General features: G+C 71.6%; 54 protein-coding genes and 2 riboswitches (2 of these 56 only partly in view). Of the genes, 17 read left to right on the top strand and 37 right to left on the bottom strand.

Features of this window, described 5'->3' with window-relative positions; all coding sequences use genetic code 11:
- The 6 genes from DVK44_RS06455 to DVK44_RS06480 form a co-directional block, all read right to left on the bottom strand.
- On the bottom strand, window positions 1–164 hold the 5' end (the start) of the coding sequence (locus tag DVK44_RS06455; protein WP_114658760.1) for a hypothetical protein. The gene continues 835 nt to the left of window position 1, outside the view; 164 of the gene's 999 nt are visible here — the first part of the coding sequence; its start codon is at window positions 162–164; its stop codon lies off the left edge, out of view.
- A 52-nt stretch (window positions 165–216) separates the two neighbouring features.
- Complete coding sequence (gene metF, locus DVK44_RS06460; RefSeq protein ID WP_114658761.1) at window positions 217–1,134, bottom strand: methylenetetrahydrofolate reductase [NAD(P)H]; 918 nt, start codon at window positions 1,132–1,134, stop codon at window positions 217–219.
- A 109-nt stretch (window positions 1,135–1,243) separates the two neighbouring features.
- Window positions 1,244–1,897, bottom strand: coding sequence for a thiamine phosphate synthase (gene thiE, locus DVK44_RS06465; protein WP_114658762.1), 654 nt, complete (start codon window positions 1,895–1,897; stop codon window positions 1,244–1,246).
- An 87-nt stretch (window positions 1,898–1,984) separates the two neighbouring features.
- Window positions 1,985–2,350: an Rv2175c family DNA-binding protein gene (locus DVK44_RS06470; protein WP_114658763.1), complete on the bottom strand. Its 366-nt coding sequence runs from the start codon at window positions 2,348–2,350 to the stop codon at window positions 1,985–1,987.
- Between the two features lie 79 nt (window positions 2,351–2,429).
- Entirely contained in the window at window positions 2,430–3,635 is a 1,206-nt protein-coding gene (locus DVK44_RS06475) for an NAD(P)/FAD-dependent oxidoreductase (protein ID WP_114658764.1), read from the bottom strand.
- Window positions 3,628–3,993 carry a hypothetical protein gene (locus tag DVK44_RS06480; protein ID WP_114658765.1) on the bottom strand — a complete coding sequence of 122 codons (366 nt, stop codon included), beginning with the start codon at window positions 3,991–3,993 and terminating at the stop codon, window positions 3,628–3,630. The genes DVK44_RS06475 and DVK44_RS06480 overlap by 8 nt, the downstream gene beginning before the upstream one ends.
- 50 nt (window positions 3,994–4,043) lie before the next feature.
- A riboswitch (TPP riboswitch) is annotated at window positions 4,044–4,157 on the top strand.
- On the opposite strand from DVK44_RS06480, the gene thiO reads away from it, so the two are divergent.
- The 5 genes from thiO (at window position 4,155) to DVK44_RS06505 (ending at window position 9,570) form a co-directional block, all read left to right on the top strand.
- A complete protein-coding gene (thiO, locus tag DVK44_RS06485; protein ID WP_114658766.1) occupies window positions 4,155–5,351 on the top strand; it encodes a glycine oxidase ThiO in 1,197 nt (398 codons plus the stop codon). Its footprint overlaps the riboswitch before it by 3 nt.
- Window positions 5,348–5,548, top strand: a complete 201-nt coding sequence (thiS, locus tag DVK44_RS06490; RefSeq protein ID WP_114658767.1) for a sulfur carrier protein ThiS — start codon at window positions 5,348–5,350, stop codon at window positions 5,546–5,548. The genes thiO and thiS overlap by 4 nt, the downstream gene beginning before the upstream one ends.
- A 5-nt stretch (window positions 5,549–5,553) precedes the next feature.
- The gene (locus DVK44_RS06495) at window positions 5,554–6,336 is read left to right on the top strand and encodes a thiazole synthase (protein ID WP_114658768.1); all 783 of its coding nucleotides are present in this window, start codon (window positions 5,554–5,556) and stop codon (window positions 6,334–6,336) included.
- Window positions 6,337–6,766: 430 nt separating this feature from the next.
- Window positions 6,767–8,713, top strand: coding sequence for a Stk1 family PASTA domain-containing Ser/Thr kinase (pknB, locus tag DVK44_RS06500; RefSeq protein WP_181957411.1), 1,947 nt, complete (start codon window positions 6,767–6,769; stop codon window positions 8,711–8,713).
- A 5-nt stretch (window positions 8,714–8,718) separates the two neighbouring features.
- Entirely contained in the window at window positions 8,719–9,570 is an 852-nt protein-coding gene (locus tag DVK44_RS06505) for a deoxyribonuclease IV (protein ID WP_114658769.1), read from the top strand.
- Window positions 9,571–9,582: 12 nt separating this feature from the next.
- On the opposite strand, the gene DVK44_RS06510 is transcribed toward DVK44_RS06505, so the two are convergent.
- Window positions 9,583–10,215 carry a sulfite oxidase-like oxidoreductase gene (locus DVK44_RS06510; RefSeq protein ID WP_114658770.1) on the bottom strand — a complete coding sequence of 211 codons (633 nt, stop codon included), beginning with the start codon at window positions 10,213–10,215 and terminating at the stop codon, window positions 9,583–9,585.
- Window positions 10,216–10,371: 156 nt separating this feature from the next.
- Between DVK44_RS06510 and bfr the strand changes: the two genes are divergently transcribed.
- Window positions 10,372–10,851 carry a bacterioferritin gene (bfr, locus tag DVK44_RS06515; RefSeq protein ID WP_114658771.1) on the top strand — a complete coding sequence of 160 codons (480 nt, stop codon included), beginning with the start codon at window positions 10,372–10,374 and terminating at the stop codon, window positions 10,849–10,851.
- Between the two features lie 31 nt (window positions 10,852–10,882).
- Here bfr and DVK44_RS06520 read toward each other — a convergent pair whose 3' ends face one another.
- A complete protein-coding gene (locus DVK44_RS06520; RefSeq protein ID WP_114664944.1) occupies window positions 10,883–11,140 on the bottom strand; it encodes a (2Fe-2S)-binding protein in 258 nt (85 codons plus the stop codon).
- 178 nt (window positions 11,141–11,318) lie between these two features.
- Complete coding sequence (locus DVK44_RS06525) at window positions 11,319–12,671, bottom strand: class II 3-deoxy-7-phosphoheptulonate synthase (RefSeq protein WP_114658772.1); 1,353 nt, start codon at window positions 12,669–12,671, stop codon at window positions 11,319–11,321.
- Between the two features lie 269 nt (window positions 12,672–12,940).
- Between DVK44_RS06525 and DVK44_RS06530 the strand changes: the two genes are divergently transcribed.
- Entirely contained in the window at window positions 12,941–14,878 is a 1,938-nt protein-coding gene (locus DVK44_RS06530) for an anthranilate synthase family protein (RefSeq protein WP_114658773.1), read from the top strand.
- A 66-nt stretch (window positions 14,879–14,944) separates the two neighbouring features.
- Here the strand turns inward: DVK44_RS06530 and DVK44_RS06535 are convergent, their stop codons facing one another.
- From DVK44_RS06535 to DVK44_RS06545, 3 genes are read right to left on the bottom strand one after another with little or no spacing between them, the layout of a single operon-like run.
- Window positions 14,945–15,652: a response regulator gene (locus DVK44_RS06535; protein ID WP_408055293.1), complete on the bottom strand. Its 708-nt coding sequence runs from the start codon at window positions 15,650–15,652 to the stop codon at window positions 14,945–14,947.
- Window positions 15,649–16,854: a MacS family sensor histidine kinase gene (gene macS, locus DVK44_RS06540; protein WP_114658774.1), complete on the bottom strand. Its 1,206-nt coding sequence runs from the start codon at window positions 16,852–16,854 to the stop codon at window positions 15,649–15,651. Before macS ends, DVK44_RS06535 begins: the two co-directional genes overlap by 4 nt.
- A 34-nt stretch (window positions 16,855–16,888) precedes the next feature.
- Window positions 16,889–17,635, bottom strand: coding sequence for a lysophospholipid acyltransferase family protein (locus DVK44_RS06545; protein ID WP_114658775.1), 747 nt, complete (start codon window positions 17,633–17,635; stop codon window positions 16,889–16,891).
- A 147-nt stretch (window positions 17,636–17,782) separates the two neighbouring features.
- Here DVK44_RS06545 and DVK44_RS06550 point away from each other — a divergent pair, with 147 nt between their 5' ends.
- Together DVK44_RS06550 and DVK44_RS06555 are read left to right on the top strand one after the other, a co-directional pair.
- Entirely contained in the window at window positions 17,783–18,562 is a 780-nt protein-coding gene (locus tag DVK44_RS06550; RefSeq protein WP_114658776.1) for an alpha/beta hydrolase, read from the top strand.
- The gene (locus tag DVK44_RS06555) at window positions 18,555–19,289 is read left to right on the top strand and encodes a hypothetical protein (protein WP_114658777.1); all 735 of its coding nucleotides are present in this window, start codon (window positions 18,555–18,557) and stop codon (window positions 19,287–19,289) included. Before DVK44_RS06550 ends, DVK44_RS06555 begins: the two co-directional genes overlap by 8 nt.
- Before the next feature lie 36 nt (window positions 19,290–19,325).
- Here the strand turns inward: DVK44_RS06555 and DVK44_RS06560 are convergent, their stop codons facing one another.
- The 6 genes from DVK44_RS06560 to DVK44_RS06585 form a co-directional block, all read right to left on the bottom strand.
- On the bottom strand, window positions 19,326–20,078 hold the full coding sequence (locus DVK44_RS06560) for an endonuclease/exonuclease/phosphatase family protein (protein ID WP_181957612.1): 753 nt from the start codon (window positions 20,076–20,078) through the stop codon (window positions 19,326–19,328).
- A 205-nt stretch (window positions 20,079–20,283) separates the two neighbouring features.
- Window positions 20,284–21,225, bottom strand: coding sequence for an ROK family glucokinase (locus DVK44_RS06565; protein ID WP_114658778.1), 942 nt, complete (start codon window positions 21,223–21,225; stop codon window positions 20,284–20,286).
- A gap of 66 nt (window positions 21,226–21,291) precedes the next feature.
- Complete coding sequence (locus DVK44_RS06570; RefSeq protein WP_114664947.1) at window positions 21,292–21,777, bottom strand: DUF5304 domain-containing protein; 486 nt, start codon at window positions 21,775–21,777, stop codon at window positions 21,292–21,294.
- 80 nt (window positions 21,778–21,857) lie between these two features.
- Complete coding sequence (locus DVK44_RS06575) at window positions 21,858–23,042, bottom strand: ArsA family ATPase (RefSeq protein ID WP_114658779.1); 1,185 nt, start codon at window positions 23,040–23,042, stop codon at window positions 21,858–21,860.
- Between the two features lie 5 nt (window positions 23,043–23,047).
- Entirely contained in the window at window positions 23,048–23,491 is a 444-nt protein-coding gene (locus DVK44_RS06580; protein ID WP_114658780.1) for an SRPBCC family protein, read from the bottom strand.
- Between the two features lie 98 nt (window positions 23,492–23,589).
- Window positions 23,590–24,357: a metallophosphoesterase family protein gene (locus DVK44_RS06585; protein WP_114658781.1), complete on the bottom strand. Its 768-nt coding sequence runs from the start codon at window positions 24,355–24,357 to the stop codon at window positions 23,590–23,592.
- 262 nt (window positions 24,358–24,619) lie between these two features.
- Between DVK44_RS06585 and DVK44_RS06590 the strand changes: the two genes are divergently transcribed.
- A complete protein-coding gene (locus DVK44_RS06590) occupies window positions 24,620–26,416 on the top strand; it encodes an AMP-dependent synthetase/ligase (RefSeq protein WP_114658782.1) in 1,797 nt (598 codons plus the stop codon).
- 556 nt (window positions 26,417–26,972) lie between these two features.
- Here DVK44_RS06590 and DVK44_RS06595 read toward each other — a convergent pair.
- Complete coding sequence (locus DVK44_RS06595; protein ID WP_114658783.1) at window positions 26,973–28,127, bottom strand: glycosyltransferase family 4 protein; 1,155 nt, start codon at window positions 28,125–28,127, stop codon at window positions 26,973–26,975.
- 73 nt (window positions 28,128–28,200) lie between these two features.
- Here DVK44_RS06595 and DVK44_RS06600 point away from each other — a divergent pair, with 73 nt between their 5' ends.
- Window positions 28,201–29,460 carry a glycosyltransferase family 87 protein gene (locus tag DVK44_RS06600; protein ID WP_114658784.1) on the top strand — a complete coding sequence of 420 codons (1,260 nt, stop codon included), beginning with the start codon at window positions 28,201–28,203 and terminating at the stop codon, window positions 29,458–29,460.
- On the opposite strand, the gene DVK44_RS06605 is transcribed toward DVK44_RS06600, so the two are convergent.
- From DVK44_RS06605 to DVK44_RS06625, 5 genes are all read right to left on the bottom strand, one after another.
- A complete protein-coding gene (locus tag DVK44_RS06605) occupies window positions 29,417–30,685 on the bottom strand; it encodes a hypothetical protein (RefSeq protein WP_114658785.1) in 1,269 nt (422 codons plus the stop codon). The genes DVK44_RS06600 and DVK44_RS06605 overlap by 44 nt on opposite strands.
- Window positions 30,686–30,770: 85 nt before the next feature.
- Window positions 30,771–31,817 carry a C40 family peptidase gene (locus tag DVK44_RS06610; protein WP_114658786.1) on the bottom strand — a complete coding sequence of 349 codons (1,047 nt, stop codon included), beginning with the start codon at window positions 31,815–31,817 and terminating at the stop codon, window positions 30,771–30,773.
- A gap of 280 nt (window positions 31,818–32,097) precedes the next feature.
- Window positions 32,098–33,168, bottom strand: coding sequence for a C40 family peptidase (locus DVK44_RS06615; RefSeq protein WP_114658787.1), 1,071 nt, complete (start codon window positions 33,166–33,168; stop codon window positions 32,098–32,100).
- Between the two features lie 288 nt (window positions 33,169–33,456).
- A complete protein-coding gene (locus tag DVK44_RS06620) occupies window positions 33,457–34,821 on the bottom strand; it encodes an NYN domain-containing protein (RefSeq protein WP_114658788.1) in 1,365 nt (454 codons plus the stop codon).
- Between the two features lie 36 nt (window positions 34,822–34,857).
- Window positions 34,858–35,100 carry a hypothetical protein gene (locus DVK44_RS06625; protein ID WP_114664948.1) on the bottom strand — a complete coding sequence of 81 codons (243 nt, stop codon included), beginning with the start codon at window positions 35,098–35,100 and terminating at the stop codon, window positions 34,858–34,860.
- Window positions 35,101–35,259: 159 nt separating this feature from the next.
- On the opposite strand from DVK44_RS06625, the gene DVK44_RS06630 reads away from it, so the two are divergent.
- Together DVK44_RS06630 and DVK44_RS06635 are read left to right on the top strand one after the other, a co-directional pair.
- Window positions 35,260–35,973, top strand: a complete 714-nt coding sequence (locus tag DVK44_RS06630) for a rhomboid family intramembrane serine protease (RefSeq protein WP_228447014.1) — start codon at window positions 35,260–35,262, stop codon at window positions 35,971–35,973.
- Entirely contained in the window at window positions 35,970–36,251 is a 282-nt protein-coding gene (locus tag DVK44_RS06635) for an Lrp/AsnC family transcriptional regulator (protein ID WP_114658790.1), read from the top strand. Before DVK44_RS06630 ends, DVK44_RS06635 begins: the two co-directional genes overlap by 4 nt.
- Before the next feature lie 47 nt (window positions 36,252–36,298).
- Here DVK44_RS06635 and DVK44_RS06640 read toward each other — a convergent pair whose 3' ends face one another.
- From DVK44_RS06640 to ctaE, 6 genes are all read right to left on the bottom strand, one after another.
- Window positions 36,299–37,717: an aminotransferase class V-fold PLP-dependent enzyme gene (locus DVK44_RS06640; protein WP_228447015.1), complete on the bottom strand. Its 1,419-nt coding sequence runs from the start codon at window positions 37,715–37,717 to the stop codon at window positions 36,299–36,301.
- A 229-nt stretch (window positions 37,718–37,946) separates the two neighbouring features.
- Window positions 37,947–38,064, bottom strand: a riboswitch (SAM riboswitch).
- 104 nt (window positions 38,065–38,168) lie between these two features.
- Entirely contained in the window at window positions 38,169–39,233 is a 1,065-nt protein-coding gene (gene trpD, locus DVK44_RS06645) for an anthranilate phosphoribosyltransferase (RefSeq protein ID WP_114658791.1), read from the bottom strand.
- Between the two features lie 216 nt (window positions 39,234–39,449).
- Window positions 39,450–41,084 carry a cytochrome bc1 complex cytochrome b subunit gene (gene qcrB / locus DVK44_RS06650; protein ID WP_114658792.1) on the bottom strand — a complete coding sequence of 545 codons (1,635 nt, stop codon included), beginning with the start codon at window positions 41,082–41,084 and terminating at the stop codon, window positions 39,450–39,452.
- Window positions 41,081–42,136, bottom strand: a complete 1,056-nt coding sequence (qcrA, locus tag DVK44_RS06655) for a cytochrome bc1 complex Rieske iron-sulfur subunit (protein ID WP_114658793.1) — start codon at window positions 42,134–42,136, stop codon at window positions 41,081–41,083. The genes qcrB and qcrA overlap by 4 nt, the downstream gene beginning before the upstream one ends.
- Window positions 42,133–42,942, bottom strand: a complete 810-nt coding sequence (gene qcrC / locus DVK44_RS06660) for a cytochrome bc1 complex diheme cytochrome c subunit (protein ID WP_114658794.1) — start codon at window positions 42,940–42,942, stop codon at window positions 42,133–42,135. Before qcrC ends, qcrA begins: the two co-directional genes overlap by 4 nt.
- A 72-nt stretch (window positions 42,943–43,014) precedes the next feature.
- The gene (gene ctaE / locus DVK44_RS06665) at window positions 43,015–43,635 is read right to left on the bottom strand and encodes an aa3-type cytochrome oxidase subunit III (protein WP_114658795.1); all 621 of its coding nucleotides are present in this window, start codon (window positions 43,633–43,635) and stop codon (window positions 43,015–43,017) included.
- 197 nt (window positions 43,636–43,832) lie between these two features.
- On the opposite strand from ctaE, the gene DVK44_RS06670 reads away from it, so the two are divergent.
- Window positions 43,833–44,234: a hypothetical protein gene (locus DVK44_RS06670; RefSeq protein ID WP_114658796.1), complete on the top strand. Its 402-nt coding sequence runs from the start codon at window positions 43,833–43,835 to the stop codon at window positions 44,232–44,234.
- Window positions 44,235–44,320: 86 nt separating this feature from the next.
- Here DVK44_RS06670 and DVK44_RS06675 read toward each other — a convergent pair whose 3' ends face one another.
- The 4 genes from DVK44_RS06675 to ctaC form a co-directional block, all read right to left on the bottom strand.
- The gene (locus tag DVK44_RS06675; RefSeq protein WP_114658797.1) at window positions 44,321–45,571 is read right to left on the bottom strand and encodes a L,D-transpeptidase; all 1,251 of its coding nucleotides are present in this window, start codon (window positions 45,569–45,571) and stop codon (window positions 44,321–44,323) included.
- Between the two features lie 136 nt (window positions 45,572–45,707).
- The gene (locus tag DVK44_RS06680) at window positions 45,708–46,106 is read right to left on the bottom strand and encodes a cytochrome c oxidase subunit 4 (RefSeq protein ID WP_114658798.1); all 399 of its coding nucleotides are present in this window, start codon (window positions 46,104–46,106) and stop codon (window positions 45,708–45,710) included.
- Entirely contained in the window at window positions 46,103–47,842 is a 1,740-nt protein-coding gene (gene ctaD / locus DVK44_RS06685; RefSeq protein ID WP_114658799.1) for an aa3-type cytochrome oxidase subunit I, read from the bottom strand. The genes DVK44_RS06680 and ctaD overlap by 4 nt, the downstream gene beginning before the upstream one ends.
- Window positions 47,839–48,801, bottom strand: a complete 963-nt coding sequence (gene ctaC, locus DVK44_RS06690; RefSeq protein WP_114658800.1) for an aa3-type cytochrome oxidase subunit II — start codon at window positions 48,799–48,801, stop codon at window positions 47,839–47,841. The genes ctaD and ctaC overlap by 4 nt, the downstream gene beginning before the upstream one ends.
- A gap of 269 nt (window positions 48,802–49,070) precedes the next feature.
- Between ctaC and DVK44_RS06695 the strand changes: the two genes are divergently transcribed.
- Window positions 49,071–50,483, top strand: coding sequence for a cysteine desulfurase/sulfurtransferase TusA family protein (locus DVK44_RS06695; protein WP_114658801.1), 1,413 nt, complete (start codon window positions 49,071–49,073; stop codon window positions 50,481–50,483).
- A gap of 22 nt (window positions 50,484–50,505) precedes the next feature.
- Here DVK44_RS06695 and DVK44_RS06700 read toward each other — a convergent pair whose 3' ends face one another.
- Window positions 50,506–51,492, bottom strand: a complete 987-nt coding sequence (locus tag DVK44_RS06700) for a carbohydrate kinase family protein (protein ID WP_114658802.1) — start codon at window positions 51,490–51,492, stop codon at window positions 50,506–50,508.
- A 222-nt stretch (window positions 51,493–51,714) separates the two neighbouring features.
- On the opposite strand from DVK44_RS06700, the gene DVK44_RS06705 reads away from it, so the two are divergent.
- On the top strand, window positions 51,715–53,358 hold the full coding sequence (locus DVK44_RS06705) for a hypothetical protein (RefSeq protein WP_228447016.1): 1,644 nt from the start codon (window positions 51,715–51,717) through the stop codon (window positions 53,356–53,358).
- A gap of 92 nt (window positions 53,359–53,450) precedes the next feature.
- On the opposite strand, the gene DVK44_RS06710 is transcribed toward DVK44_RS06705, so the two are convergent.
- A complete protein-coding gene (locus DVK44_RS06710; protein WP_023542295.1) occupies window positions 53,451–53,807 on the bottom strand; it encodes a HesB/IscA family protein in 357 nt (118 codons plus the stop codon).
- Between the two features lie 265 nt (window positions 53,808–54,072).
- On the opposite strand from DVK44_RS06710, the gene nadA reads away from it, so the two are divergent.
- Entirely contained in the window at window positions 54,073–55,257 is a 1,185-nt protein-coding gene (nadA, locus tag DVK44_RS06715) for a quinolinate synthase NadA (protein WP_114658803.1), read from the top strand.
- Window positions 55,258–55,340: 83 nt separating this feature from the next.
- Here the strand turns inward: nadA and DVK44_RS06720 are convergent, their stop codons facing one another.
- Window positions 55,341–56,758: the final stretch of a S8 family serine peptidase gene (locus DVK44_RS06720; RefSeq protein WP_114658804.1), read on the bottom strand. 2,086 nt of this gene lie beyond the right edge of the window; 1,418 of the gene's 3,504 nt are visible here — the last part of the coding sequence; its start codon lies off the right edge, out of view; the stop codon is at window positions 55,341–55,343.

Raw genomic sequence — 56,758 nt, forward strand, 5'->3', positions numbered from 1 at the left:
CCGATCACGATGACATTCGGGATCAGGACGCCGAGCACCACCACCATGAATCCGCCGAAGGCGAGCACCCGCCAGCGCAGCCGCGCCTTGTACTGGAGCAGTACCTCGCCCAGCAGCCACAGTGCCACGATGCCGAATGCGATGTAGAGGACCGTCCAGCCCATGCCCGCCCCTCTCCTGCGGCCGCCGCCCCGGAACGAGGGCGGGTACGGCCGGTCACGACTGCGCGTGCAGTCCGAGATTCTCGTAGATTTCGAGCGTCGCAGTGGAGTTGTTGAGCGTGATGAAGTGCAAGCCGGGGACACCCTCGGAGAGCAGCTCGGCGCAGAACTCCGTCGCGAACTCGATGCCAATGGAGCGTACAGCGGCCGGATCCTCCCGCACCGCGAGGATCCGCTCCTTCAGCCGGGGCGGGACGACAGCGGTGGAGAGCTGTGGCAGCCGTTCCAGCATCTTGACGCTCGTGACGGGCATGATCTCGGGAATGATCGGTGTCGCGCAACCGGCGGCGGCGACGCGGTCGCGCAGCCGCAGATATCCCTCGGGGTCGAAGAACATCTGCGTGATGGCGTAATCGGCACCGGCCCGGCATTTGTCGACGAAGTGCCGGATGTCCGTGTCCCAGTCCGGCGAGCGCGGATGCATCTCGGGAAAGGCGGCCACCCCGACGCAGAAGTCGCCGGACTCCTTGATGAGCCGGACCAGTTCGGCCGCGTAGCGCACGCCCTTGGGGTGCTTGATCCACTCGCCCATGGGGTCTCCGGGCGGATCGCCGCGGACGGCCAGGATGTTGCGGATCCCGGCGTCGGCGTACTGGCCGACCATGTTGCGCAGCTCGGCGACGGACTGGCCGACCGCCGTCAGATGGGCGACCGGGGTGAGGGTGGTGTCGGCGGCGATGCGCTCGGTGGCCCTGACCGTGCCCTCGCGGGTGGAGCCGCCCGCGCCGTACGTCACCGAGACGAAGCTCGGGGCGACGGCTTCGACCCGGCGCAGCGCGTTCCAGAGGTTGCGCTCCCCCTTTTCGGTTTTGGGAGCCCAGAACTCGAACGAGAAGGACGTTTTTCCGGATGCGAGCAGTTCACGCACGGTAGGTGCGTGGTCGGATCTGGTCGAAGCGGTGCCGAGGGCCATACGGGCAGGTTAGCGAGGGGGTGCGGCTCAACCCAACCGAACAGGGAACATTCGCCGGTATTGCCGGTTAACTGGCCGGCTTCACCGTCCACATTCCGATACGGGGACGTCACTCCGCGCGTTCGCGCACCCGCTTCGCCAGGGCGGCGGCGGCCTCGGCCGGGTCGTCCGCCTCGGTGATCGCCCGTACGACGACGATCCGGCGGGCCCCCGCGTCGAGCACCTCGTCGAGGTTGCCGGCGTCGATCCCGCCGATCGCGAACCACGGGCGCGCGGGGGCCAGCGCCGCCGCGTACCGGACCAGACCGAGGCCGGGCGCAGGGCGGCCCGGCTTGGTCGGGGTGGGCCAGCAGGGGCCCGTACAGAAGTAGTCCACGCCGGGCTGGGTGGCGGCGGCGTCCACCTCGGCCTCGGCGTGGGTGGAGCGGCCGATCAGCGCCGCCGGGCCGAGGATGGCGCGGGCCGCGGGCACGGGCAGGTCGCCCTGGCCCAGATGCAGCACGTCGGAGCCGATGGCGTGCGCGACATCGGCGCGGTCGTTCACCGCGAGCAGCCGGCCGTGGCGCCGGCAGGCGTCGGCGAAGACCCGGAGGTGGTCCAGCTCCTCGGCCGCCTCCAGGCCCTTCTGGCGCAGCTGCACGATGTCCACCCCGGCCGCGAGGACGGCGTCGAGGAACTCGGGCAGATCGCCCTGGCGCCCGCGGGCGTCCGTGCAGAGGTAGAGCCGGGCATCGGCCAGCGGCGACGGATCGGCCGTGGGCATGGGAAGTCCCCCCGTTGGGTTCGGTCTGGTCGGGCGTGGCGGCGTCACCCCCGTAAGGGAGCGACGCCGCCACGCCCCACGAAGGCGCTAGACAGCGAGCGCCTGGGCCCGGCGCTTCACCTCCGTGCCGCGGTTCTCACTGAGCGCCTGCGCGGGCGTGCCCGGCAGGCTGGGGTCGGGAGTGAAGAGCCACTCAAGCATCTCTTCGTCGGTGAAGCCGTCGTCCCTCAGGAGCGTCAGGGTGCCGCTGAGGCCCTTGACCACCTTGTTGCCGTCGATAAAGGCGGCGGGCACCTGAAGCGCCCGGTTCTCCCCCCGGCGCACGGCGATCAGCTGGCCTTCCTTCACCAGCTGCCGCACGCGCGTCACCTCGATATCGAACATTTCGGCGATATCGGGCAGGTGGAGCCAGGCGGGGACGAGAGCATCGATCTTTGCGTCAATCTCGGTCACAGGACAAGCGTGCCATCCCGGACTGACAGCCGGTAGCCAAGGCCCCCTGAACGAGCGCGGACCGTGCCGTCACCGCCCGTCACACCACCGCTCCGCGCAGCGGTACGGACGGATCCGCCACCCGCCCGGGATCCATCCGCGCGCCCGCCTCGATCAGCTTGCGGCCCTGCGCGAGGTCCCGGGGCCTGCCCACGGCCAGCAGCGCCACCAGCACCCCGTCCCGCAGCCACACCGCCGACCAGGCCACGCCCTCGGGGTCGCCGCGCCGGATCAGCGCGTCGGCCGCCGCGTGGTGGCCCGCGTACTGCACGAAGCGGCCGAACTGCTCGGACCAGAAGTACGGCACCGGGTCGTAGACCCGCTCGGTCTCGCCCAGCACCTGCGCGGCGACCGTACGCGGCCCCTGGAGCGCGTTGTCCCAGTGGTGCACCAGCAGCCGTCCGCCGTAGCGCGCGGACGGGAAGGAGGCGCAGTCGCCGACCGCGTACACGTCCGGCAGCGAGGCGCGCAGCCGCTCGTCCGCCGTGACGGAGCCGTCCGGGCCGAGCGCGATGCCCGAGCCGGCCAGCCAGGCCGTCGCGGGCCGCGCCCCGATGCCCACGACCACGGCCTCCGCGGACAGCGACCGGCCGTCCGCCAGCACCACCGAGCCCGGCTCGACGGCGGCCACGCGCGCGTGGGTGAGCAGTTCGGCGCCGCTCTCCGCGTACCAGCCGGCCATCGGACCGGTGACCTCGGCGGGCAGCGCGCCCGCCAGCGGCCGGTCCGCCGCTTCCACGACCGTCACCTCGCAGCCGGCCTCGCGGGCCGCCGTGGCGAACTCCGCGCCGATCCAGCCCGCGCCCACCACCACGATCGACTGCCGCCGCGCGAGCACCGGCCGCAGCCGCTCGGCGTCGTCCAGCGTCCGCAGCGCGTGCACCCCGGGCATCCCCTCGGTGCCGGGCAGCGCGACCGGCTCCGCGCCCGTGGCGAGGACCAGCACGCCGTACGGGACCGGTCCGCCCGCCGTGTCCACCTCGTGGTCCCCGGCGCGCAGCCCGGTCACCTCCAGCCCGAGCCGCAACTCGACGTCGAGCGCGGCGAAATCGACGTCGAACGCCGAGCTGTCCGCCTTGCCGAGCAGCAGCGCCTTGGAGAGCGGCGGCCGGTCGTACGGCGGATGCGGCTCGGCCCCGATCAGCGTGATCCCGCCGCCGTACCCCTGCTCCCGCAGCGCGACGGCCGTCTGTACGCCCGCCATTCCCGCGCCGACGATGACAACTCGCTTCGCCGGCTCAGACATCCGAGCCCTCCGGGGCGCCCGCGGGCAGCTCTTCCACGACGCTCGTGCCGCTGCCCTCCCGCGACTCCCACTCCCAGGTCTCCGTCAGACGGACCCGGCCGTCGGGGAGTTCACCGACGGCGGAGACGCAGTGCCCCGACGAGGTCCCGCCGTCCCGCTTCAGCTGTACGTAACGGAAGTCCAGCCGGTCGCCCTCGCGGGTCCCCACGAGATGGCCGCGCACGACGTCGCCGCCCGCGTAATCGGCCCAGATCCGGCCGTTCTCCTCGTGATACCGGAAGCGCGTGCGGGTCCCCACCTGGCCCGGGGCCTGGTCGTCGACCGGGGAGAGGACGAGTCCGTCGAGCGAGCGTGCCACCGTGAATGCTCCCTTACCGCCCGCGGCGCGGGACGTTAGTCTGGCCGTCGACACTACCTCGCGGGAGTCCGGACGCACCGGGCTGAGAGGGAGGCTGACACGGCCTCCGACCGTACGAACCTGATCCGGGTCATGCCGGCGAAGGGAGGGGCTGGACGCCCATGCAGTCGTTTCCCCAAGGTCATACCGGTCCTGCCGGTTCCGATGTCCTCGTCATCGGGGGCGGGATCATCGGCCTCGTCACCGCATGGCGGGCCGCGCTCCGCGGGCTGCGCACCGCCGTCGCCGACCCGGACCCGGGCGGCGGGGCCGCGCGGGTCGCGGCCGGCATGCTCGCCGCCGTCACCGAACTCCACCACGGCGAGCAGACCCTGCTCGGCCTCAACCTCGCCTCCGCCGAGCGCTACCCCGCCTTCGTCGCCGAGCTGGAGGAGGCGAGCGGCCAGGACACCGGCTACCGCGCCTGCGGCACCCTCGCGGTCGCCCTCGACGCCGACGACCGCGCCGAACTCCGCGAGCTGCACGCCCTCCAGCTCCGCTCCGGACTCACCGCCGAGTGGCTCACCGGGCGCGAGTGCCGCCGCCTGGAACCGATGCTGGCGCCCGGCGTCCGGGGCGGGCTGCGGGTCGACGGCGACCACCAGATCGACCCCCGCCGGCTCGCCACCGCCCTGCTGACGGCCTGCGAGCGCGCCGGGGTGGTGTTCCACCGCGCCCGCGCCGAGCGCCTCTCCGTCGTACGGGAGCGGGCCACCGGCGCCGTGCTGGCCGACGGCCGGGCGCTCACCGCCGACCAGGTCGTCCTGGCCGCGGGCAGCCTCAGCGGCCGGCTCGCGGGCGTCCCTGACGATGCCCGTCCGCCCGTACGGCCCGTCAAGGGCCAGGTGCTGCGACTGACCGTGCCGCGACCGTACGCGCCGTTCCTCTCCCGGACCGTGCGGGCCGTCGTCCGCGGCAGCCACGTCTACCTGGTCCCGCGCGAGAACGGCGAACTGGTCGTCGGCGCGACCAGCGAGGAGCTGGGCTGGGACACAACCGTCACGGCGGGCGGCGTCTACGGGCTCCTGCGCGACGCCCACGAACTCGTCCCCGGCCTCACCGAACTCCCCCTCACCGAGACCCGCGCGGGCCTGCGCCCCGGCACCCCCGACAACGCGCCCCTCCTCGGCCCCACCGCCCTGCCCGGCCTGCACCTGGCCACCGGCCACTACCGCAACGGCGTCCTGCTCACCCCCGTCACCGGCGACGCGATGGGCGAGCTGCTGGCCACCGGCACCCTGCCGGCCGCGGCCCGGCCGTTCACCCCCCTGCGCTTCACCACGAACGCGCGTCCCGTACGTCAGGAGCAGCCCGCGTGAACGTCTCCGTGAACGGCGAGCCCCGCGAGTTCGCCGCCGCCACGACCCTCGACGCGGTCGTCGCCACCCTCACCCCCGCCCGCTCGGGCGTGGCCGCCGCCGTCAACGAGACGGTCGTCCCCCGCACCCGCTGGTCCGGCACCGCGCTCGCCGACGGCGACCGGGTCGAGATCCTCACCGCCGTCCAAGGAGGCTGACCCCTGTGGCCGACGCCCCCTTCACCCTCGCCGACACCGTCCTCGGATCCCGGCTGATCATGGGCACCGGCGGCGCGACCAGCCTCGATGTGCTGGAACGCGCCCTCATCGCCTCCGGCACCGAACTCACCACCGTCGCCATGCGCCGCCTCGACCCGGCCTCCGGCGGCTCCGTCCTCTCGCTCCTCGACACCCTCGGCATCCGTGTGCTCCCCAACACCGCCGGCTGCTTCACGGCCGGCGAGGCCGTCCTCACCGCCCGGCTGGCCCGCGAGGCCCTCGGCACGGACTGGGTGAAGCTGGAGATCATCGCCGACGAGCGCACCCTGCTGCCCGACCCGATCGAACTCCTCGACGCCGCGGAGACCCTGGTCGACGACGGCTTCACCGTCCTGCCCTACACCAACGACGACCCGGTCCTCGCCCGCAAACTGGAGGACGCCGGCTGCGCCGCGATCATGCCGCTGGGCTCCCCGATCGGCTCCGGCCTCGGCATCCGCAACCCGCACAACTTCGAGCTGATCGTCGCCCACGCGCGCGTGCCGGTCATCCTCGACGCGGGCGCGGGCACCGCGTCGGACGCGGCCCTGGCGATGGAACTCGGCTGCGCGGCGGTCATGCTGGCCTCCGCGGTCACCCGCGCCCGAGAACCGGTCCTGATGGCCACGGCAATGCGCCACGCGGTAGAAGCGGGCCGCCTGGCCCACCGAGCAGGCAGAATCCCCCGCCGCCACTACGCGACCCCGTCGTCCTCACCACTGGGCCTGGCGTCGTTCGACCCGTCCTGAAGCCCTGCACGGACCCACCGGGCCCGGCCCGGGGAGTTCGTGGCCCGGCCGTCCACCGGCGGGAGGGGGCCGGGGTCGCAGGAGGTGACGTCCCCGGATGTAGAGCGTGATTTGTGCCGCTGAACGAAACCCGCACATGTGCACCGGCCCGCACGCGGCGTAAATCATGCATCCGGGGATGCGCCTCCGGAGTGCCCCGGCCCCCGGCACCGAGACAACCAGCCGCGCCACGCCCCCCGGCCCCCCGGCACTGCGTGCACCGGCCGCACGTCAAAGACCACGGCCCCCGCCGGGAGGCGACCCCGCCCCGGTACCCGGCACGGGCGCACCGGCCCGCACCCCGGTACCACCGCAGACCACGGCCCCCTAGCCGGGAGGCGTAACCGTCGGGAGGCGCAACCGCCGGGAGGCGTCACCGTAGACTCAGGACGTGGATACGACCCTTCAGGACCCCATCGTCGGGCACCTGCTCGACGGCCGCTATCGCGTCGACGCGCGCATCGCCGTCGGTGGCATGGCCACGGTCTACCGGGCCGTCGACACCCGGCTCGACCGGGTCCTCGCGCTCAAGGTGATGCACCCCGCGCTCGCGACGGACGCGACGTTCGTGGAGCGGTTCATCCGGGAGGCCAAGGCCGTCGCCCGGCTCGACCATCCGAATATCGTCGGGGTGTTCGACCAGGGCGCCGAGGGCGCGTACGTGTATCTGGCGATGGAGTACGTCGCGGGGTGCACGCTGCGCGACGTACTGCGGGAGCGGGGCGCGCTTCAGCCGCGCGCGGCGCTGGACATCCTGGAGCCGGTGCTGGCCGCGCTGGGGGCCGCGCACCGGGCGGGGTTCGTGCACCGGGACATGAAGCCGGAGAACGTGCTGATCGGGGACGACGGCCGGGTCAAGGTCGCCGACTTCGGGCTGGTGCGGGCCGTGGGGGACGTGACGAACACCACCGGGTCGGTGCTCGGGACGGTGTCGTACCTCGCGCCGGAGCAGATCGAGCAGGGGACGTCGGACACCCGGGTCGACGTGTACGCGTGCGGGGTCGTGCTGCACGAGATGCTGACGGGGGCCAAGCCGCACACCGGGGACTCCCCCGCGCAGGTGCTGTATCTGCATCTCAACGAGGACGTTCCGGCGCCGTCGGCCTCCGTGCCGGGGCTCGCCGCCGAGCTGGACGCGCTGGTCGCGGTGGCGACGGCGCGTGACCCGGAGGGGCGGCCGGCGGACGCCGTGGCGCTGCTGGCGCGGACCCGGGCGGCGCGGGCCGCGCTGACGGACGCGCAGCTGGACGCCGTACCGCCGAAGGCGAAGGCGGAGCCGGGCCCCGGCGCGAAGAGCGAGAGCCGTACGACGGTGATTCCGCGCGCGCTGCCCGGCGAGGACCGCCAGGTGAACCGGACGAGCAGGCTGGAGACCGGGCCTCCGCAGGCCGGGCCGCCCGCGCGCGGCGGCACCGGGCGGCGGACACCGGGAATGCCGGGACTGCCGGGAATGCCGCGGCGCGGGATCGTCGCCGTGGTGCTGGGGGTGCTGCTGGCGCTCGGGGTCGGTACGGGCGTCTGGTACATCAACTCGGGGCAGTTCACGCGCGTGCCGTCGGTCCTCGGCAAGAGCGAGGCGGACGCGCGCCAACGGCTCTCGGACGAGGGGCTCGACGCGAAGGTCACGGAGGGCTTCAGCGACGCGTTCGAGCGCGGCACGGTAATGGCCACGGACCCGGAGCCGCGCGCCCGGGTGCGGGGCAGCGGCCCGGTGACGCTGGTCGTCTCGCGGGGGCCGAAGACCGTACGGGTGCCGGAGCTGGCGGGCAGACCGCTGGCGGAGGCGCGGAGCCTGCTGAAGAAGGAGGGGCTGGCGGCCGGGGTGGTCACCGAGGAGTTCAGCGACGATGTCGCGCGCGGCTCGGTGGTGTCCTCGAAGCCGGCGGGCGGCTCCGACGTACGGCCCGATACGGGCGTGGCGCTGGTGGTCAGCAAGGGGGCCGCGATCGAGGTCCCGGAGGTGACCGGGCAGCCGCTGGCCGATGCCACGGCGGTGCTGGAGGACGCGGGGCTGAAGGTCGAGGTGGCCGCGGACCGGGTGAACTCGACGGTGGCGGAGGGATCCGTGACCGAGCAGTCGGCGGCCCGGGGGACCCGGCTGGCCGAGGGCGACACGGTGACGCTGACCGTGTCCAAGGGGCCGCGGATGGTCTCCGTACCGGATGTGACCGGGCAGAAGACGGCGGACGCCAGGAAGGCGCTGGAGGCGGCGGGCTTCGAGGTCAAGGAGGAGCGCAGCTTCCCGTTCCTGGGTGACACCATCGGCAAGCAGTCCGTGGCGGGCGGCGAGACCGCGCCCGAGGGCAGCACGATCACCATCACGACCAAGGGACTCTGAGGCGGATGCGCAACCCTGTCGGCGGCCATGTCCCCGTGGCCGGCGGGCTGGCGACGACCGGTCTGGCCTACGCACGTGAGCTGGGGGCCGAGGTCGTCCAGGTGTTCGTCGCCAACCCGCGGGGCTGGGCGACACCGGCCGGGAATCCGGCGCAGGACGAGCGGTTCCGCGCGGAGTGCGCGGCGGAGGGCATCGCGGCGTATGTCCACGCGCCGTATCTGATCAACTTCGGCTCGCACACGGAGGCGACGGCCGAGAAGTCGGTGGAGTCCCTGCGGCACAGTCTGCGCCGGGCCCGCGAGATCGGCGCGCCGGGCGTGGTGGTGCACACTGGCTCGGCGACGGGCGGGCGGTCGCGCGAGGTGGCGCTGGCGCAGGTGCGGGATCTGGTGCTGCCGCTGCTGGACGAGCTGGACCACGACGACGACCCGTATCTGCTGCTGGAGTCGACGGCGGGCCAGGGCTCCTCGCTCTGCTCCCGGACCTGGGACTTCGGGCCGTACTTCGAGGCGCTGGACGCGCATCCGAAGCTGGGGGTCTGTCTGGACACCTGCCACATCTTCGCGGCCGGGCACGATCTGACCGGTCCGCACGGGATGCGGCAGACGCTGGACCTACTGGTGGAGACGGTCGGCGCGGGAAGGCTGCGGCTGATCCACGCCAATGACTCGAAGGACGTGGTCGGCGCGCACAAGGACCGCCACGAGAACATCGGCGCGGGCCATATCGGCGAGGAACCGTTCCGGGAGCTGTTCCGGCATCCGGCGACGGAGGGCGTACCGCTGGTGATCGAGACGCCCGGCCACGGGGCCGGGCACGCGTCGGACGTGGAGCGGCTGAAGAAGCTGCGCGGCTAAGACCTTTCGGACCTAGAGTTCCGGCCCGTCGCCGGGTTCCTCCTGGTACGAGTAGCGCTGCTCGGCCCAGGGGTCGCCGACGTTGTGGTAGCCGCGCTCCTCCCAGAAGCCGCGCCGGTCGGCGGTCATGTACTCGACGCCCCGGACCCACTTGGGGCCCTTCCAGGCGTACAGGTGCGGGACGACGAGCCGGACCGGGAATCCGTGCTCGGCAGTGAGCAGTTCACCGTCCTTGTGGGTGGCGAAGATCGTACGGTCGCCAACGAAATCGTCGAGCCGGAGATTCGCGCTGAAGCCGTATTCGGCCCAGACCATCACATGGGTCACGTCGGGCGCGGGCGGTGCGAGTTCGACGACCGTACGGGCGGGGACACCGCCCCATTCGGCTCCGACCATGCTGAACTTCGTCACGCAGTGCAGATCGGCGACGACCGTGGAGAACGGCAGGGCCGAGAATTCTCCGTGATTCCAGCAGTGTTTGTCGCCGTCGGCGGTCGCTCCGAAGACCCGGAACTCCCAGCGTTCCGGCCGGAACTTCGGCACCGGCCCGTAATGGGTGACCGGCCAGCCGCGCTGGAGCCGCTGCCCCGGTGGCAGCTCGGGCTGTTCCGGCTCCCGACGTTCCCGGCTCTCCGGCTGACCCATGTCTTCCATGGTGACAGACCGGTGGGGGTGGTCATGACCAGGCACGGGCCGATTCGGGCAACTCCTACTAAGCATGCACTTACTGGACGGCCCGTCGGAGTCGGTGCAAAGATGCGCGCATTCTGCCCCGTCACCTTGCGCGAAAGGAGTCCTGCGATGCAGGGCGACCCCGAGGTCATTGAATTTCTCAATGAGCAGCTGACTGCCGAACTCACCGCGATCAACCAGTACTTTCTCCACGCGAAGATGCAGGAGAACTTCGGCTGGACGAAGCTCGCCAAGTACACACGCGCCGAATCCTTCGACGAGATGAAGCACGCCGAGCTGCTCACCGACCGGATTCTGTTCCTGGACGGGCTGCCCAACTATCAGCGGCTTTTCCATGTACGTGTCGGCCAGACCGTCACCGAGATGTTCCAGGCCGACCGGCAGGTCGAGGTGGAGGCGATCGACCGGCTGAAGCGCGGGATCGATGTCATGCGGGCCAAGGGCGACCACACGTCCAAGGGGATCTTCGAATCGATCCTGGAGGACGAGGAGCACCACATCGACTATCTCGACACCCAGCTGGAGCTGGTCGAGAAGCTCGGTGAGGCGCTCTACATCGCGCAGCTGATCGAGCAGCCCGACAGCTGACCGGCCGGGCACAGAAGTCGGGCGCCGGGCGTCAGGCGGCTTCGGGAAGGTCCTGTACGGCCTGCACGGCCTGTACGGCCGTCTCCGAGGCTCCCGCGAGGGTCTCGGACAGCAGCTCGCGGCGCGGGCAGCCACCGCGGCCCAGGAGCGACTGGATCCGGCGTACGCAGGAGCCGCAGTCGGTGCCGGCCTTGCTGGCCGAGGCGATCTGCCGGGGGGTGCACGCACCCCCCGCCGCGTGTTCCCTGACCTGTGTTTCGGTGATGCCGAAGCAGGAGCAGACGTACACGCGGTTCACCTCCCGGTGGGGTCGAGGCCGGAGTCTCCGGAGTGCCGCTCCGGACCCTTCCGGTGAGGCTAACCTAACCTTACCCGCGCCGGGCCCGGCGGAAAAGTCCCGGAAACGCCAGTGGGGTACGGATCACATCGATCCGTACCCCGCCGTCGTACTCCGTCCGGTTCCGGACCTACTGGTCGCGGTACATCTCGGCGACGAGGAAGGCCAGGTCCAGCGACTGGCTGCGGTTGAGGCGCGGGTCGCAGGCCGTCTCGTAGCGCTGGTGGAGATCGTCGACGAAGATCTCGTCGCCGCCGCCCACGCACTCGGTGACATCGTCGCCGGTCAGCTCGACATGGATGCCGCCCGGGTGGGTGCCGAGGCCCTTGTGGACCTCGAAGAAGCCCTTGACCTCGTCGAGCACGTCGTCGAAGCGGCGGGTCTTGTGGCCGGAGGCCGCCTCGAAGGTGTTGCCGTGCATCGGGTCGGTCACCCACGCCACCGTGGCGCCGGCGGCCGTGACCTTCTCGACCAGCTGGGGCAGCTTGTCCCGCACCTTGTCGGCGCCCATCCGGACGATGAAGGTCAGCCGGCCGGGCTCGCGGTCGGGGTCGAGCCGGTCGATGTAGGTGAGCGCCTCGTCCACCGTGGTCGTCGGGCCGAGCTTGATCCCGATCGGGTTGCGGACCTTCGAGGCGAACTCGATGTGCGCGCCGTCGAGCTGCCGGGTGCGCTCACCGATCCAGAGCATGTGGCCCGAGACGTCGTACAGCTTGCCGGTCCGGGAGTCGACGCGGGTCAGCGCCGTCTCGTAGTCCAGCAGCAGCGCCTCGTGCGACGAGTAGAACTCGACGGTGCGGAACTCGGCCGGGTCGGTGCCCGCGGCCTTCATGAAGTTCAGCGCGTTGTCGATCTCGCGGGCGAGCTGCTCGTAGCGCTGGCCGGACGGGGACGACTTCACGAAGTCCTGGTTCCAGGCGTGCACCTGGCGCAGGTCGGCGTAGCCGCCGGTGGTGAAGGCGCGGACGAGGTTGAGCGTCGCGGCGGACGCGTGGTACATCCGCTTGAGCCGCTCGGGGTCCGGGACGCGGTCCTTCTCGTTGAAGGCGAAGCCGTTGACGGAGTCACCGCGGTACGTCGGCAGGGTGACGCCGTCCCGGGTCTCGGTGCCCTTGGAGCGCGGCTTCGAGTACTGGCCGGCGATCCGGCCGACCTTCACGACGGGCACGGACGCCGCGTAGGTGAGGACGGCGCCCATCTGGAGCAGGGTCTTCAGCTTGTTCCGGATCTGGTCCGCGGAGACGGCGTCGAACGCCTCGGCGCAGTCGCCGCCCTGGAGCAGGAACGCCTCGCCCTTCGCCACGGCCGCCATCCGGGACCGCAGCTGGTCGCACTCGCCCGCGAAGACGAGCGGAGGATAGGCCGCCAGTTCGGCCACGACCTCGCGCAGGGCCGCCTGGTCCGGATACTCCGGCTGCTGGGCAGCGGGCAGATCCTGCCAGGACGGCACGTCGGTGGTGGACTTCTCAGCGTTCACTGTCACGCGCCCCAGATTACGTGGTCGGCGCGGCGTTCATCCGCACGGACCACAGTGTGGAACGCGCGGCCCGTCCCGATGCGCTAGGGTGCCGCTCATGTTCGCGCTTTCGAACCAGACCTGGTGGTGGCCCGCTCGTCCGGCGGCCCACTGACATCGCGCGCAACGTATCGCGAAGGCCGCCCGAGGGGCGGCCTTCAGTGTTTTCCGGGGCCGGGACACCGGCCGGGGAAGGCGGGCCGTTCCTCTCCCCCTCCCGGAAGGAACACCCGCCCATGGCTACCGCCCCGCTCACCCCTCCCCCGCCGCTCGACGCGCTCGTCGCCCGGCTGCTCGCCGACGACTGCCCGCCCTTCGCCCTGCTGCGCCGCCGTACCCCCGGCCGCGACCACGGGACCGTGGAGCTGCTGATCGGCCCCGTCCACGAGGCGGGCCGGCTCGCCGACCTCCCGGACGGGGGCCGGACCGCGCTCGCGCTCGTACCGTTCCGGCAGATCCGGGAGCGGGGCTTCGACGTACGGGACGACGGCACCCCGCTGGCCGTGCTGGTCGCGGACGAGACGTACGAGCTGCCGCTGGACGAGCTGCTCGGGCTGCTGCCCGCGCGGGACGTACGCGTCGAGGACGGCGCCTTCGACCTGGACGACGACCGGTACGCGGATGTCGTACGGCGGGTCGTCGACGACGAGATCGGCCGGGGCGAGGGCGCGAACTTCGTGATCCGGCGGACCTTCGAGGGCCGGATCCCCGGCTTCGGCCGGGCGGACGCGCTCGCGCTCTTCCGGCGGCTGCTCGCGGGCGAGCGCGGCGCGTACTGGACGTTCCTGGTGCACACCGGCGCGCGCACGCTGGTCGGCGCCAGTCCCGAGGTGCACGTACGGATGAGCGGCGGGACGGTCGTGATGAATCCGATCAGCGGCACCTTCCGCTATCCGCCGCAGGGGCCTGACACGGCGGGGCTGCTGGAGTTCCTCGGCGACCGCAAGGAGACCGACGAGCTGTCCATGGTGGTGGACGAGGAGCTGAAGATGATGTGCGCGGTCGGTGACCGGGGCGGGGTGGTGATCGGCCCCCGGCTCAAGGAGATGGCCCATCTCGCGCACACCGAGTACGAGTTGCGCGGCCGGTCGTCGCTCGATGTGCGCGAGGTGCTGCGGGAGACGATGTTCGCGGCGACGGTCACGGGATCGCCGGTGCAGAACGCCTGCCGGGTCATCGAGCGCCACGAGCCGGACGGGCGCGGCTACTACGGCGGCGCGCTCGCGCTCATCGGACGGGACGCGGGCGGGGCGCAGACGCTCGACTCGCCCATCCTGATCCGTACGGCCGACATCGACGCCGGCGGCGGGCTGCGGGTGCCGGTCGGCGCGACGCTCGTACGCCACTCGCGCCCGGAGAGCGAGGTGGCCGAGACGCACGCCAAGGCGGCGGGCGTGCTGGCGGCGCTCGGGGCCGCCCCGGCCCCCGCCCGTACGGAACCGGCGCGGCGGCGGCTCGCGGACGATCCCCGGGTACGGGCGGCGCTGGACGCGCGGCGGGCGGATCTCGCGCCGTTCTGGCTGCGGATGCAGGAGGAGCGGCCGGCGCTGACGGGGCACGCCCTGGTGGTGGACGGGGAGGACACCTTCACCACGATGCTCGCCCATCTGCTGCGCTCCTCCAGGCTGGAGGTGACGGTACGGCGCTACGACGAGCCGGGGCTGCGGGAGACCGCGCTCGGCCATGAGGGGCCCGTGGTGCTCGGCCCGGGGCCCGGTGACCCGGCGGACGCCGCCGACCCGAAGATGCGGCTGCTGCGCGGGCTCGCGGCCGGGCTGATCGGCGGCGCGGCGGCGCGCCGGGGCGGTCTGCTGGGCGTCTGCCTCGGCCATGAGCTGATCGCGGCGGAGCTGGGCCTGGGCATCGTCCGCAAGCGGGTGCCGTACCAGGGCCTCCAGGCCCGGATCGGTCTCTTCGGCCGGCCGGAGACCGTCGGTTTCTACAACAGCTTCACCGCGCGCTGCGACGACGCGTCGGCGGCGGAGCTGGCGGCGCACGGTGTGGCGGTGAGCCGGGACCCGGCGAGCGGCGAGGTGCACGCGCTGCGCGGCGCCGGATTCGCCTCGGTCCAGTTCCACCCGGAGTCCGTGCTGACGCTGAACGGCCCGGCGATCGTCACGGAGCTGCTGACGGGTCTGGGCGCGGGAGCCGGGCGGGTCACCGCGTCGGGCTGAGGTCAGGCGCCGAGGTCAGGTGGGGACGGGCCCGCGCGGGCCCGTCGCCCGTCCGTACCCCGCCGCTCAGACGTCGTCGAGGCCGCGCTCGATCGCGTACCGCACCAGCTCGACGCGGTTGTGGAGCTGGAGCTTGCCGAGGGTGTTCTGCACATGGTTCTGCACGGTGCGGTGCGAGATGACCAGCCGTTCGGCGATCTGCTTGTACGACAGCCCCTTGGCGACGAGCCGCAGCACCTCGGTCTCCCGGTCGGTCAGCTGCGGCGCCTTGGGCTTGTCGGACGCGGTGGGCGCCGGCTCGGAGGCCAGCCTGCGGTACTCGCCGAGGACCAGCCCGGCCAGCCCGGGGGTGAAGACCGCCTCACCGGCCGCCGTGCGGCGTACGGCGTCGGTCAGCTCCTCCGTACTGGCCGACTTGAGCAGATAGCCGGTGGCGCCGGACTTGACCGCTTCGAGGACGTCGGCGTGCTCGCCGCTGGCGGAGAGCACCAGGACGCGCAGCCCCTGGAGCGAGCCGACCAGCTCCTTGCAGACCTGGACGCCGGGCATGCCCGGGAGATTGAGGTCGAGGACCAGGACGGCCGGGCTGACCGCCCGCGCGCGGCGCACCGCCTGCGGGCCGTCCCCGGCCGTGGCGACGACCTCGAAACCCGCCGCGTCCAGGTCGCGGGCGACCGCGTCCCGCCACATCGGGTGGTCGTCGACCACCATCACCCGGAGGGGACTGTGCGTGTCCGCCGCATCGGCCGTCGTCGTCATGTCGCGCTCGCTCATCGGTCCTTCTTTCCCCGTCCCCGTGGAACTCTCAGTTCGACCTCGGTGCCCTGACCCGGCACGGAGATCAGCTCGGCCGTCCCGCCGAGATCCCGCAGCCGGCCCCGGATCGAGAGGGCCACCCCGAGCCGGCCCTCCCCCTCGGCCTGCGCGAGCCGGCCCTCGGGGATGCCGGGGCCGTCGTCCCGTACGGTCACGATCACCTCGTCCGTCCAGTCCTCGACCAGGATCCAGGCGCGGGCGTCCGTACCCGCGTGTCTGCCGACATTGTCCAGCGCGGCACCGACGGCGGCGGCCAACTCGTCCGCCGCGGCCCGTTCCAGCATCACCGGGGTGCCCGGTTCCGCGAAGCTGACGCGGGGGCCGGCGTACGGCGTGAGCAGGGCGCGCAGATCGCACGGGCCGTCGTCGGCGCCGGGTGCGTCCGCCCGCCCTGCGTCCGCCGGCCCGGCGTCCCCCCGCACGCGGGGCGCGGGGACCGGGCCGCCGGTGACCAGGCTGCGCAGGGCGATCTCCTGCTCGCCCGCCATCCGGCCCAGCTCGGCGGCCTCGCCGCCCAGGGCCGTACCGCGCCGCTGCACCATCGCCAGCACCTGGAGGACGCTGTCGTGGATGTCGCGGGCCAGCCGTTCGCGCTCCCGCGTGGCCGCGTCGATCTCCAGGGCGCGCGCCAGGGTGGCCTCGATGGCGCGGGCGACCTCGACGACGTATCCGATGGCGATGGAGACGAACCACACCAGCAGCACGTTGTGGGCGGTGTCCCGGCTGGGGTGGCCGCGCTCGATGAGGTTGGCGACCGCTACGAGGGACGAGGCGAAGGCGGCCCAGCGCCAGCCGCCCTTGAGGGCGAAGGCGAGGACCGCGCCGGCGGTCCATATGGACGGCAGGGTGGTGCCGTCGACGGTCCGGGCGTCGAAATCGGCCAGCGGGGTCAGCAGAATGCCGGTGAGCGCGATGGTGAGGTCGGCGGCCAGGAAGCGGGTGGTGCAGCGGGCCGCGTTCGCCACCTTGGGCAGGGTGGCGATCGTCCAGACGGCCAGGAACGCGAGGAACACGATGGCGATCCAAGGGCGTTCGAACTCATCCCGCCCCAGGACGAAGAGCAGGATCGCGTAGACCATCGTCAGCAGCCGGTAGCCGGTCAGCGCCCGCCACAGCGGCAGCTCCACGGACATCCGTGCGGCAGGCTTGCTCTTCGCCATGTGCCCCCCTGTCGTTTCCGCCGCCGGCGGCGGTTCACTCGCCCTTCGGGTCCGCCGCCCTCTGGTTCGCGCTCCTGGCGGCGCTCGCCGCCTTCGCCTCCTCGGCGAGCTGGCGCTTCGCCGCGGTCGCGTAGATGTCGACGTACTCCTGCCCGCCGAGCTTCATGATCTCGTACATGACCTCGTCGGTGATCGACCGCAGGATGAAACGGTCGCCCTCCATGCCGTGGTAGCGGCTGAAGTCCAGCGGCTTGCCGATCCGGATGCCCGGCCGCATCAGCTTCGGGAGGACCTTGCCGGGCGGCTGGATCTTCTCCGTGTTGATCATCGCGATGGGGATGACCGGCGCCCCGGAGCCGAGCGCCACGCGCGCGAGGCCGCCGGGCTTGCCCCGGTAGAGACGGCCGTCCGGCGAGCGGGTGCCCTCCGGGTAGATACCGAAGAGTTCGCCGTTGGCCAGCACCCTGATCCCGCTCTGGATCGCGGCGTCGCCCGCGCCGCGCGCGCCCGAGCGGTCCACCGGCAGCTGGCCGACGCCCTTGAAGAAGGCGGCGGTGAGCTTGCCCTTCACCCCGGGCGAGGTGAAGTACTCGGACTTGGCGATGAAGGTGACCTTGCGGTCGAGCACGGCCGGCAGGAAGAACGAGTCGGAGAAGGAGAGATGGTTGCTCGCGAGGATCGCCGGCCCCTCCGCGGGAATGTTCTCAAGGCCCTCCACCCAGGGCCTGAAGGCGAGTTTCAGGGACCCGCCGATGGAGAACTTCATTGCGCCGTAGATCAACTCGGGTGCCTCCTGTGTGCTGTCGGAGAGACCTTAACCCGTGGCCGCCCCGGGCTCCCCTTCATGGGGGCCCGACGGACCTGGTCGGTGTCGGTCCGGTCGCGTACGGTGAAGTACATCTTCCGAGACTCACGAACAGGAGACCCCGTGCCGGTCCTCCCCGGAGCCGAGCCGTACCGTCATGAGGGCGGCGAGGTCGGCGTCCTTCTCTGTCACGGATTCACCGGCTCCCCGCAGTCGCTGCGTCCCTGGGCCGAGTATCTGGCCGCGCGGGGTCTGACGGTCTCTCTGCCGCTGCTTCCCGGCCACGGCACCCGCTGGCGGGACATGCAGCTCACCGGCTGGCAGGACTGGTACGCGGAGGTGGACCGGGCGCTGCGGGAGCTGCTGGAGCGCTGCTCCCAGGTCTTCGTGGCCGGCCTCTCGATGGGCGGGGCGCTGGCGCTGCGGCTCGCCTCGAAGCACGGGCGGGCGGTCAGCGGGGTCGTGGTGGTCAACCCCGGGATCAAGGTGCACGGCCTCGCGGCGTACGCGCTGCCGGTCGCCCGCCATCTGGTGCCGTCGACGAAGGGTCTGGTGAGCGACATCGCCAAGAGCGGTGTCGAGGAAGTCGGTTACGACCGGGTCCCGCTGCACGCGGCCCACTCCCTGCGCGATTTCTTCCGGCTGGTGGACACGGGTCTGCCGCAGGTCACCCAGCCGTTGCTGCTGCTGCACAGCACCGTCGACCATGTGGTGCCGCCGGCGGACTCGGCCCGGATCCTCAGCCGGGTCTCCTCGGTGGATGTCCGGGAGGTGGAGCTGGAACACAGCTACCACGTCGCGACGTTGGACCATGACGCGGAGCAAATTTTCGACGAGAGTCTCGCGTTCATCGGCCGGCTCGCTCCGTCTGTCGGCAAGAAGGGGAGCACCACCGGTGGCTGAACATGACGCGGACCGAGAGCCGCAGCCGATCGACGAGGACGCCGCCTGGGCGGCGATCGTCGCGGGGTACGGGGAGGAGCCGGCGGACCCGCCGGGCGCCAAACCGTTCAAGTCCGTGGAGGACCTGGCGCTGCTGGAAGGCGACCGGAACCGTACGGGTACGGGGAAGGTCCCGGCCGTAGAGAAGCCGGCGGAGAAGGCGGCCGAGAAGGCACCGGCGAAGCCGCCCGAGAAACCGGCGGAGCAGCCCGCGGAGAGCGGCCCGGGGAAGACGGCCGAGAAGGCCGCCGGGCCGGTCGGGCCCGCGGACGCCGTGGACGGCGCACCGGACGGCGAGCGGGCGGCGGACTCCCCCGCCGACGGCGGTGGCAAGCCCGCGCTGGGCGGTTCCGTCGTCTTCGCGCCCGGCGTCGGCGGTGGCGGCCCCCGTGACTACCGGCTGGCCGAGCCCAGCGAGGAGAACTTCGAGGCGGGCGACGAGGGCCACTTCGTCCCGCCGGAGCCGCCGCCGCTGCCCGAGTCGGATGTGACCAGCCGGTTCGCCTGGCTCGCGGTGCTCGGCGGTCCCGTCCTGATGCTGGTGTGCGTCCTGCTCCAGTGGGAGATGACGTGGTGGCTGACGACGATCTCCGTCGGCGGCTTCCTGGGCGGCTTCGCCACCCTGGTGGCCCGGATGAAGGACGACGACGAGGAGAGCGACGACCCGGGCCGCGGCGCGGTCGTCTGAACAACGCCCTTCAGGAGTTCAGCGCTCTTCCGTGTTTCAGGACGCGGGCACACGCAGGGCGGCGAGGACCGGCAGATGGTCCGTCGCCGCCCTCAGATCGTCCTCGGTGACGCCCGGCAGCCCGCGCGGCACCCCGCAGCCGAGGACCTCGATCCCCTCCGTGACGAAGACGGCGTCGATGCGCTGACGCGGTGCGGCGGGCGTCGACGTGAACTCGCCGCCCCAGGGGCGGACCGTCCAGCAGTCCCGCAGCTCCCGGGCGAGCAGCCGGAAACTCCGGCCGGTGGGGCCCTCGTTGATATCGCCGGCGGCGAGGGCGTACGGCACGTCCAGGGCCGCCAGCCGGGCCGTCAGCGCCCGCGCCTGCGCGTACCGCTCGTCGGCCCGCAGGCTCAGATGGCAGCTGAGCAGCCCCAGCCGGGCGCCGCCGATCCGGACCACCGCCGTCGCGAAGCCGCGCCGGTGCAGGCCCGGGGTGTGGGGCAGCAGGATGTCCTCCGTGCGCTCGACGGTGGCGCGCAGCGAGCAGAGCAGCAGCGGGCCGGTCGCCGGGGCGCCGCCGCCGAGCACCACGAGACCGCTGTGCGCGGCCAGCCAGGCGGCGTGCTTGCGCCAGCGGAAGAAGCGGGGCGCCTCCTGGACGAGGACGAGATCGGGCGCGCAGGCGCTGATCACCCGGGCCAGCGCCGCCCGGTCGTCGCGCATCGAGCGGATGTTGTAGCTGAGCACCCGGATCAGGGCCGAACCGTCCGGTGCGGTGCCGGAGCCGGGCAGCGTGTCCATCGCCATCGCCATGGGGACAACGTAGCGGGGCGAGCGCCGAGCGGCACCGCGTCACCGCCGCCGGACACGGCCGCGCCCGCCGTATCCCTGACGGATACGGCGGGCGCGGTACCGCTCGTGCGTACGGAGGTGCGAGGTGTAGCGGTGCTACTTGTACGCGGTGAACGAGGTGTACGGAGGTGCTGGGTGTACGCGGTGAACCAGGTGTACGTCAGCCCTGCCGGGCCAGGTCCGCGGCGCCCACCAGCCCGGCCTCGCCGCCCAGTTGGGCCGCGAGCACCTGCGCGTGCGGACGCCACTCGCCGCCGATCAGCCAGCGCCGGAACGACTTGCGGATCGGGTCGAGGACCAGCTCGCCCTCGTCCGAGACCCCGCCGCCGACGATGAACGCCGACGGGTCGAAGAGCGAGGCCAGGTCGGCCAGGCCCGCGCCCGCCCAACGCGCCAGCTCACGGAAGGAGTCGACGGCCACCGGGTCGCCCGCGCGGGCCGCCGCGCTGATGTGCCGGCCCTCGATGGCCTCCGGGGTGCCGTCGCCGAGACCGAGCAGTATCCCCGCGTTCTCCGGTGTCGCGTTGGCGCGCTGCTTGGCGTAGCGCACGAGGGCGCGCCCCGACGCGTACTGCTCCCAGCAGCCCTGGCTGCCGCAGCCGCAGAGCAGCCCGTCCGGGACGACCCGGATATGGCCGAACTCGGCGGCCACACCGAAGCGTCCGCGGCGCAGCTTGTTGCCGATGATGATGCCGCCGCCGAGGCCGGTGCCGAGGGTGATGCAGATGACGTCCTCGTGGCCCTGGCCGGCGCCGAACCTGTACTCGCCCCAGGCCGCGGCGTTCGCGTCGTTCTCCACGACGACCGGCAGTCCGATCCGCTGCTCGACCTTGTCCTTGAGCGGTTCGTGCCGCCAGTTGATGTTCGGTGCGAAGAGAACGGTCGCGCGCTTGTCGTCGACGTAACCGGCCGCGCCGATGCCGACCGCCTCGATCTGGTGCCCCTCGCCGGCGCCGGAGACCGCGGCGCAGATCGCGTCCACGATGCCTTCGGCGGTCGGCGGGGTGGGTACCTTGTGCGTCTCCAGGATGGCGCCCTCTTCGTCGACCACGCCGGCCGCGATCTTCGTGCCGCCGATGTCGACGCCGATGGTGAGTCCCATGTGTCCCTCAGTTTTCGGTCGAGCCCCGCTGGCGTCAACCGTACCCGAGGGCGGGCGCCCGACCGGTCAGTCCAGGTCGATCGGACCGCCGGAAGCGGGCCCTCCGTCCCTGGGGTCGGTGGGGTCGCCGGAGGTCTTCGTGTCGGGTGCGGGCCCCGGGGCGGCGTCCGGGGTGTCCCCGCGGGTCCACCGGGTCTCCTGGGACTCGACGGCCGAGCGGTACGCGGCGAGAAGTTCACCACCGGCGGCGGCGAGATGGTCGAAGACATCCGGGTTGCGCTCGATGACCGGCTCGACGGCCGCCTTCGCCTGCTGGATGAACTGCTGTACGGCGCCCTGCGCGGCCATCCCGAACAGCGGGTTCTGGAGGGCGGAGACCTTGTCCGCCACCGCGTCGACCAGCTTGCGCAGCTCCTCGGCGGCCGATCCGGGCGGCGGCCCGTAGGCGGCGCGGCGGCGCGCCTTCTCCGCCTCCAGATCCTCGGCGCAGGCCGAGGCCCAGGCGTCCGAGTCGGCGGCGGGGCGCTCGGTGGGATCGCTGGGATCGCTCATGGGGTGCTCCCGCGGTATCGGGCCGGTGCTGCTCACCATTGCCGCTCACCTTCGACGGTACCCGAACGGCCGGGCGCCGTTCAGGGGGTACGCGGCCAGAGCGCCGGATCGGGCGCGAAGCGCACGCGCAGCACGCCGTCCGTGAGACCGGCGCCGGTGACCGTGCAGCGGCGCAGCGCGGAGGGCAGCGGGACGATACGGCGGAACGCGCCCACGGTGAGCAGGAGTTCGTCGTCGCGGCGGACCAGTCCGAGATCGCTCTTGACCGCGCCGGGCAGCGGTACGTGCCAGACCAGCAGCTTCTCCTCGCTGAGCCGGTCCTCGACGGTCCACTCCGCGGCCCCGGGGAGCGCACCGGGCGCCGGCTCGGCGGGGGGCGCGACTCCGAGCCGGGCGAGGTCGTCCGGGCCGCGCGGGTCCCGGCCCAGGTGGGCGGCCTCGCGGACGGCTCCGTCGGCCCCGTACTCCTCGTACCACTCCTCCAGGCACTTGCGCTGCTGCGCGACGAGGGTCGCGAGCCAGGGGCCCGTGTCGTCGCCGGGCAGCACCCGGTTGGGGACGAGGGTGTCGGCGCGCAGTCCGAAGAGGCCGAGGCCGGTACGGGCGGAGCGCAGCGCCTCGGCGGCGGCGGGCCCCGGCTCGGCGACCAGCCGTACGGTCGTCCCGGGGGCCTCGATCAGGGTCTGTACGGCGGCGAGCCCCTCGTCCCAGCGGGCGGCGGCCTCGTAGAGCCAGTGCGCGGGCATCGGTATCCCCGCGAGCTGGGCCATCAACGGGCGCAGCGCGCGGGCGGCCTGGCGTTCCTTGGGCACCAGCCGGCGCAGATAGCGGCGCAGTTGTTCGGGCAGGGCGAGTACGGCGAGCGCCTCGCGCAGCGGCGGCAGGTCGACGACGACGACGTCCCAGTCGCCCTCGGCGGCCCGGCGCAGGGCGTGCAGCAGGGCGAACTGGCCGCTGCCGGGGAGTTCGGTGATCTCCTCGTCGGCCAGCGGGCGGGCGCCGAGCAGGTCGAGCCCGGTGGCCAGGCGCTCCTGGAGGCCGAGCAGTTCCGTACGGAAGTGCTCCCCGGAGTCGATGCCGGCCGCCCAGAACCCGTCGGCGATCGCGGTGGGCGCGGGTCCGACCGGGCGGCCCAGCAGGGCGTCGAGCGGATCGGCGGAGAGCAGCAGGGCGCGCGCGCCGCCCCGGGCGGCGGCCTGCGCGGTCGCGGCGGCGACGGTGGTACGGCCCGCGCCGCCGGGGCCGGTGACCAGGACCGTACGCATCGGGGTCAGGCCCCCGGACCGGATTCGACGCGCTTCTTGAGGCCGGCCAGGGCCCGGTCAATGATGACCTTCTCGGCCTTGCGCTTGATCATGCCGAGCATCGGGATCTTGACGTCGACGGTCAGCCGGTAGGTGACCTCCGTGCCGCCGGGGACGGGCGCGAGGGCGTAGGAGCCGTCCAGCTGGCGCAGCATCTGGGACTTGACCAGGGTCCAGCTGACCTGGTCGTCGCCGGTCCAGGTGTAGGCGAGGGTGTGGTCGTCCTTGATGGCGCCGGCGTCCAGCACCAGCCGGACCTTCTCGGCGCGGCCGTCCGCGTCGGTGGCGAGCACCTCGGCCTCCTTCACCTCGCCGGTCCAGTCCGGGTAGCGGGCGAAGTCGGCGATCACGCCCATGACGTCGGCCGGTGCCGCCTCGATCGTGATGCTCGAACTGGTGTGTTCCGCCATCGCCGTGCCTTTCCGGTGCCTGGGTGCGCGGTGTGCAGGCTATCGCGCCGACGCGGACCCGCCGCGCCCGGTCCGGGGCGGCCCGGCCTCCGTCCGGCTCACCACTCCATGGTCCAGGGCCGCCCGGTCGACGCGAAGTGCCCGACGTTCACGCACTCGGTGGCCCCGATCCGCATCCGGCGGGCCAGCGGCTGGTGGACATGGCCGAAGAGCGCGTACCGCGGCCGGGTGCGGCGGATGGCGTCCAGCAGGGCGCCGCTGCCGCGCTCGAAGCGGCGGGCGACGGTGTCGTACGTCAGCTCCGGCACGTCCGGCGGGATGTGCGAGCAGAGCACGTCGACCTCGCCGAGCGCCTCGATCTTGGCCGCGTACTCCTCGTCGGAGATCTCGTACGGGGTGCGCATCGGCGTCCGCAGACCGCCTCCGACGAAGCCGAAGACCCGGCCGCCCAGCTCGACGCGCTCGCCGTCGAGCACGGTGGTGCCGGGCCGCGCGTACTCGGGCCAGAGCGCCGGCATATCGACATTGCCGTAGGTCGCGTACGTCGGTGTGGGAAAGGCGGCGAAGAGTTCGGCGTACTGGCGCCGTACGGCCTTCTCGATGGCGGTCGCCTGGTCGATCCCGAGCCCGGCCCACAGCTCCCGGCCGAACTCCCGGGCCTCCTCGAAGCGGCGGGCGGTGCGCAGTTCGACGATCCGGTCGGCGTTCGCGGTGCCGAAGAGGTCCGGGAAGATACCCCGCGAGTGGTCCGCGTAGTCCAGGAAGAGCACGAGATCCCCGAGGCAGATCAGGGCGTCGGCGCCGTCCCCCGCGCGCGCGAGATCCCGCGCGTTGCCGTGCACGTCACTGACCACATTGACTCGCATACCTCGCACGCCTCGCATGCCGATCACCCTAGAACTCCGCCGGGCCGCCCGGTAGAGGGGGCCGGACCTGCGCTTCCGCCGCGGCCCGGCACGCCACGGATCACGGCGCGCGAGGTACCGTCGTAAACGTGTGACGCGGGAAACATCGGCCAAGACCCCCTATCGAGAAGCGAGTACCGATGGGTAACGTCCGGGCAGTCCAGTGGCCCGCAGCCGCGCGCACAGAGCCGTGTCGCCCGGCGCCCGATGAGGAGCAGCAGATTTGCGCGAGTTCAGCCTTCCGGCCCTGTACGAGGTCCCCTCGGACGGCAATCTGACCGATCTCATCCGGCGCAACGCCGTACAGCATCCCGAGGTGGCGGTCCTGGGCCGCAAGGTGGACGGCGTCTGGACCGACGTCACCGCCACCCAGTTCCTCGCCGAGGTGCGCGCGGCCGCCAAGGGCCTGATCGCGGCGGGCGTCCAGCCCGGCGACCGGGTCGCGCTGATGTCCCGTACCCGCTTCGAGTGGGTGCAGCTCGACTTCGCCATCTGGAGCGCGGGCGCGGTCACCGTACCGGTGTACGAGACCAGCTCCGCCGAGCAGGTCCAGTGGATCCTCGGTGACTCCGGCGCGGTCGCCGCGATCGTCGAGAGCGACGACCACGCGGCGACGCTGGAGTCCGTGCGGGACGCCCTGCCCGGTCTCCGCGACGTCTGGCAGATCGACCGGGGCGGGGTGGACCGGCTCGTCGAGGCGGGCGCCGAGGTCAGCGACGAGACGGCCGACGCCCGCGCCACCAGCGCCAAGGCCGACGACCCGGCGACCATCGTCTACACCTCGGGCACCACCGGCCGCCCCAAGGGATGTGTGCTGACCCACCGCAGCTTCTTCGCGGAGTGCGGCAACGCCGTCGAGCGCCTCAAGCCCCTCTTCCGCACCGGCGAGTGCTCCGTCCTGCTCTTCCTGCCCGCCGCGCATGTCTTCGGACGGCTGGTCGAGGTGGCCGCCGTGATGGCCCCCATCAAGCTCGGCTGCGTACCCGACATCAAGAACCTCACCGAGGAACTGGCCACCTTCAGGCCGACCCTGATCCTCGGCGTCCCCCGCGTCTTCGAGAAGGTCTACAACGCGGCCCGCGCCAAGGCCCACGCCGACGGCAAGGGCGCGATCTTCGACCGCGCCGCGCAGACCGCCATCGACTACAGCCGCGCCCTGTCCACCCCGCGCGGCCCCTCCCTCGGCCTGCGGATCCGCCACGCCGTCTTCGACCGGCTCGTCTACACCAAGATCCGCGCCGTCCTCGGGGGCCGCGGCGAGTACGCCATCTCCGGCGGCGCGCCGCTGGGCGAACGCCTCGGCCACTTCTTCCGCGGCATCGGCTTCACCGTCCTGGAGGGGTACGGCCTCACCGAGTCCTGCGCCGCGACCACGTTCAACCCCTGGGACCGCCAGAAGATCGGCACGGTCGGCCAGCCGATGCCGGGCAGCGTCGTACGCATCGCGGACGACGGCGAGGTCCTCCTCCACGGCGACCACCTCTTCGCCGGCTACTGGAACAACGGGGCGGCGACCGCCGAGGCCCTCACCGACGGCTGGTTCCACACCGGCGACATCGGCACCCTCGACGAGGACGGCTATCTCTCCATCACCGGCCGCAAGAAGGAGATCCTCGTCACCGCCGGCGGCAAGAACGTCGCCCCCGCCGTCATCGAGGACCGCATCCGCGCGCACGCCCTCGTCGCCGAATGCATGGTCGTCGGCGACGGCCGCCCGTTCGTCGGCGCGCTGATCACCCTCGACGAGGAGTTCCTCACCCGCTGGGCCACCGACCACGGCAAACCCACCGACGCCACGGCGACGACGCTCCGGCAGGACCCGGAGCTGCTGGCGGAGATCCAACGGGCGGTGGACGAGGGCAACGCGGCGGTCTCGAAGGCCGAGTCCGTCCGCAAGTTCCGCGTCCTGACGGGCCAGTTCACGGAGGAGGCGGGCCACATCACGCCGTCGCTGAAGCTGAAGCGGAATGTGGTGGCGAGGGATTACGCGGACGAGATCGAGTCCTTGTACACACGCTAGCCGCCTCCCGGCGGGGGGCCGTGGTCTTGTCTCGGGCTGAGCCCGGTACGTACGTGCGGGTTGTCGCCGGGGTCCCCTCCGGTGGCACGCGCCCGGACTGCACGATTTACGCCGCGTGCGGGCCGGTGGCCACCCGCGGGTTTCGCTCAGCGGCACAAATCGCGCTTTACGTCCGGACACGCACCCCCTGCGGTGCCCCCTTCACGACCCGCACAGACCCACCGGGCCGAGCCCGGGACGCTTGGGCGCGGGCCGTCCACCGGGCGGAGGGGGCCGGGGTCGCAGGAGGTGACGTCCCCGGATGTAGAGCGTGATTTGTGCCGCTGTACGGTCCGCAGTCGGCCGACGAAGCCGCACGCGGCGTAAATCATGCATCCGGGGATGCGCCTCCGGAGTGCCCCGGCCCCCGGCACAAACGAACCAGCCGCACCTCGAACCGGCCCGCACCATGCCCCGCCGGTAGGCGACCCCGCCCCGGCCCCCGCCACGGGCGCACCGACCGCACCGGCCGCACCGCCAAAGACCACGGCCCCCCGCCGGGAGGCGAGGCGCCCGGCTACAGGAGCGACCGCAGCCGCTCCGCCAGGGTGTCCCAGCGCCACTTCTCCTCGACCCAGGCGCGGCCCCGCGCGCCCATCCGCCGTCGCAGCTCCGCGTCCTGGAGGAGGGTGACGATGCGGTCGGCGGACTCGCGGGCGGCCAGGGGTGGTGGGGCGCCGTGGACGACCCAGCCCGTTTCGCCGGTGAGGACCGCGTCGGGCGCGCCGCCCGAGTCGCCGGCGACGACCGGGAGGCCCGTCGCGGAGGCTTCGAGGTAGACGATGCCGAGGCCCTCGACGTCGAGGCCGCCGCGCCGGGTGCGGCAGGGCATGGCGAAGACATCGCCGGCGCCGAAGTGGGCGGGGAGGTCGGCCCAGGGGACGGCGCCGGTGAAGCGGACGGAGGGGGCGACGCCGAGGGAGTCGGCCAGGCGGCGCAGGTCGCGTTCGTAGGGGCCGCCGCCGACGACGAGGAGCACGGTTTCCGGGACGCGGGCCAGAATCGCGGGGAGGGCGCGGATCAGGGTGTCCTGGCCCTTGCGGGGGACGAGCCGGGAGACGCAGACGACGACGGGCCGGTCCGTGAGGCCGAGCGCCGCGCGGACGGCCGGGCCGCCGGAGTCGGGGTGGAAGGTCTTCTCGTCGACGCCGGGAGGGAGTTGGACCATGCGCGCCGCCGCCGCGGGGGTGACCGCCGAGGCGATGCGGGAGCGCGTGTACTCGCCGAGGTAGGTGATCGTGTCCGTGGACTCACCGATGCGCCGCAGGAGGGCGCGGGAGCCCGGCAGTTGCGCCCAGGCGGCCTCGTGGCCGTGGGTGGTGGCGACGAGCCGCTCCGCGCCCGCGCGCCGCAGCGCGGGCCCCATCAGCCCGAGCGGGGCCGCCGCGCCGAACCAGACGGACCGGCAGCCGTGCTCCCGGAGCAGCCCGGCGGCGCGCCGGGTCACGCGCGGGGTGGGCAGGAGCATGGTCGTACGGTCGCGGACGACGGTGAAGGGCTGTTCGGCGTCGAACGCCGCCGTCGCCTCCGCGCCCTCGCGTCCGCGCTTCCAGGTGGAGGCGTAGACGACGACCCGTTCGGGGTCCAGCCGCAGCGCCATGTTGTGCAGGAACGCCTGGATGCCCCCGGGCCGCGGCGGGAAGTCGTTGGTCACGATCAGTGTCTTGCGCATCCCGGCCGACAGTACCGGGCGCGCCCCGCGCGGCGCCCGCCCGGCGTCGTGTGCCGGGCGGCATCATGACGGGATGAGCAGGGCGGGTGCGCGCGGTCCGTGGATCGCGGTCGCGGTGTGGGCGCTGACCAGGGCGGCGCTGCTGCTGTGTGTCTTCAAGGTCGTCACGGTCCCGGGGCCGGATGTGACGAGCGATGTGTCGGAGATCTACCGGGGCTGGTACGAGGTGCTGCGCACCGGTACGTATCCGGTGGGCGATGTGACGTGGCAGTATCCGCCGGCCGCCGCGCTCGCGGTGGTGTCGCCGGCGGCGCTGCCGTTCCTGGGCTACGCGCCGGCGTTCTTTGTGCTGGTGTGTCTGTGCGACGCGGTGGTGCTGGGGCTGCTGCTCGCGGCGGGCCGGGCCGGTGCGGGGCCGGAGCGGTCGGCGCGCGGGGCGTGGGTGTGGATCGCGGGGGTGCCGCTGCTGGGCGCGACGGCGTACGCGCGCTACGACCTGATGGTGACGGCGGTCGCGGTGGGCGCGCTGCTCGCGGGGGCGGCGCGGCCCCGGCTGCTGGGGGTGCTCGCCGGGTTCGGGGCGGTGCTGAAGGTGTGGCCGGCGCTGCTGCTGGTGGGGACCGCGCGCGGCCGGGTGACCCGGCGGGCGTGGACGGCGGCGGCGGTCACGGCGGGCGCGGTGACGGCGCTGTGCTGGGTGGCGATGCCGGGCGCGCTGGCGTTCCTCACGTACCAGCGCGACCGGGGTACGGAGGTCGAGTCGCTGGGGGCGCTGGTCTTCCAGGTGGCGCGGCACTTCGGCTGGGAGGGGAGCGTGCTGTTCAGCTACGGCTCGGTGGAGTTCGCGGGGCCGTACGTTCCGCTGATGAGCCGGCTGGCGCTGGCGCTCGCCGTGGTGGCGTTCGGCTGGCTGCTGGTGTGGCGGCTGCGGGCGCGCGGGCTGACGGCGGCGGTGCTGCCCGACGCGGCGTTCGCGGCGGTGCTGCTGTTCACGACGGTGAGCCGGGTGATCAGCCCGCAGTACATGCTGTGGCTGGTGGGGCTGGCGGCGGTGTGTCTGACGCGGCGGCCGGGCCGGATGGCGCTGCCCGCGGTTCTGGTGCTGGCCGCGACGGCGGTGACGCAGCTGGAGTTCCCGCTCTGGTTCGACCAGGTGGTGGCGGGGCGTCCGCTGGGGGTGGCGCTGCTGTTCGTCCGTAACGGTCTGCTGGTGGCGGCCTCGGTGGCCGCCTGCCGGGCGCTGTGGCGCGCGACGATGCCCGCGCGGGAGCGCCCGTCCTCGGACGGGGTCAGCCCAGCCGCTGCCGTACGGAGTCGCGCCAGCGCGCCGTGAGGTCCGCTTCGGTGGTGCCGAGGATGTCGCGGGCGGCCCGCGCCACCGCGCCCGCGCGTCCGGTGTGGCCGCCGACGGCCCGGTAGAAGTCGGTCAGGCTCCGCTCGCCCCAGCGGTCGGCGATCAGCTCGCAGGCGAGCCAGCCGCTCTCGTACGCCCTGGCGAGCCGGTCGGCGTCGCCGGTGAAGGCGAAGTCGGTGTCGGGCGGCAGGGCGGTGGGGGCCTTGTCACGGCGGACGGCGCGCCGGAGTTCGGGGGCGATCCGCGCGGCGGTGAGGCCGGTGCCTCGGTAGGCGATGTGGTCGGCGTAGCCCTCGGAGAGCCAGGTGGGGGTGGCGGGTGAGGTGGCGGCGCGGGTCGCGACATGGGTGGTCTCGTGGGTGAGGACGACGCGCCGGCCGAGGTCGCTGAGTTCGCCGTACGCCTCGGGGTTGACGATGATCCGGTCGGCGGGCGTGGGGCCCGTACCGCCCGTCTCGCCGGTGGTGACGGCGGCGATGGAGCGGTAGCCGTCCCCGGCCGCCCCCAGCAGCGCGGCCATGGCCTGCCGTGAGGCCGGTACGAGCAGGAGCACCCGGCGGGCCCAGGGGTCCGGCCAGGCGCGGTCGACGGCGGGGACGGCCAGGTCGGCGGTGTCCGCGATCCGGCGCAGCGTCCGCTCGTCCTGCCCGACGCCGAGGACGAGGCTCCGGGCGCCGCGTACGGCCCGTACCCTGCCCTGCTGCCAGAGCTGTTCGGTGCCGCCCGCGCCGGGCCGGTCGGCGCTCACGTACCAGCGGCCGTCGTGTTCGGCGAGGGTGAGCGCGCGGGGGGTGGCGACGGGGGCGGTGTCGTAGCCGGTGATCCGGTAGCGCAGTTCGGCGTGGACGGTGGCGCGGGCGCCGGTGCGCCGTACGCCGGTGAGGTGGTAGTCCCAGGAGCGCAGGGGCAGTTCGGCGAGGTGCGCGAACTCGGCGCGCGCGGTGGCGCGCAGGGTGTCCGCGCGCGGGTCGAGGACGGCGAGGTAGGCGGCCTCGTCGCGGTCGAGGACGGCGGCGGCCCGGCGGGCGAGGAGCAGCCGGACCGCGTCCGTGGCGGTACCGGCGGTGGTCGCCGGGGTACGCGCCGGGGCGGGGGCCGTGCAGGCGGCGGACGGCAGCAGGAGCGCGGCGAGCGCCGGCAGGACGGCCCGCCGGCGGAGCCCGCCGTACCGCTCCGGCCCGTGACCTGCCCGCTCGCCCGCCATCCGGCCGATCGTACAGACGCGGCGGACGCCCCGGCTCCGTGGCCGAATCGGATCCGGGTGACCGAATCGGATCCCGGTGACCGGCTCAGACCCGGGTGACCGACGAGACGGGCATCATGCCGACCGGGTCGTAGCGCACCGGAGCGCCCGGGTACGGCGCGTGGATGACCTGGCCGTTGCCCACGTACATCGCGATGTGGCTGGCGTCCGCGCGGTACGCGACGAGGTCGCCGGGGAGCGCCTGCGAGAGCGGCACCCGCCGGCCCGCGTACCGCTGGGCCTGGGAGGTGCGCGGCAGACCGACGCCCGCCTGTCCGTACGCCCACTGGGTGAGCCCGGAACAGTCGAAGCCGGAGGGGCCGTTGGCGCCCCACACATAGGGCCGGCCGACCGCGCCCGCCGCCGCGCGCACGGCGGCCGTGGCGCGGGCCGAGGAGCCCGCGGTGGAGGCGTCGCCGACGGGCGCGCCGGCCAGGTCGCCGCGGTCCGAGCGGGAGGAGCGGTCGTAGGCGCCGCGGTCGGCGGTGGGCAGGGCCGCCAGCACGCGCCGTGCCTCGGCGAGCTTCCCCTCGACGGTGCGTTTGTGGCGGGCGACCGCGGCCCGGCTGCGCTCCAGTTCGGTGAGGTCGCGGGTGGCCTCCTTCCGTACCTGCCCCAGTTTCCGCTGGGCCTGCCGGAGTTCCCGCAGGGCTCCCGACTGGCGCTGGCCGACCCGTTCGAGTACGGCTGCCTTGTCGAGATAGCTGTCGGGGTCCGAGGAGAGCAGCAGGGCCAGCGACGGATCGACGCCGCCCGAGCGGTACTGGGCGACGGCCAGCGAACCGAGCGCGCCCCGCATCGTGTTGACCTGCTCCTGGCCGCGCGCCGCCCGGTCCTGTGCCTCGTCCACGCGCGTACGGAGCCGGCGCGTCCGCTCGTCCGCCGCGTTGAACTGCTCGGTGGCGCGCTCCGCGTCGGCGAGGAGCCGGTCGACCGTGGAGCGGGCGGCCTCCGGCCGGTGCTGCGGGTCGGCGCCCGCCGGGGCCGCGCCGAGCGCCGCCGCCGTGGCCGCCGCGGCGGAGACGGCGGAGATGGCGCTGACCCGGGCCCCGAGAGAGGGTCCTGACTGGGTGGGACGGCGATGGGACACCACAGGAAGCCGAACTCCCTTCCGCTGTACGCACTGACGCGGCCCGTGCCGCCCGACGGGCGGACCGCTCACCGGGGCCGCGCGCAGCAGACAGTAGCCGGGCGACCACGGAGCGGCCAACGACCGGCTCGCGCACACAAAGTGACGCCCCGTCGAAGACCACAAGGTCATCGACGGGGCGCGGCGTCAGCGGAAGACGCGGGATTTCCCCCGAATGGGCGGTGTCGCCGGCGGATTGACGGCCGGATCGGCGCCCGGGAGGGGACGGCGGCGGGGCGGCGGGTCAGCCGATCCGGACGCCGAACTGGAACGGCATGTTGTTGATCGACTCGTAGCGCACGACGGTGCCGGTGCGCGGGGCGTGCAGGATCTGGCCGTTGCCCGCGTAGAAGCCGACGTGGTGCTGGTCGGCGTAGAAGATGACGAGGTCGCCGACCTGGAGCTGGCTCATCGACAGGCGGGTGCCGGAGGCGCCCTGGGCCTGGGAGGTACGGGGTATGGAGACGCCGGCCTGGGCGAACGCCCACGAGGTGAGCCCGGAGCAGTCGAAGGTGCTGGGACCGCTCGCGCCGTAGACGTACGGCGAGCCGATCTTGCTCTGCGCGGCGGCGAACGCGGCGGCGGCGCGTCCCGAGGCGGGCGCGGAGTTGCCGAGGTCGGGGGTGCTCGCGCCGGTCGAGGCGGTGGAGCGGGTGCTGTCGCGGCTGGCGCGGTCGGCGGCGGCGCGCTCCTCGTCGGCCTTGGCGAGCGCGGCGCGCTCGGCGGCGGTGAGGGAGTTGAGCAGCCGCTGCGCCTCGGCGAGCTTGGCCTTGACCTCGTCCTTCTTCTTGCCCAGTTCCTTGCGGGTCTCCGCGAGGTCGTTGACCTTGGACTGGGCCTCCTTGCGCTGCTGCGCGAGGGTCCGCTGCTTCGACTGGACCTGCTGGAGGGCCTCGGCCTGCTTGGCGCTGACCTGGTCGAGCGCGGAGGCGTTCTCCAGGTACGAGTCGGGGTCCGAGGAGAGGAAGAGCTGGAGGGCGGGGTCGATGCCGCCGGTGCGGTACTGGGAGCTGGCGATCGCGCCGAGACCGTCGCGCAGTTCGTTCAGTTCGTCCTGGCCGCGGGCGACCTTGTCCTGAACGGCCTTGACTTCCTTCTGGAGCTTGTCCTGCGAGTCCTCGGCGGCCTTGTACTTCTCGGTGGCGACCTCCGCCTCGTCGTAGAGCTTGTCGACCTTCTCCTTGACGTCTGCCTTGCTCGGCTTCGGGTCGGCCTGGGCGGCCTGGGACGTAAGAGCGACAGCGGCAGCGGCGACCGTGGTGAGCACGGTCACCCGTGCGCGGCTCGGCTGCTTGGGACGACGGTGGGACCCCACGGAGGCGAGCTCCTTCTCCTCAGCCGTCCACCGGGCCACGGTCGACGGTTACTTCGCCGCCACCCCGAATGGGTGATCAACCGCGCGAAGGTTCGAGGCATGACCCTAGTGACCTTCTTGTGATCAGTTCAAATCCTCACCAGAAAAAAGTCGGTCACGACGCATATTGTTTACAGCCACCACACAGGCAGTAGTGGACATTTGACGCTGCGCTCTGTCATTGCGCGACCAATTCGGTCATTGCGTGCAGGAGTTGACCAAAGCCCACATGATCCCGCCAATGCCCCGCTATACGCGCGAAAGCCGCTTCAGCAGCAGAGCGGACGCCACCGGCCGGGCCCCCGCCTTCGCCACCCCGTCCGCGACCTCCCGGTCGGTGGAGACGACCACCACGGGCCGGCCCGGCGGCTCCGCCCGGACGAGCTGGCGGATCAGCTCGTCCGCCGTCACCCCCGGCTTGGAGAACAGCACCCGCACCCCGCGCGGCGGCGCGAGCAGCACCGGCGCCGCCAGCTCCGCGCCGTCGAACACACAGGTCATCTCGGCACCCGTCTGCGCCGCCAGCATCGCCAGCCCGCCCAGCAGCCGCAGCCGCTGCTTCTCCAACGGCATCGTCGGATAACCGGTCTTGGTGACGTTGTAGCCGTCGACGATCAGATGCGCCTGCGGCAGCGCGAGCAACTGGTCCAGCAGCGCCGGATCCGTCTCGGAGAGCGCGCGGGCCGCCACGTCCTTCGGGGACATCCGGCCCGGCTCGACCGCGTCGACCGTATCGGCCGGGCGGCTGGCGGCCGGCGGCAGCGCCAGCTCCCGGCGCAGCCCCTGCGCCGACTCCAGCACCGTGTCCAGCAGCAGCCGCAGCCGCATGTCCTCCACCGACCGGCCCTCGCGCACGGCCCGGCGGCTCGCCTCCGCCGACGCCTCCGCCTCCGCCAGCCGCGCGCGGACCCGGCGCGTCTCGCTCTCGGCCGCCGACACCTGGGCGGCGTTCTCGGCCCGCAGCGCCTCGGTCTCCGCCGTCACCCGGCGCAGCGCCGCCTCGCCCCGCTTCACATCGCTCTGCGCGCTGCGCAGCTTGCGGTGGAGCGACTCGGTCTCCTTGCGGGCCGCCTCCAGCTCCGTACGCAGCCGCTCCGTGTCGGTCTTCGTCAGCGTCCTGGCGACCGCCAGCTCCTCGCGGAGCCGGTCCAGCTCGCGGCGGGTCTCCTCGTCGGCCCGCTCGGCGTCGGCGCGCTGCGCCTCCTCGCCCGCCGCGGCCACCAGCTTCACCCATCCGGGTGGTCTCAGCACATACGCGGCGGCGGCCACGTCGACCGGATCCGCGGCGGCCGGCGGTGACCCCGCCTCCAGGGCCGCGGCCAGCTCCGGCTGGGACTGGGCGATGCGCTCCCCGATCCGGCCCCGGAACACCGGGTCGCCCTCCAGGGCGGCGGCCATCGCGTTGCCCGCGAACTTCGTCCGCCGGTTCGGGGTGAAGCGGGCGTACTGGCGCAGCTGCGCCGGCAGCTCCGGGACGGTCAGACCGCCGAACGCCTCCGAGACCAGCGCCACCACCCGGCGCCGTACCCCGTCCGGGAGCGGACGGTCGAGTGCCTCCGCGGCGTCACCGCCGGCCGCGCCGGCCGGCTCAGCACCGCCCGTGGGCTGCTCCACGATCCGTCACCCCACTACCCCTTTCGGGCGGCTCCCTCAGGAACCGGCGCCCGGCCTGTCCACCAGTTCGATCTGATCCACCGCGTTGCACCAGCGGCAGCGCACGGACTCGATGGTCTCACTGACCACCTCGCGCTCCTCGACCTTAGGCTCCCCGGCCAGGTCCAGATGGACGTACTCGACGGACTTCGAGGACCGGGTCACATCGAACCGGGTCAGATTGCCGCACAAGGTGCAGCGCCAACGGGTGGTGGCCGTCGGCTGCGGAACCGTCGTCATCGTGATCGTGCCGTCCTTTTCCATCGTCCTTGGTGCGGGTGCCCCCGCGACGCGCCGTCGAACCGCGGATGACATCCGGCAACCCTACGGCCTCAGGAGCGCCCCGGGGGGCGGCGAGGCGCTCTGTACCGAAGGGTCCCGGTACGCCATGCTCTGTCCGTGATCTCATGGCGGAGGCTCGCACAGGGACCCGTGGTGACCTACGGGCTGATCGGCCTCTGTGTGCTGGCCTTCCTGCTCAGCCCGCTCTCCGGGCTCCGTCCGGGCCACGGCGACGGCGACGCCCTCCGCGCCGCCCAGAGCGCCTACTTCGAACGGTGGGGCGTCATCCCGGTCGAGCTGATGCGCGGCGCCTCCCCGCGCACCCTCCTCACCCCGTTCACCGCGCTCTTCGTCCACGGCGGCTGGCTGCATCTGCTCGGCAACATGCTCTTCCTGCATGTCTTCGGGGCGATGACCGAGCGGCGTATGGGCCGGGCGCACTTCCTGCTCTTCTATCTCGGCATCGGCTATCTCGCGCTCTTCGCGTACGCGGCGGCCAACGCCGGCTCCGCGCAAACCCTGGTGGGCGCCTCCGGCGCGATCTCGGGGGTGCTCGGCGTCTTCCTCTACCTCTTCCCCCGGGCCCGGGTCACCAGCCTCTTCCCGTTCCTGCTCTTCCTGCCGCTGCGCTTCCCCGCCTGGATCGTGCTGATCTTCTGGTTCGCGCTCCAGTGGCTGGCCCTGCGCGGCGCGGACGAGGGTCCTGGCGTCGCCTATCTGGCGCATCTGGTGGGGTTCGGCGCCGGGTTCCTCTACGCCTGGGTGCGCTACTGGCGTACCGATAGAGTGCACGGACAGACCGGGGCCACCGAGGGAGAACGCCAACCGTGATCACCGCGATCGTGCTCATCAAGACCAGCGTCGACCGGATCCCCGAGATCGCCGAGTCCATCGCCTCGCTCGACAGCGTCAGCGAGGTCTTCTCGGTGACGGGTACGTACGACCTGATCGCCATGGTGCGCGTGCCGAAGCACGACGATCTCGCCGATGCCATCCCCGGCCGGATCAGCAAGATCCCGGGCGTCGAGGCCACCGACACCCATGTCGCGTTCCGTACGTACTCCCAGCACGACTTGGAGGCGGCCTTCGCGATCGGACTCGACGCGTAGGACCGCCTCCGGCGGTGACGTACATCCGGCGGTGACGTACGGACGGGTTACGCGGCGACCGCTCCCCGGTCCGGGACGCAGCGGCCGTCCTCCGTGCGGTAGTTCCACCGGGCACCGTCGCTGACCAGCTCGCGCACGGCCCGGACGAACCGCTCCACGTGCTCGTCCGGTGTCCCGGCGCCGAAGCTCACCCGGATCGCGTTGAGCGAGCGCTCGCCCGGCTCCGCCTCCGGGGCGCCGCACTCCCCCGGGTCCTGCGGGTCGCTGCCCAGCAGGGTCCGCACCAGCGGGTGCGCGCAGAACAGCCCGTCGCGTACCCCGATGCCGTACTCCGCCGAGAGCGCGGCGGCGAAGTGCGAGCTGTTCCACCCCTCGACGACGAACGACAGCACCCCCACGCGCGGCGCGTCGTCCCCGAAGAGCGAGAGCACCTTCACCTCGGGCACCTCCGCGAGCCCCGCCCGCACCCGCGCCACCAGCGCCTGCTCGCGCGCCGACAGCGCGTCGAAGCCGGCCTCCGTCAGCGCCTTGCAGGCCGAGGCGATCGCGTACACCCCGATGACGTTCGGCGAACCGGCCTCGTGGCGGGCGGCCGTGGTGTGCCAGTCGACCTCGACACCGCCGTCGGCCCGGCGCGCCACCTTGCGGCTGGCGCCGCCGCCCGCGAGATACGGCTCGGCGTCCCGCAGCCAGTCGGCGCGGCCCGCGAGGACCCCGGAGCCGAACGGCGCGTACAGCTTGTGCCCGGAGAAGGCGATCCAGTCGACGTCCAGCTCCGCGATGTCCACCACGTGGTGCGGTACCAGCTGCGCGGCGTCCAGCACGATCCGGGCGCCGTGCGTGTGCGCGGCGGCGGCTAGCTCCCGGACGGGCCACAGCTCGCCCGTCACATTGGACGCGCCCGTCACACAGACCAGCGCCGGCCCCTTCGGGTCGCGCGAGGCGAGCGCGCGCTCCAGGGTGGCGACGGCCTCGGCCGGGGTGCGGGGGGCGTTGAGATACGTGACCGCCGCGTCGCGCCACGGCAGCAGCGAGGCGTGGTGCTCCGTCTCGAAGACGAACACCTGGCAGCCGTCGGGAATCACGGCCGCCAGCAGGTTCAGTGAGTCGGTGGTCGAGCGGGTGAAGACGACCTGGTCGTCCGGGCGGCAGCCGAGAAACTCCGCGACCGTGCGGCGGCTGTTCTCGAAGAGGTCCGTGGAGAGCTGCGAGAGATAGCCGGCGCCCCGGTGGACGCTGCCGTAGTAGGGGGCGTACGCGGCGACGTCGTCCCACACACGCTGGAGGGCCGGGGCGCTGGCCGCGTAGTCCAGGGCCGCGTAGCCGACCTCGCCGCCGGTGACGAGCGGCACGGTCACATCCCGCCCCAGCACCGGGAGCGGCGCGCCACAGGCGGGGTCGTCGGAGGACGGGGCGGTGGCGGCGGAAGCGGTGGCGGTGGCGGTGGCGTTCGGGTATGCGGACATGGCGGTATCTCCCGGCAGGACGGAACGGCGGAATGGCTTCAGAGACCCGCGGCAGGGCATGGCGGAGCCACGACAATCGCGCGGGGAATGCCTCGACACACGGAGATCACCGTGCGGAGGTGTGATGAAGAGGGGGCTCGGGAGCCGGTGTCCGGCTCCCCAGGGCCCTAACGCATTCGCTTGCTCACGAGACTGCTCCCTTGAGGACCAGGACCCCAAAGGCACAAGGGGTCCGCGCTTGCCGTAGACCTCGCTGCCTACGGCCTGGTCTTCACCCGGGGCACCCCGCCACGGACGGAGGGTTGCCGGACAGCGAGCCGGGGCCTAAATCGCTGTCACTCATGACCTTGGGCGAAAGTATGGCACAGCGTGCCGGACCGCCCAACAGCTGTCCGCGATACGGGACGGAGGCGCGGCCCCCGTCCCGTATCGTCTTCGCTTCGCCCCGCCGTCAGGCGTTGCTCGCGCTCACCCAGCGGGCCAGCGACCGCGCCGCCGCGCCCGAGTCGATGGACTCGGCCGCCCGCGCGATGCCCGCCGCCAGCTGGAGTTCCAGCGCGTCGTCGGTCGGGTCGAGGGCCACCAGCGCCGCCGCCGCGTTGAGCAGGACCGCGTCCCGTACGGGCCCGGTCTCGCCGGCCAGCAGCCGGCGGGCGACATCCGCGTTGTACGACGCGTCCGCGCCGCGCAGCGCCTCCACCGGTACGAGGGACAGCCCGACGTCGCGCGGGTCGAAGGGGCGCTCGGTGACCTTGCCGTCCCGGACGACCCAGACCCGGGAGGTGGCCGTGGTGGTCAGCTCGTCGAGCCCGTCGTCGCCCCGGAAGACCAGCGCGGACGAGCCCCGCTCGGCCAGCACCCCGGCGACGATCGGCGCCATCCGGGCATCGGCGACCCCGGTCGCCTGGGACCGTACCCGGGCGGGATTGGTCAGTGGACCAAGGAAGTTGAAGACCGTACGGATACCCAGCTCGCCGCGCGCGGCCCCGACATGGCGCAGGGCCGGGTGGAACTTCACCGCGAAGCAGAACGTGATGCCCGCCTCCTCGGCGACCTCGGCCACCCGCTCCGGGGTCAGCTCCAGATTGACGCCGAGCTTGGCCAGGACATCGGAGGCGCCGCTCGCCGAGGACGCGGCACGGCTGCCGTGCTTGACGACCTTCGCTCCCGTGCCCGCGACGACGATCGACGACATGGTGGAGATATTGACGGTCTTGGCGCCGTCGCCGCCGGTGCCGACGACATCGACGGTCCGGCCGGGCACCTCGATCAGCCGGGCGTGCGCGTACATCGTCCGGACCAGACCGCTGATCTCCTCGACGGTCTCGCCCTTGGCCCGCAGTGCCACCGCGAACCCGGCGATCTGCGCGTCGGTGGCCTCACCGCTCATCATCCGGTCCATGGCCCAGGCGGTCGCGGCGGCGCTCAGATCGGCGCCGTCCAGCAGGGCGTTCAGCACACCCGGCCAGGTGAGGTCCGCCACGGTGTCGCCTCCGACGGGGGTAACAGCGCTCATCGCTCGCTCCTGGTCTCCGGGACACGGGTACACGGGCCCGCGGGGACCCGGTGGCGCCAGCCTATCGGCGTACGCCCATGCCGTAAGACGCCTGCCCGCACTCCGGACGGGGACCGCCCCGGACGGGCCGGAAACGCCGGGGGCCCCGGCCGGTTCCCTCGCGGGAGACCGGGCCGGGGCCCTCGGTGGTGGCGACCTCGCTGAGGCCGGGTGGGATCAGTGGTGGCCGTGGCCGCTCTGGATCTCCTGGTACTCCTCGGCGGTAGGCTTGGGCAGCTGGTTCCCCTCGCCGTAGAAGCCCTTGCTGAGCTTGACGCGGACCTTCTCGACGGGCGAGACCTTGCGCTCGACACCGTTCTCGTCGACCGTGGGGCCCAGCTCGGCGGGCTTGTACTGCTCGTGCGCGGTGAGCGTGTGCAGCGCGCCCTGCTCCAGCGGGGTGTGGACCTCGATGAACTCACCGTGCGGCAGCCGCTTGATGATTCCGGACTCGCGGCCGTGCAGCACCTTCTCCGCGTCGCGCCGCTGGAGGCCGATGCAGATCCGCTTGGTGATGATGAAGGTGACGACCGGTGCGACGAAGAACCCGATCCGGACGACCCAGGTGATCGTGTTGATCGACAGATGGAAGTGGGTCGCCCAGAGGTCGTTCCCACCGCCCACCAGCAGGAGGAAGTACCAGACCAGCCACGCCACGCCGAACGCCGTACGGGTCGGCGCGTTGCGCGGGCGGTCCAGGATGTGGTGCTCGCGCTTGTCGCCGGTGACCCAGGACTCGACGAACGGATAGACCGCGATCGCGCCGAGGACCACACCGAGCAGCAGCAGCGGGATGAAGACGCCGAGCACAAGCGTGTGCCCCGCGAAGTTGATCTCCCAGCCGGGCATCACCCGGATGAGCCCCTCGGCCGCGCCCATGTACCAGTCGGGCTGTGCGCCGGTGGAGACCTGGTCGGGACGGTACGGGCCGAGCGCCCAGATCGGGTTGATCGTGGCGATCGCGGCGACGATCGAGATGACACCGAAGACCAGGAAGAAGAAGCCTCCGGCCTTCGCCATGTAGACCGGCAGCAGTGGCATGCCCACGACGTTGTTGTTCGTGCGGCCGGGGCCCGCGAACTGCGTGTGCTTGTGGTAGAAGACCAGGATCAGGTGGGCCACGACCAGCCCGAGCATGATGCCGGGCAGCAGCAGGATGTGGACCGAGTAGAACCGGGCCACGAAGTCCCCGCCGGGGAACTCCCCGCCGAACAGGAACATCGAGATGTACGTACCGACGATCGGCACGGACAGGATCGCGCCTTGTGTGAACCGCACACCGGTGCCGGACAGCAGGTCGTCGGGGAGCGAGTAACCGGTGAACCCGGTGAACATGCCCAGGACGAACAGCAGGAAGCCGAACAGCCAGTTGACCTCGCGCGGCTTGCGGAACGCGCCCGTGAAGAAGACGCGCATCATGTGGACCATCATGGCGGCGAGGAAGATCAGCGCCGCCCAGTGGTGGATCTGCCGGATCAGCAGACCACCGCGGATGTCGAAGCTGATGTTCAGCGTGGAGGCGTACGCCTCCGACATCAGCACACCCTGCATCGGGATGTAACTGCCGTGGTACTCCACCTCGTTCATCGACGGGTGGAAGAACAGCGTCAGATACACACCCGTGAGGATGATGATGATGAAGCTGTAGAGGCAGATCTCCCCGAGCATGAAGGACCAGTGGTCCGGGAAGATCTTGCGCATGTTGGCCTTGGCGAGGGAGTAGATCCCCAGCCGGCCGTCCGCCCAGTCGGCGACCCGCTCACCGGCGGGCGCCTTGCGGCTCTTCTCGTCTGTGGCCGTCGTGGTACTCATCCGCGCTCCCAGAAGGAAGGACCGACGGGCTCGTCGAAGTCGCCGAGCGCCTCAAGGTTTCCGTCCGCGTTCACACCGATCCGCAGCTGCGGGAGGGCGTGTCCGGCCGGTCCGAAGATGACGCGGGCGCCGTCGGTGAGATCGAAGGTGGACTGGTGGCACGGGCAGAGTACGTGGTGCGTCTGCTGCTCGTACAGGCTGATCGGGCAGCCGACATGGGTGCAGATCTTCGAGAAGGCGACGATCCCCTGGTGGGACCACTCCAGCTCGCGCTTGTCCTTGATCTCGTCCGGCTGGATCCGGACGATCATCAGGGCGGCCTTGGCGATCTCGGTCTGGAAGTGCTCGTCGTGCTCGGAGAGACCCTCGGGCATCGCGAACGTCAGCGAGCCGATGACCACGTCCTCGGGACGCAGCGGCTCATGGGTGTTCATGTTGATGAGCTGCTTGCCCTTGGCCCACAGCGTGGACCGGAGCTTCTTCTCCGGCATCGGCCCCAGGTCGCGCAGGAGCACCACACCGGAGAGCGGCACCAGCGCGAGCGCGCCGAACATCGTGTTGCGGATCAGCTTGCGCCGGCCGAAGCCGGACTCGGCCGCACCCGCCGCGAAGTCCTCCAGGACCTTCTGCTTGACCTCGGGCGACGCCTCGATCGGGTGGCGCTCGTCGGCCACCTCGACGTCCGACATCAGCGTACGGGCCCAGTGGACCGCGCCCGCGCCGATGCAGAACAGCGCCACGCCCAGCGTCAGACCCAGCGCGAAGTGCAGGATGCTGACATGGCCGAACGGGAAGATATAGACGTTCTTGTCGACCGGGAACGCCACGAACGAGGCGATGAACGCCACCGTCGCGGCCATCGACAGCAGGAACATGAAGGCGACCGCGCGCTCGGACCGCTTGGCCGCCCGCTCGTCGATGTCCTGGATACGTGGCTTGTGGGCCGGCAGTCCGGGATCCGCGAACGGATCGTCCTTGACCACCACCGCGCCGTGCGCGGCGTCCTGCTCTCTCGGCAGGTTTTTCTCTGAGATCTCTTCTTGGCTACTCATGACTTCTTGGCCTTAGCGGTGTGGGCCGCGACCCAGACGGCAACTGCGATCAATGCGCCCAGACCGAAGATCCAGGCGAACAGCCCTTCGCTGACCGGGCCGAGGCCGCCCAGCGACAGACCGCCGGGGCTGGGGGAATCGTCCCCGTTCACCGCCTTGATGTAGGCGATGATGTCCTTCTTCTGCTGCTCCGGCATCGTGGAGTCGGGGAAGGAGGGCATGTTCTGCGGGCCGGTCTGCATGGCCTCGTAGATGTGCTTCGGATCCACGCCCTCCAGGCTGGGGGCGTACTTGCCGTGTGTGAGCGCGCCGCCCTCACCGGTGAAGTTGTGGCACTGGGCGCAGTTCGTACGGAACAGCTCACCACCGGCGGCGACGTTCGCGTCGGTGCTGTTGTACTGCTCCTTGGTCGGCGTGATCGGACCGGCGCCGAGGGAAGCGACGTACGCGGCGAGCTGGTCGATCTGCGCCTGGGTGTAGATGACCTTCTTCTTCGGTACCTGCGCGCCCTGCTGCTGCGCCGGCATACGGCCGGTACCGACCTGGAAGTCCACGGAGGCCGAGCCGACGCCGACCAGGCTCGGACCGTCAGAGGTACCCTGACCGCCGGTGCCGTGGCAGCTGGCGCAGCCGACCGAGTAGAGCTTCTTGCCCTCCTCGATGGCGAGGGACTGGGAGGTTTCGTCAGCCTGCGCCTTGCCCGCGGGCGCGAACGCGGTGTACAGCCCCCCGGTGGCCGCCAGCGCGAGGAGTAGGACGACGAACGCCGCCAGCGGATGGCGTCGTCGTGCGGAGAGCTTTTTCACGGATTACCCCGGTGTCAGGATCTTCAGCGTCGGTGCTTCTGGACTGTGTGCGCGCCGGGCGCGTTGCCCGGGCTACTTGATCAAGTAGATCGTGGCGAAAAGGCCGATCCAGACAACATCGACGAAGTGCCAGTAATAGGACACGACGATGGCCGCGGTCGCCTGTTCATGGGTGAACCTCTTCGCCGCGTAGGTCCTGCCCAGCACGAACAGGAACGCGATCAGACCCCCCGTCACGTGCAGACCGTGGAAGCCGGTGGTCAGGTAGAACACCGAGCCGTACGGGTCGGAGGAGAGCGAGATGCCGTCCACCTTGACCAGTTCGGTGTACTCGTAGACCTGCCCGCCGATGAAGATCGCCCCCATCACGAACGTGACCACGAACCAGGTTCGCAGCTTCTTCACGTCCCCACGCTCGGCGGCGAAGACGCCGAGCTGGCAGGTGAGCGAGGAGAGCACCAGGATCGTGGTGTTCGTCGCCGAGAACGGGACGTTCAGGGCATGAGCCATTTCCTCCCAGTACGCTGCGCCCATCACCGACCGCAGGGTGAAGTACATCGCGAAGAGGGCCGCGAAGAACATCAGCTCGGAACTCAGCCAAATGATGGTTCCGACGCTGGTGAGGTTCGGCCGATTGACCGACGGGTGCGCGTGCCCGGTTTCTACTGTCGTTGCTGTCGCCACGACCGACATTATGTCGGTCGCTTATCCCGCGCTGACTCCCGGGGTGCCGTTCGGTGTGTCCATGGGGCGTGTGCAGCTCGAACGGCCCAGCGAAGAGGTGTTCTTACCCGTGCTGACACGGTGTCCGACGGAGTACGATCCGCGCATCGGTTCAGGGCCTGTGGAGCCCTGGAGCCCTCGCAGACACTGATGTCACGGAGGAACCAATGCAGCCGACCGCCACGGTGCTGGTCTACAGCGACAACGCGAACACCCGCGAGCAGGTCCGGCTGGCGGCGGGCCGTCGCCCGGCCGCCGATGTACCGCCGGTCGAGTTCCTCGAATGCGCCACCCTGCCCGCCGTGCTGGAGCGGCTGGACCGGGGCGGTGTCGATGTCTGTGTCCTGGACGGCGAGACGGCCCCGGCGGGCGGTATGGGCGTCTGCCGGCAGATCAAGGACGAGATCTTCGACTGCCCGCCCGTGCTGCTGCTGATGGGCCGCCCCCAGGACGCCTGGCTGGCCACCTGGAGCCGCGCGGACACCGCGGTGACCCTGCCGGTCGAGCCGGCCGGCTTCGCGGACGCCCTGGCGGCCCTGCTCCGTACCCGGCTCTCCGTGGGCGCCTGAGAGCCTCTCGCCCTCGCCCCGGACCCACCCCCGGAATCCCGCCGCCGGGCCGCGAGAAGCGGCCCGGCGCCGCCGTACCGGAGCCGTCAGACCTGGGGGCGCAGCCGCGCGGAGTCGGAGGGGCTGCTGCCGTCGCGCACCCCGGCCTGGACGACGCTGCCCTTGCGCCAGTCCTCCCAGTCCAGATTCCAGTCACCGAAGCCGTTGCCGAACTCCTCCATGTCATCGCCGATGCTGTTGATGACCTGGACGATGTCGCCCTCTTCGACGATCTCGAAGAACCACGCCGCGTTGGCGGTGGACATCCCGGTGCAGCCGTGGCTGACGTTCGCGGATCCCTGCTGGCCCACGGACCACGGCGCGGCGTGTACGTACTCCCCGCTCCAGGTCACCCGGGTGGCCCAGTAGACCGGCAGGTCGTACCCCTCGCTGCCGCCGATGCCGACGCTCGTGCCGCGCATCCGGACGAAACTCTCCTTGCCCAGCACGACCTTGATGCCGTTGCGGGTGGAGAAGCCGGGCTTGCCGGTGGTCACCGGGATGGTGTTGATCCACTCGTCGTTGCGGTACACGGTCATCGTGTGCGCCGAGGCGTCGACGATGGCCTCCAGCTTGTTGCCGATCTTCAGCGTCAGCGGCTGTACGGCGTCCCCGTAGAGCTTGTCGCTGACTTTCACTCCTTCGAGGCTGCTGGAGACGGTGACGGTGGAGTTGGCGGGCCAGTACTCCTTGGGCCGGTAGTGCAGTTCCGTGTCGTCCACCCAGTGCCAGGTGCCGTCCTCGGCGCCCGGCGCGCGGATCTTGAGGGAGCGTTCGACCACGTCCCGGGCCGCCTTGGACTTGATGGGCTCGCTGAGGGTCGCGGTGATGGGCTGTCCCACCCCGTACGAGCCCTCCTCCGGGCCGAACTCGACCGTCAGCTTCTTCTTGGCGGGGGCCGTGTCGAAGGTGAGGATCCGGTTGCCGGGTGCCCCCTCCTTGTTCTCGGTGGCGACCTTGACCGTGTAGCGGGCGCCGGCCGCCAGCGGGGCCGTGGAGTGCCAGCGCATACCGTCGGCGGTCAGCTCGCCCGCCAGGTAGTGACCGCCCGCGTCGACCGCGGTGACATCCGTGATCCGGCTGTCGCGGTTCTTGGCGGTGATCTCCAGGGGCTTGTCCGGGTTGGCCTTGACGGCGCCCTCGGGCGCGCTGAAGGCGATCTGCGAGGTGGCGTTGTACGGCTTGGTGGAGAGCGGGTGGGGGGCGTTGCCGCTGCCGCACGCGGTCGCGCTCGCCCCGAGGGACACGACCAGCAGGGTGCAGCTCAGGACGGTGCGCAAACGTGGCGAGTGGGTCATGGATCACACCGTATGAAGATTCCTCGGCGTGGGCGCGACGAGTGACGCAAACGGGGGGCCCGGACACTCCGCGGTGGAGTGTCCGGGCCCCCCGGACGGGCCTGCCGACGGATCGGCGGGACCGGACGCGTACGCCCTACTGGGTGCGGTTCTCACCGCGGTAGTACTCGAAGATCCAGCCCCAGAGGCCGATCAGCAGCATCGGCGCCGAGAAGTACGCCAGCCACCAGCCGACCGCCACGCTCAGGAAGAGCAGCGCGCCACCGATCGCGAGCGAGAGCGGCTGCCAGCTGTGCGGGGAGAAGAACCCGACCTCGCCGGACTCGTCCGCGACATCGGCTTCCTTGTTGTCCTGGGCGAGCGAGTCCATCCGGCGGGCCGTGAAGGCCAGATAGAACCCGATCATGATGCTCAGGCCGAAGGCCAGGAAGAGCCCCGTGGTGCCGACCGGCTCCTTCGCCCAGACGCCGTACACGATGGCGACGGCCAGGATGAAGACGCTCAGCCAGATGAACATCCTGCCTTGGATCTTCACTTACCGGCCTCCTTGCCATCGGTGAGGGCACCGGCTCCGTGACCCGCGTTCTCCAGCTGGTCGAGGGCGGCGATCTCCGGGTGGTGCAGATCGAACGCCGGCGATTCCGAACGAATACGCGGCAGGGTGACGAAGTTGTGCCGCGGCGGCGGGCAGGCAGTCGCCCATTCGAGGGAACGGCCGTAGCCCCACGGGTCGTCGACCTCGATCTTCTTGCCGTACTTGGCGGTCTTCCAGACGTTGTAGAAGAACGGCAGGATCGACAGACCGAGCACGAAAGAGCTGATCGTGGAGATGGTGTTCAGCGCGGTGAATCCGTCGGCGGCGAGATAGTCCGCGTAACGGCGCGGCATACCCTCGGCGCCCAGCCAGTGCTGCACCAGGAATGTGCCGTGGAAGCCGATGAACAGCGTCCAGAACGTAATCTTCCCGAGCCGCTCGTCCAGCATCTTGCCGGTGAACTTCGGCCACCAGAAGTGGAATCCGGCGAACATCGCGAACACCACGGTGCCGAACACCACGTAGTGGAAGTGCGCGACCACGAAGTACGAGTCCGAGACATGGAAGTCCATCGGCGGCGACGCCAGGATGACCCCGGTCAGACCACCGAAGAGGAACGTCACCAGGAAGCCGACGGTCCAGAGCATCGGCGTCTCGAAGGAGAGCGAGCCCTTCCACATCGTGCCGATCCAGTTGAAGAACTTCACCCCGGTCGGTACGGCGATCAGGAACGTCATGAACGAGAAGAACGGCAGCAGCACACCGCCGGTCACATACATGTGGTGCGCCCACACCGTCACCGAGAGACCGGCGATGGAGATCGTCGCGGCGATCAGACCGATGTAGCCGAACATCGGCTTGCGGCTGAAGACCGGGATGATCTCGGAGACGATCCCGAAGAACGGCAAGGCGATGATGTACACCTCTGGATGCCCGAAGAACCAGAAGAGATGCTGCCAGAGCAGCGCCCCGCCGTTGGCCGCGTCGAAGACATGGGCACCGAACTTACGGTCCGCCTCCAGGGCGAACAGAGCGGCGGCCAGCACCGGGAAGGCCAGCAGGACCAGCACACCGGTCAGCAGGACGTTCCAGGTGAAGATCGGCATCCGGAACATCGTCATGCCGGGCGCGCGCATGCAGATGATCGTGGTGATGAAGTTGACCGAACCGAGGATCGTACCGAAACCGGAGAAGGCCAGACCCATGATCCACAGGTCCGCGCCGATACCCGGCGAGCGGACCGCGTCGGAGAGCGGCGAGTACGCGAACCAGCCGAAGTCGGCCGCGCCCTGCGGGGTGATGAACCCGCTCACCGCGATCAGCGAGCCGAAGAGGTACAGCCAGTAGGCGAACATGTTCAGCCGCGGGAACGCCACGTCGGGCGCGCCGATCTGGAGCGGCATGATCCAGTTCGCGAAGCCGGCGAAGAGCGGAGTGGCGAACATCAGCAGCATGACCGTGCCATGCATCGTGAACGCCTGGTTGAACTGCTCGTTCGACATGATCTGCGTGCCGGGGCGGGCCAGCTCGGCGCGCATCAGCAGCGCCATCACCCCGCCGATGCAGAAGAACGCGAACGACGTGACCAGGTACATCGTGCCGATCGTCTTGTGGTCCGTGGTGGTCAGCCACTTGATGACGACATTGCCCGGCTGCTTGCGCCGTACCGGCAGCTCGTTCTCGTAAGAGTCCTCAGCTGCTGCGGCGACACCCTGAGGTTCGTTGAGGATGCTCACAGTTTGTTCGTCTCCGCGTTCTTGGCCGGATCCGTCTGAGCGATGCCCGCCGGAATGTAGCCGCTCTGGCCCTTCTCGGCCAGCTCCTCAAGGTGCTTCTGGTAGCGCTCCGGGGAGACCACCTTGACGTTGAAGAGCATCCGCGAGTGGTCGGCGCCGCACAGCTCGGCGCACTTGCCCATGAAGGTGCCCTCCTGGTTGGGGGTCACCTCGAAGGCGTTGGTGTGGCCCGGGATGACGTCCTGCTTCATCAGGAACGGCACCACCCAGAAGGAGTGGATGACGTCACGCGAGGTGAGGATGAACCGGACCTTCTCGCCCTTGGGGAGCCAGAGGGTCGGACCCGGGTTGTTGTTCTGCGGATTACGGGTGCCGGGCACGCCGTAGTCGTAGACGCCCTCGGCGTGCTGGGGGAAAGCCTTCACGAAACGGTCCGGGATGGCGTCGAGTTCTTTGGGGATCTCGTTGCCGGTGGTGCTCTTCCCGTCCACGTTCTCGATGTAGTTGAAGCCCCAGCTCCACTGGTAGCCGACCACGTTGATCGTGTGGGCCGGCTTGTCGGAGAGGGTGAGGAGCTTCGTCTCGTCGCGCGCGGTGAAGTAGAAGAGCACCGACACGATGATGAGCGGGACCACGGTGTACAGCGCCTCGATGGGCATGTTGTACCGGGTCTGTGGGGGTACCTCCACCTTGGTGCGGCTGCGCCGGTGGAAGATGACACTCCACAGGATCAGCGCCCATACCAGTACGCCCGTGATGAGCGCTGCCGCCCACGAGCCCTGCCAGAGCGAGAGGATCCGTGGAGCCTCCTCCGTCACCGGGGTGGGCATTCCGAGGCGGGGGAAGTCCTTGTATGTGCAACCGGTGGCGGTCGCGAGGATCAGGCCCGCAGTCAGCACCTGCGGCAGCTTCCGCCGCATCGGGCGCCGCGACGAGCGGTCGGAGCCGTTGGGACTCACGTAGCGCCTTCCCGAGAGTCTCGCCCGCGCGGCCGGCTGCGGCCGTCTCCTGGTCGGTCGCCGACCCTGACGCGGGCAGGGGTTTGGATGTTTATGCGGACCAAACCCTACTGGACGCGATTTCAGGTCGTGCGGGGAGGGTGCCCAACGCGCCGCCCGACCCCCGAAGGGGTGGACGAGCCTGTTCCACCGCTGGTCCGGCCTCACCTACCGGCCGCGCGGGGCACGCTCCTGACGCTCCCTCCGGGGCCGCGCGTTAGCGTGACGGCGTGCCCTACTTCGACGCCGCCTCCTCGGCCCCGCTGCATCCCGTCGCCCGTCAGGCCCTTCAGGCGTCCCTGGACGAGGGGTGGGCGGATCCCGCCCGGCTCTACCGGGAGGGCAGGCGCGCCGGGCTGCTGCTGGACGCGGCCCGGGAGGCCGCCGCCGAGGCCGTGGGCTGCCGTCCCGACGAGCTGGTTTTCACTCCTTCGGGGACGTACGCGGTGCACTCGGGAGTGGCGGGAGCCCTTTCCGGGCGTCGGCGTGTCGGGCTCCATGTGGCCGTATCGGCGGTGGAGCACTCGTCGGTGCTGCACGCGGCGGAGGCGCACGCGCGGGCGACCGGCGGCGCGGTGAGCGAGGTGCCGGTGGACCGGTACGGGGCGGTGGCGCCGGCGGCGTACGCGCAGGCGCTGCGCGCGGACACCGCCCTGGCGTGTCTCCAGTCCGCCAACCACGAGGTGGGGACGGAACAGCCGGTGGCCGAGGTCGCCGAGCTGTGCCGCAGCCGGGGCGTTCCGCTGCTGGTGGACGCGGCGCAGTCGCTGGGCTGGGGTCCGGTGGAGGGCGCCTGGTCGCTGCTGGCCGCGAGCGCGCACAAGTGGGGCGGCCCGGCGGGCGTCGGGCTGCTGGCCGTCCGCAAGGGCGTGCGCTTCGCCCCGCCGGGACCGGCGGACGAGCGGGAGTCGGGCCGTACCCCCGGCTTCGAGAACATCCCGGCGATCGTGGCCGCCGCCGCGTCGCTGCGGGCCGTACGGGCGGAGGCGGCGGCCGAGGCGGTACGGCTGCGGGCGCTGGTCGACCGGATCCGGGCCCGGGTGCCGGAGCTGGTGCCGGAGGTCGAGGTGGTGGGCGATCCGGTGCGCCGGCTCCCCCATCTGGTCACGTTCTCCTGTCTCTACGTGGACGGGGAGGCGCTGCTGCACGAGCTGGACCGGGCGGACTTCTCGGTCTCCTCGGGCTCGTCCTGCACGAGCAGCACCCTGACGCCCAGTCATGTGCTGCGGGCGATGGGGGTGCTCTCGGAGGGCAATGTCCGGGTCTCGCTCCCGCCGGGCACGCCGGAGGCGGACGTGGACCGCTTTCTGGAGGTGCTCCCGGGGGTGGTCGCGGGGGTACGGGAGCGGCTGGGCGCGACGGCGGTGGCGTCCGGGCCGGTGGCGGTGGAGGTGCCGGGCGCGGCGGAGGGGCTGGTGGTGGACGCGCTGGGGCGGCGCTGTCCGATCCCGGTGATCGAGCTGGCGAAGATCTTCGGCGAGGTGCCGGTGGGCGGCACGGTGACGGTCCTCTCGGACGACGCCGCCGCCCGGCTGGACATCCCCGCCTGGTGCGGGATGCGCGGCCAGGAGTACGTGGGCGAGCGGCCGGCGGACCACGGCGACGCGGGCGCGGTCGCGTACGTGGTCCGCCGGTTGTCGTAGTCCGGGGAGGCCGGGGCCGGGGTCAGGCGGCCGTCTCGGGCAGGTGGCCCTGGACCTCGGCCGCCGCGTCGTGCCCGTACTGCTTGGTGAAGCGCTCCATGAAGTGGGTGCGGCGCAGGGTGTACTCCTGGGTGCCGACCGTCTCGATGACGAGGGTCGCCAGCATGCAGCCGACCTGGGCGGCGCGCTCCAGGCCGACGCCCCAGACGAGTCCGGAGAGGAAGCCCGCGCGGAACGCGTCGCCGACGCCGGTCGGGTCGGCCTTGGCGTTCTCCTCCGGGCAGCCGACGACGATCGGCTCCTCGCCGGCCCGCTCGACGCGGACGCCGTTCTTGCCGAGGGTGGTGACGCGGTGGCCGACCCGGGAGAGGATCTCGGCGTCGGTCCAGCCGGTCTTGGACTCGATGAGCCCCTTCTCGTACTCGTTGGAGAAGAGATACGTCGCGCCGTCGAGCAGGGTGCGGATCTCCTCGCCGTCCATGCGCGCGATCTGCTGGGAGAAGTCGGCGGCGAAGGGGATGTCCCGGCTGCGGCACTCCTCCGTGTGGCGGAGCATGCCCTCGGGGTCGTCCGCGCCGATCAGTACGAGGTCGAGCCCGCCGACGCGGTCCGCGACCTTCTTCAGCTCGATCTGGCGGGCCTCGCTCATGGCGCCCGCGTAGAAGGAGCCGATCTGGTTGTGGTCGGCGTCCGTCGTACAGACGAAGCGGGCCGTGTGCAGCACCTCGGAGATCCGGACGGACTGGGTGTCGACGCCGTGCCGGTCCAGCCAGGCGCGGTACTCGTCGAAGTCCTGACCGGCCGCGCCGACCAGCAGCGGCCGGGTGCCCAGCTGGCCCATGCCGAAGCAGATGTTGGCGCCGACACCGCCCCGGCGTACCTCTAGGTTGTCGACCAGGAAGGAGAGGGAGACCGTGTGCAGCTGATCGGCGACCAGCTGGTCGGCGAAACGGCCGGGAAAGGTCATCAGATGGTCGGTGGCGATGGAGCCGGTGACTGCGATTCGCACGGCGTGAACGCTCCTGGTGAGGAGAACGGTTGACAGTTCACGCTACCCGTTCGGGAACCGGGTCCCGTCTCCTTCCGTCAAACGGTTGTTCCCCCATAGGGGGGATACGGGAAACCGCGAGAACACGCAGGGTGCCGGATCGGTTACGCTCCGCGTTACCCATGGGGGCATACACGCCCCGGACACTCAATTGAGCATTGACACGCAGCCGAAGGAGCAGCGGTGACCAGCACCGAGCGGCCGAACGAGAGCCCAGCAGACGCCACGGGCGAGAGCGTGAGCGCCGCCGGCCGTTGGCGGCCCCGGCGGCCCCGGGTCGCGGTCGCCACGGTGGCGGCGGCCGTGCTGCTCGCCGGCGGCGGGGGCGCGTACTTCGCGACGAACGCCTTCGGCGGCGGCAGCAGTACGGACGGCGCCAAGGGCAGCGGGCCGGACAGCGGTACGGGTACGGACACGGAGGCAGGCCGTTCGGGCGGCAGCGGCAAGGGCGGGGACGGCGGACCGCCCCTGCTGACGCTCGACGACACGGTCGCCGCGTCGAAGGGCGCGCCCGGTGCGCCGGGCGCTCCGGCGTCGTCGGCCGGTTCGTCGGATCCCTCGGCGCCGAAGGGCATCGCGGTCGGCGAGCCGGACCCGGGCGGGGTCACGTACCGCGCCAAGGGCAAGCTGCCCGAGGGCCCGGACTCGGCGCGTGTCTACCGTACGAGCGGCGACATCACCTCGGCCGAGGTGGCGCGGCTGGCGAAGGCGCTGGGGCTGACGGGGACGCCGAAGGCGTCCGGGACGGTCTGGAAGGTCGGCCCGGACAAGGACGGTTCCGGCCCGGTGCTGAGCGTCGCGAAGCAGGCGCCGGGGACATGGACGTACGCGCAGACCGCGCGGTCGGGCAGCGACAACTGCCTGAAGGGCAAGGCGTGCCCGGAGGGCGGTGCGGGCGACAGCTCGGTCAGCAACGGGGGCGGGGGCGGCAGCGCGGGCTCCGCGGTGAGTGAGGCGGCGGCGAAGAAGGCGGCGGCGCCGGTGCTCAAGGCGCTCGGCCAGGCCGACGCGGACCTGGACGCCCGGCAGTTGATGGGCTCGACCCGGGTGGTGAACGCGGACCCGGTGATCGGCGGGCTGCCCACGTACGGCTGGTCGACGGGGCTCCAGGTCGGTACGGACGGCCAGGTCATCGGCGGCAGCGGGCAGTTGGCGGAGCCGGAGCAGAGCGACGCGTATCCGGTGATCGGCGCGGACGCGGCCCTCAAGGCGCTGAACAGGGCCGCCGAGGGCGCCGGTTCGGGCGGCCGGACGGGCGGCTGCGCGACGGCCGTACCGCTGGAGGGCTCCGAGTCCGCCCCGTCGACCGGTCGCGCGGATGCCCCCGCCGCGCTGTGCGGGCCCGCGAAGCCGCGGACGGCGCGGGCGGTGGAGATCGACAAGGCGGTCTTCGGGCTCGCGGTGCGGTCGGTGGAGGGCCGGGGCACGCTCGTACCGTCCTGGCTGTTCGAGGTGGCCCCGGGCGGCGACGCGCCCTCGTACACGGTCACGCACCCGGCGGTGGCGCCGGAGTTCCTGGCGCAGCCGGTGCCCGAACCGGTCACCTCCTCGGGCGCCTTCCGGTCGTACACCGTGAACAGCGCGGACGGGGACGGCCGGAAGCTGACGCTCCACTTCATGGGCGGGGTGTGCGCGCTCTACACGCCGCAGGCGGACGAGAGCGGTACGGCGGCGGTGAAGGTGAAGCTGATCGTGTCGCACCCGGACCCGGACCGGGTGTGCATCGCGATCGCGAAGGAGCAGTCCGTGACGGTCACGCTGGACAAGCCGCTGGGCAAGCGGCTGGTGGTGGACGCGGAGACGGGCGGGACGATCGCGCGCGGCTGAGTCGGGCCGGACTCCGAATCGAAGCGAGCCGAGCATGCGGAAGGCGGCGGTCCCGGGTGGGGCCGCCGCCTTCCGCGTGCTCAGCGTGTGATTTAGCTGAAGGAGTCGCCGCAGGCGCAGGAGCCCGACGCGTTCGGGTTGTCGATCGTGAAGCCCTGCTTCTCGATCGTGTCGACGAAGTCGATGGAGGCGCCGCCCAGGTACGGGGCGCTCATCCGGTCGGTGACGACCTTGACGCCGCCGAAGTCCTTCACGACATCGCCGTCGAGCGAGCGCTCGTCGAAGAAGAGCTGGTAGCGCAGGCCGGAGCAGCCGCCGGGCTGAACCGCGACCCGCAGCGCGAGGTCGTCCCGCCCTTCCTGGTCGAGCAGGGCCTTGACCTTGCCGGCGGCAGCGTCGGACAGGAGGATGCCGTCGCTCACGGTGGTGGTCTCGTCCGATACGGACATCTGCTTGTCTCCCGGGTTGTACGGACAGCTTGCGAACTGCTTACGGACACCTTGCCGACAGTGCAACCGGCGCGGGCGCGGTTTCATTCCGCGGCACCGGCACGTGTCATTTCCCTTTTCATGCTCGCACACCGGCTCGGCCTTCGGAATGCGTCACATCGACGCTATCGGCATCGTCAAAGTGACGTGAACCGGCTATGATAGATAGCGTCATTTAGACGAAAAGGCTGCGTCCTTCGTCCGTAGAGAAGAAAAGGTGCGTGCCGTGACCACCACCCAGACCGTGGACCTCGATGTCCAGCCGACCCCTCTCGCCCTGCTGCTCCTCGGCCGCGGGGCCGACCCGCGCAGCGAGCGCGGCGTGGAGTGCCCCGGCGACCTGCCCTCCCCGTCGGACCCGGATCTGGTGGCGCGCGCCCGCGCGGCGAAGGAGAAGCTCGGGGAGAAGGTCTTCGTCCTCGGCCACCACTACCAGCGCGACGAGGTCATCCAGTTCGCGGATGTCACGGGCGACTCCTTCAAGCTGGCGAAGGACGCGGCGGCCCGGCCGGCCGCCGAGTACATCGTGTTCTGCGGTGTCCACTTCATGGCCGAGTCGGCCGACATCCTGACCACCGATGACCAGAAGGTCGTCCTGCCGGATCTGGCCGCCGGCTGCTCCATGGCCGACATGGCCACGGCCGAGCAGGTCGCGGAGTGCTGGGACGTGCTGACCGAGGCCGGCATAGCCGACCGGGTGGTGCCCGTCTCGTACATGAACTCGTCCGCCGACATCAAGGCGTTCACCGGCAAGCACGGCGGCACGATCTGTACCTCCTCGAACGCCGAGCGCGCGCTGACCTGGGCCTTCGAGCAGGGCGAGCAGGTGCTCTTCCTGCCCGACCAGCACCTGGGGCGCAACACCGCGGTCCGTGACCTGGGGATGTCGCTCGACGACTGCGTCCTCTACAACCCGCACAAGCCGAACGGCGGTCTGACCGCGCAGCAGCTGCGCGACGCCAAGATGATCCTGTGGCGCGGCCACTGCTCGGTGCACGGCCGCTTCTCGGTGGAGTCGGTGCGTGAGGTACGGGAGCGGATCCCGGGCGTGAATGTACTGGTGCACCCGGAGTGCAAGCACGAGGTCGTGGCGGCGGCGGACTACGTCGGCTCGACGGAGTACATCATCAAGGCCCTGGAGGCGGCCCCGGCCGGCTCGAAGTGGGCGATCGGCACGGAGCTGAACCTCGTACAGCGCCTGGCAAATCGTTTCGCCCCGGAGGGCAAGGAGATCGTCTTCCTCGACCGGACGGTCTGCTTCTGCTCCACGATGAACCGCATCGACCTGCCGCACCTGGTGTGGACGCTGGAGTCGCTGGCGGAGGGGAACGAGATCAACGTCATCGAGGTCGACAAGGAGACGGCGGACTTCGCGCAGCTGGCGCTGGAGCGGATGCTGGCGCTGCCGTAGCGGTGACGCGGTGATGTGGGGTACGCCCCCGGAGTCCGGGCCAGTGGCCGGTGGCTCCGGGTGCGTACCCGTTCACGGTGTCTCTACTTCAGCAGGTACGCGTCCGTGATGGTCACCTCGTAGCCGTTGCCCTCGGTGTCCGTCAGCGCGCCCTTGAGCGAGACCGACGTGGCCGACGCCGGGTGCTTCAGCGTGACCGTACGCTCGCCGTCCTTGGTGGTGACCGGGGCCTTCACCCAGGTCTTGCCACCGTCGTAGGACGCCTCGACCTCAAGGGATGCGACGCCCACGCCGGCCGCGTAGCCGTCGACGGCCAGCGGAACCGTCAGCTTCGCGCCCGCGGCGGCCTCGCTGGCCAGGTTCAGCTTCGGCGCGAAGGTCAGGGTGGAGAGCGGCAGATCCACCTGCTTGTCCCCGGGCGACGCGGACCGGAATGTCCAGGCGGCCTGGACCCGGGTGCTGACCCCGGCGATGTCGGTGCCGCGCGACGACTCGGTGCGCAGCGTGTACGCGGCGGACGCGGCGGGCAGACCCGTGGCGAAGGCGCACTCGGGGTTGTCCCCCTCGTACACCGTCTTGTCGTCCGCCGTCATCACGGTGCTGTTCTCGGCCCCCCGGGTGTATCCGGGACGGCCCTCGTGGTCGGAGTAGACCGGAGCGCAGATCAGCGCGAGGTCCGCGACCCGTGCCGCGACTCCCTCCCGCATGGTCGGGCTGAAGACCCCCACGTTGAGCGTGATCCCGTACGACTTCCCCGCCTTGTACGTCCGCTGTGCCGCGGGATCGAAGAGCACCTCGTTCGAACCGATGTACTCCTCGTCGGCGGGGACCTGTCCGGCGCCGAAGCTCCACCGGTAGCCGGGCGGGGTGGTGACGTACTGCTTCGAGCTGACGGGAAGCGGGAACAGGGCGACGGTCAGGGAGCCGATGCCCATGACGTGGTTGGACCACATCGGGTGGACCGCGCCGACCTTGTTCTTCGCCGAGACCCCCATGTCCGCGGTGATCACGGCGAGTTCGCTCCGCTTGGCCTGGTGCGTGAGGCCGTCGAACATACGGCCGTCACGGGTGTAGAGCAGGGTGTACTGATCCGTGCCCGCCCGCCGGGTGGCGCTGACCTGCGCCTGGAACTCCTTGTTCACGCTGTCGCCGACCGAGGCCGCCGAGAGCCCGGCCAGCGAGTCCGTCATGATCCGGCCGAACTCGCCGCCGCCGCTCTCCCGTTCGCGGTACCAGGCGACCGTACCGCCGCCTTCCTCGGTGGCCTTCGGGGCGGTGATGGCGAACGGCTTGGCGTCCCGCGCGTCGAAGACGACCCGGGTGTCACCGGTGACGGCGAGGCGCTGCTGCACGAGCTGCGCGGCCCGCATCCCGCCGCTGTTCCCCGGGGTGAAGACCGGGGCGTCCACCAGATACTCGCCCTTGGGGACCCGGACCTCGATCCGGCCGGTCTCGGTCCACTGCTGGTAGTGGCCCGGGGTGCCGAGGCTGATGAACGTGG

The sequence above is a fragment of the Streptomyces paludis genome, from assembly GCF_003344965.1.
GTDB classification, from domain to species: Bacteria; Actinomycetota; Actinomycetes; order Streptomycetales; family Streptomycetaceae; genus Streptomyces; species Streptomyces paludis.

Bases quoted from the DNA above. Each gene is read 5' to 3' on its own strand.
- metF (WP_114658761.1), bottom strand. From the start codon at position 1,134: ATGGCCCTCGGCACCGCTTCGACCAGATCCGACCACGCACCTACCGTG.
- thiE (WP_114658762.1), bottom strand. From the start codon at position 1,897: ATGCCCACGGCCGATCCGTCGCCGCTGGCCGATGCCCGGCTCTACCTC.
- DVK44_RS06475 (WP_114658764.1), bottom strand. From the start codon at position 3,635: ATGTCTGAGCCGGCGAAGCGAGTTGTCATCGTCGGCGCGGGAATGGCG.
- thiO (WP_114658766.1), top strand. From the start codon at position 4,155: ATGCAGTCGTTTCCCCAAGGTCATACCGGTCCTGCCGGTTCCGATGTC.
- DVK44_RS06505 (WP_114658769.1), top strand. From the start codon at position 8,719: ATGCGCAACCCTGTCGGCGGCCATGTCCCCGTGGCCGGCGGGCTGGCG.
- DVK44_RS06510 (WP_114658770.1), bottom strand. From the start codon at position 10,215: ATGGGTCAGCCGGAGAGCCGGGAACGTCGGGAGCCGGAACAGCCCGAG.
- bfr (WP_114658771.1), top strand. From the start codon at position 10,372: ATGCAGGGCGACCCCGAGGTCATTGAATTTCTCAATGAGCAGCTGACT.
- DVK44_RS06530 (WP_114658773.1), top strand. From the start codon at position 12,941: ATGGCTACCGCCCCGCTCACCCCTCCCCCGCCGCTCGACGCGCTCGTC.
- DVK44_RS06535 (WP_408055293.1), bottom strand. From the start codon at position 15,652: ATGAGCGAGCGCGACATGACGACGACGGCCGATGCGGCGGACACGCAC.
- macS (WP_114658774.1), bottom strand. From the start codon at position 16,854: ATGGCGAAGAGCAAGCCTGCCGCACGGATGTCCGTGGAGCTGCCGCTG.
- DVK44_RS06560 (WP_181957612.1), bottom strand. From the start codon at position 20,078: ATGGCGATGGACACGCTGCCCGGCTCCGGCACCGCACCGGACGGTTCG.
- DVK44_RS06565 (WP_114658778.1), bottom strand. From the start codon at position 21,225: ATGGGACTCACCATCGGCGTCGACATCGGCGGCACGAAGATCGCGGCC.
- DVK44_RS06570 (WP_114664947.1), bottom strand. From the start codon at position 21,777: ATGAGCGATCCCAGCGATCCCACCGAGCGCCCCGCCGCCGACTCGGAC.
- DVK44_RS06575 (WP_114658779.1), bottom strand. From the start codon at position 23,042: ATGCGTACGGTCCTGGTCACCGGCCCCGGCGGCGCGGGCCGTACCACC.
- DVK44_RS06580 (WP_114658780.1), bottom strand. From the start codon at position 23,491: ATGGCGGAACACACCAGTTCGAGCATCACGATCGAGGCGGCACCGGCC.
- DVK44_RS06585 (WP_114658781.1), bottom strand. From the start codon at position 24,357: ATGCGAGTCAATGTGGTCAGTGACGTGCACGGCAACGCGCGGGATCTC.
- DVK44_RS06595 (WP_114658783.1), bottom strand. From the start codon at position 28,127: ATGCGCAAGACACTGATCGTGACCAACGACTTCCCGCCGCGGCCCGGG.
- DVK44_RS06600 (WP_114658784.1), top strand. From the start codon at position 28,201: ATGAGCAGGGCGGGTGCGCGCGGTCCGTGGATCGCGGTCGCGGTGTGG.
- DVK44_RS06605 (WP_114658785.1), bottom strand. From the start codon at position 30,685: ATGGCGGGCGAGCGGGCAGGTCACGGGCCGGAGCGGTACGGCGGGCTC.
- DVK44_RS06625 (WP_114664948.1), bottom strand. From the start codon at position 35,100: ATGACGACGGTTCCGCAGCCGACGGCCACCACCCGTTGGCGCTGCACC.
- DVK44_RS06640 (WP_228447015.1), bottom strand. From the start codon at position 37,717: ATGTCCGCATACCCGAACGCCACCGCCACCGCCACCGCTTCCGCCGCC.
- trpD (WP_114658791.1), bottom strand. From the start codon at position 39,233: ATGAGCGCTGTTACCCCCGTCGGAGGCGACACCGTGGCGGACCTCACC.
- qcrB (WP_114658792.1), bottom strand. From the start codon at position 41,084: ATGAGTACCACGACGGCCACAGACGAGAAGAGCCGCAAGGCGCCCGCC.
- qcrA (WP_114658793.1), bottom strand. From the start codon at position 42,136: ATGAGTAGCCAAGAAGAGATCTCAGAGAAAAACCTGCCGAGAGAGCAG.
- ctaE (WP_114658795.1), bottom strand. From the start codon at position 43,635: ATGTCGGTCGTGGCGACAGCAACGACAGTAGAAACCGGGCACGCGCAC.
- DVK44_RS06670 (WP_114658796.1), top strand. From the start codon at position 43,833: ATGCAGCCGACCGCCACGGTGCTGGTCTACAGCGACAACGCGAACACC.
- DVK44_RS06675 (WP_114658797.1), bottom strand. From the start codon at position 45,571: ATGACCCACTCGCCACGTTTGCGCACCGTCCTGAGCTGCACCCTGCTG.
- DVK44_RS06710 (WP_023542295.1), bottom strand. From the start codon at position 53,807: ATGTCCGTATCGGACGAGACCACCACCGTGAGCGACGGCATCCTCCTG.